Genomic DNA, 57,671 nt, shown 5'->3' with positions numbered 1-57,671 from the left:
GCCCCCATGGTCCGCAGAATCGCAATATCACGGGTTTTGTCTTTAACGAGCATAATAAGACTAGATAGGATATTAAAGGCAGCAATCAAAATAATCAGCGTCAAAATAATAAACATAACATTACGTTCGACTTCCACTGCCTGAAATAAGCTATTGTTGGAATTCTGCCAATTGAACAGATGGAACTGATCGCCCAAGGTATTGTGAATATTGTACGTAATTTTGCCAACTTCATCGGGATTATTCACGTAAACCTCAAGATTGGTCACGCCATCCCCCATGCGAAAGAAACTCTGCGCGGCTTCTAATGGCATAAAGATCACAGCCGAGTCATACTGATGAACACCTGCTTTAAAAACGGCCGAGATCAAAAAGGACTTTTGACGCGGTAATGTGCCAAATGCCGACGAGGTTCCTTGGGGACTCATCAGGCTAACCCGATCCCCAACGCGCAACCCCAGAATCCGAGCCAACGATTGACCGATTGCAATGGTATCTGTTTTAACGCCATCATCGTCAAAGGAACCCAGTTGGTCCAAGGACCCCGCCGTGATGTTTTGCTTAATAAAATCCCGTTTTTTCAGATCATCAATACGCATGCCGTGAACCTCGACACCCCGTGCCTGGCCCTGGTAGAGCAACATCGCTTGTCGATTAACTTCGGGATAAGCATGGATAACCCCTGATACTTGATGCACTTTATCAGCCGTTGTATCAAAGTCATCAAAAGATCGATCAATGGCCGTAATATCAATATGTCCGTTCATGCCAATGATGCGTTCCAACAGTTCCTGACGAAACCCGTTCATCACGGACATCACAATAATGAGTGTTGCAACACCCAAAGCAATCCCGATAAAGGAAAACCAAGCAATAACAGAAACAAATCCCTCTTGTTTAGAGGATCTTAGATACCGAAAAGCGAGCAACCGCTCAAATGTGGAAAACATCTTGGAATATACCATCACATAATTTTATCTCATTGTACCCCAAATTGATAAAATTATGAACGGATAAAATCCCTCCGACATAAAGAGGAGGGATTGAATTTATAGCACAATTACTGCCGCGCAAAATGTATTAATTGGAACGCGTAGGGATTAAGAGCCTCACGTAATTCAAATAATGGTCTCGGATGGAGACCTGGTTCTGCTCCTATTGGATTTGCCACCCAAGCTTCCCATTCAGCAGTTTCTGCTGCCCTTACGATCGCTTCTTCCTGAGCAAAATAACCCTGATTTTGCATAAAAATAAAAATATCATGAATCAGTGAAGAAAGAAGAGAATACGGGTTGTAGGCAGCTGGGTCAAGCGTAAGATTTATGGCATAATGCTGACAATCAAAGACAACGCGACTCAATAGATCGTCAAGACGAGGTTCCTGTTGCCTTTGCTCAACAACAAACATCTCAAAATTTTCCCCTATGTCCAGTAAGACTTGGCCATTTTCGATCCTAGCCTCTCGATTTTCTGCCGCAACAGGATTAATTGTCATGAGAAAGCTGCCCAATACGAGCATCATTTTTATTTTTTTATTCATTTTCACAACCTTTTTTATTATAAAGAAGGCATTATACCATCCTCCTAACCAATAATACTATTGTTTCAATTTTTTGAAATTTTACAGATAAAGTCGAGAAGATTTGCGAGAAAATGTGTGAAAATAAAAATTAAGGTTAACTCAATGCAAGAACCACTTCTTCCACAAGGAGTAGAGATGATTATAATCTCAAACTGATTTATAGTTACTACCGCCCAAAGAGTCCTTTAAGGCCACCGCGCATCATGCCGGCCTTGCCCATTTTCCCCAGACGCTTCATCATGGTTTGCATCTGATCGAATTGCTTCATCAGGCGGTTTACTTCGTGAACTTCGGTTCCTGATCCCATGGCAATCCGTTTACGACGGGATCCATTCAAAAGTTTGGGAAAGCGACGTTCTTTTTTTGTCATCGATCGGATAATAGCGATCTGGCGTTTGATCACGCTGTCATCCATGCCGACCTCGGCCATCTTATCTTTGATTTTACCAACCCCCGGCAACATATTCATGATGCCACTCATGCCACCCATCTTCATCATGCTGAGCAGTTGCTTTTCCATATCATTCAGATCAAAGGAGCCTTTTTGCATTTTCTCGGCCATTTTAGCGGCCTCTTCTTGATCAACAACCTCGGATGCACGCTCAACTAAACTTAGGATATCGCCCATATCCAGGATACGGCCAGCGATTCTCTCAGGATGGAATGGCTCAAGCTGATCCAGCTTTTCCCCCATCCCCATAAATTTAATCGGACAACCAGTAACAGATCGCATGGACAATGCCGCACCACCACGGGCATCACCATCCAAACGCGTCAGAATAATACCAGTCACACCGACTTTTTCATTAAATTCACGAGCAATCGTCACCGCATCTTGCCCGGTCATGGCATCGGCAACCAAAAAAGTTTCGATTGGATTGGAAATTTGACGAATAGCAACAACTTCGTTCATCAAGTCATCATCAATGTGAAGTCGCCCAGCCGTATCGAGCAAGACAACATCAACGCTTTTATCCTTTGCAGTTTTCAGGGCGCGCTTGGTGATCGCTTCCGGTTTTTCCCCATCAACAATCGGCAATGTATCAACAGAGAGTTGTTTACCTAATGTTTCAAGCTGAAGTTGCGCTGCAGGACGATAAACGTCTAAGGACGCCATCATCACTTTTTTATTGAGCTTTTCTTTCAAAAATTTGGCAAGCTTACCTGTGGATGTGGTTTTACCAGACCCTTGGAGACCAACCATCAAAATCACAGCAGGTGGCGTTGTGGATAGATTAATTTCTTCTGCAGTTGTCCCCAACATTTCAATCAAATGGTCGTTCACAATTTTCACAACCATCTGCCCTGGGGTTACACTTTTAATGACATCCTGCCCGATCGCTTTTTCTTTGACGCCATCAACAAACTGCTTAACGACAGGCAAGGCAACGTCTGCCTCTAATAAAGCAATACGAACCTCACGCAAAGCCGCTGTGACATCAGCCTCAGTCAAAGAACCGCGACTGCGCAGCTTATCAAGAACACCTGTTAAACGTTTAGATAAAGATTGGAACATTAAGGTCACCGCTATGATTAACTTAGGGTTATTCTAACGGTTGTCTCCCTTTGAATGCAACTAATCCTTTTTCTCCTCAGCAATCAGCCCCCGATAAAAGGAAGCTATTCCTGTATACCCCCTATCAGTTAGCTCAGAAAAAAAACGAGAACCAGACCAATCGTAACCCCGCTGTAATGCAAGTGCAAACAGGATAACGAATGGGTAAGCTGCTATATTTGAATATAGTTTACCCACGCCTGTTGCAACAGTACCTGTGACAAGGGACATGTCATGAACCCAAGAGGGGTTAAACGCCCTAAGATCCAATAAATTCATTAATTGATAAACAGCAACCGTAGCTATAAATAGAAATACATCTCCCCCCTTACCCGTCTCTATAGTCACAGCCATTGTCCCAATTAATGCCATGGTAACAAAGGTGCCTTGAAGGAAAATTATATCTTGCTGCGATAATGTTCTGCGGTGTTGATCAAAAATATCCGTCGGCATAAGAGGAGCTAAGATTAAAGTTTGTCCATCAGTTTCAGAAACAGAGCCCAGTTGTGTCAGTTTGTTTGAATCTTTTACGGAGGTTTCTTCAGCAATAACGCCAAATGAAAACAGTGATAAAACGAGTATTTTACTAAAATTCATCGTATCAACCTCTAAAAAAGGCCTCTTGCAAGAGGCCTTTCAAATTAAAACCGTGAAGAAACACCAAAGAAAATTCGTTGAACTTCATCGTCTTTTTGTTTTCTAACCGGAATTGAATAGTCAATCCGAAGCGGACCAAACGGTGAATTCCAAGACAAACCAACACCGACAGAAGCACGCATCTTATTGCTACTAATTCTGTCTGTTGCGATTTGTGTCGCTGGTACTTTCAAGGCACATCCCCACAAACTCCCAAAGTCTGTGAAAACCGCTCCCTTAACACCAAATTCATTCGGAAGCCCAATCGGGAACATCGTTTCCAAGGTACCTACCCAGTAACGTGCGCCACCAATTGACTCCTTCGTCTTTGCATCACGCGGTCCCATACCACCAAACTCAAATCCACGGAAGCTATCACCCCCTAAGAAAACTTGGTCAGCCACACGCAGTTTTTTACCTGCCCGCAAAACATGACCGGCTGTAATGCGCGCATTCATAACAACTTCATCCAATGGAGAATAGAAGTAGGACGCACCTAAAGCATTCTTCAAATACCCGATATCCCCACCAACTCCGGCAAATGAGTTGCTTAAGGTCACGGTATAACCAGCAGTTGGCTCGCGGCGGCTATTGCGACGATCATAACCAATCGAATGGCCAATCGCCGAGTTCACATTGCCGCCTTTCATATTTTGGATATACACAGATGAGGTAGCCGGAACATCGCTAATATCATCTTTTTGGATTGTATAACTCCAGTTTTGGAACCAGTTATCCGTTAGTTTATAACCAACATGAGTTCTCGCACCGGTATTCTTTTCCGTAAAGGCAGAGATCCGTTTGGATCGAACATGGAACAGATCAGCCCCAGCTTCTAAGTTATACCCCATAAAATACGGATCTGTAATACCAACGTCAAATTCTTGACGACGGCTAGCCAACGTAAAGTCAGAATGGATTGTCCGCCCTGTCCCCATAAAGTTGCGTTCAGCAAAGTGAATGTTACCCAACGCACGGTCTAGGGTAGAGAACCCAATCGCCAAACCAAGCTCACCCGTTGGCTGCTCTTCCACTGTAATAATTAACTTTGCTTTATCCGGTGCAGAGCCAGACTCAGCTGTAACGTCAACTTTTTTAAAGTAACCAAGGTCATTCAAGTTTTGCTCAGCACGCTTTACAAAGGTTGTGTTATAGGCATCCCCTTCTTGCAAGCGAATCTCTCGGCGAATAACTTCGTCACGGGTTCGATCATTTCCACGAATGTCAATACGTTCAATATAAACGCGCGGTCCTTCGGAAATTTCATAGGTGATATCAACTGTTTTTGCCGCATTATTCTTAGAGATAATTGGCTCAACCTGAGCAAAGGCAAATCCTTGAACACCAACAGCTTCGGTAATCGATTGAATAGTTTTTTCAATCATTTTACGAGAGAACCAATCACCTTCAGCATAGGAAACTAATCCTTGCAATTTAGAACCATCAACTTTAGAAATTTTTGATTTAATTTCAACTTTACCAAAGGAATAACGCGGACCTTCTTCTAAAGTGAATGTCAAGAATAAGTCTTTTTGATCAGGGCTTAATTCGGAGACCGCATTAATCAAACGAAAATCGGGATAACCGCTGTCATAATAATATTCACGAAGGAGTTGTTGGTCGGCAATAAAGCGATCCGGATCATACGTATCATCGGACGCAAAGAAACGGTACCAACGGGTTTGCTTGGTCAGCAATGCTTTTTCTAAATGCGAGGATGAAATATGCCGGTTACCAATAAAGTTGACCTTGCGAACATAGGTAACGTCGCCTTCATTGATTTCAAAAACCAAATCAACACGGTTATCACTTTGCTTAATAACCTTAGGCACAACCGTGGCATTATATCGACCCATCCGTCGGTAGATGTCCAGAATACGTTGTTGCGCACTTTGAATTTTTGTTCGAGAAAGAACTTCACGCGGGCGCAGCTGAACTTCTTCTTTCAGCTTATCATCTTTAAGCTTGCTGTTTCCTTCGAATGCAATCTGATTAATAATCGCATTTTCAATCACGTCAATAACCAAGGCATCACCTTGACGGTTGATTTGAACGTCAGAAAAATACCCGGTGGCATATAAATCTTTTAATGCTAAATCCAAATCACCTTGATCATAGGCTTTCCCCGCCTTGATCGGAATATAGGACAAGACTGTTGCGGATTCGATACGTTTGTTTCCTTGAACACGTATAGACTTTGCAACATCCGCCCATGCCTCAGACGGAACGAATCCAGTTACCCCTAACAATAGGGCCATACTTAGTATTTTTTGTTTGGAGATCATAACCCTCTACCCCTTTTTTACCCGAAATCAATTAAATAAATTAATAACCCACGCAATAATTTTAAATCGCGATAAATCATTCCACGTCGCTACTGCCATTAACGTTAAGACAATCAACAATCCCGCCGTATAGGCAATTTCCTGAGCCTTTTCACTAACAGGGCGACCAATAAGCCCTTCTATAGAATAAAAAACAATGTGTCCACCATCTAAGACCGGAATCGGAAGCAAATTAATCAAACCTAGATTTATAGAGAGCAACGCTGTCAAAAGAATAAACGAAATCCAGCCTTGTGAGGCACTTTTCTTGGCCATATCACCAATACTCAAGATACCACCCAACTCACCCGAAGACCGATTCCCCATGAGCATTTGCCCCAAAGACTTTAACGTCATGACAGACATATCCCAACAATACTCCACAGCAAGCCAAGCTGATTCAAAAATTCCAACAGCCTTGTACAACGGTTTATCTGGCAGAAATGGCGTGATACCCAATGATTTTGTCGCTTTGCCGTCATGTTCCATTTTCCCGTCGAGATGGACTGTTTTCTGATCACGCTCAACATCAATTTGAATGGTTTTCCCTATCAATGTCGGTAAAGTAAATCTCAGATCATCAAAGCTCTCAACAGATTTTCCATTCAATGATACAATTTTATCATTGGCCTTGAGCCCTAAATCCTGAGCAACACTTTGCTCAACAACGGTTCCAACAATCGGCTCGATGACAGGCACACCTTTAACCATATATAAACCGGCCAAAATAACTATTGCCAGCAAATAGTTTGCAGCCGGTCCGGCTGCAACCACAGCAATACGCTGCCCGACGCGCTTACCTTGTAGGGTTAGTGCTTTTTGCTCAGCCGTCATTGCTTGAGTTGCATCTGCGTCCGGTTTACTGGCAGCATCCGCATCACCGTACATCTTAACATATCCGCCCAACGGGATTAGGCTAAATTTCCAACGGGTATCGGCTTTATCTGTCCAACCAAACAACTCAGGACCAAATCCGATTGAAAAAACCTCAATTTTAACACCATTCCACCGAGCAACTAGATAGTGCCCCAATTCATGGATAAAAACTAAAATTGTTAGTAAAACAAGAAAAGGCCATAGATTATGGACCATAGACAGGAGTGTTTCGACCATCACATCTTCAATCGTTAACAAATCATTAAAACAAATCTATCGCATATTATCTAATTAGGGAAGAGAAGAAAAACGCCCCATTCAATTAATCTTTGATTTTTTCCGGTAACTATTACGCGAGATGCTACACTTATTATACATGGTTAGCGTTGATCAGTCAGTTTTCAATATAATGTCTAAACTTATTATCTCTTTATTATTCCTCCTTACCTGTACTCACTCATACGATGCTGGACAAACACAATTTTATCCGCAACATCGTGATCATCAATACATGACAAAAGAAACTCAAAGATTGCGAGTAGCGCTCAAAACACTGAATCGCAAGACGACAGAATATAAGACAAGAAAAAACGATCTAAATAAATTAGATATAACCGTCAAAACTATACGTAATTTTATCAAAAAAGTTACTGAAACAATGTGGGATTTATCAAACACATCAGAAAATGCCACTTTTGATCAATACTCTTGGAAAAGTTACAATATAGGCCAAATACGTTTAACAAAATACCAAGAACAGCTTTGCCAACAACTAGCCTATAGCCCCGGATACATTTACCCAAGAAAATTAGTCACAGCAGAGTCATTCAGTATGAACACCCTCATTCAGGAAATTAACACATTGAATCATATAATAGCATGTGCCCAAACACATCTATCATTTGTTTTGTACGTCCTTGAGACAGAAGAGTGTTATTTAAAGTCTCTGGAATTCAAAGTGCTATACTTAAGAGAAACTGTAAAGCACCATTCTGTAAAGCTTACAGATGCCATCAATCTGCAAGTCGATCCGCATGTCCTGGAAATTGACGCCGAATCAGATCTTTTTCAGCCTCAGTCAACGTTTTTTTCTTAGATCCAAGTCTGGACTCCTTGTTTTCAGATGAACTTGCCTGAACTTGCTGACGCTCTTTCTCACGCTGTTTATAATCGGCAACTTGCGATTCAATATGAATTTTTTGCTGAACATCACCTGCATTTGCTGCTGCGGCTTTTTCCTTAGCCAACTTTTTACTTTCCATTGACTGGTATTTGTACAACCCTTTAGCTTGATCAGGCGTCTTTGCATTTGATTTCCATGATCGAACAGTCCTGTCTCCGGATCCTACCGGGGACACTTGATTCTCGCTCTCAGAACGATCAGAAGCATAGCCCATATTTCCAAAAACGAAAGCACTTACAAAAATAAAAAGAACTATTTTCATAATCGTATCCATTTAAAAGTGACACACATATTAACAATACATATAAAGTGTTTTCAATAAGTCAAATTATAGAAATACAATTGGACTCAACACAGATTGAAATCATTCATTATAAAATCTAAAATACTATAATTAACGATAATTACTTAAAAAACATATGTTTTTCACAATCGTATCGCTTGTTATCCTATTAATTCATTCATATTTCATTAACTTTTCACAATCCAAAATAAACTATATAACACAGCTATATTATTTACCTTCTATGACAGGGATAAAAATTAAGCCTAAACGTAGCAAGTAACTACTGCTGTTTATGTAGTCATACCATTTGAATGTAATACTTCAAACCTATTTACCGGAGATTGTTTAATGAAAATGCTTTTAGCTTTACCCGTTTTTTTGATTAATCTATCCTTAGCCCAGGAAGAAATAACCCATGATGCCTTTGTCAACACGACATGGGGACATCTTATAGAGGGTACTCAAGATTTAAAATCAACGCTGATTCAGCTTGATCAATTGCAACTAGATGCCACAACCCTTATTGATGAAGCAATATCAACAAAGACATCCAAAGAGAAATTAGAGTTATGTATTGGTACCTTTCAAAAATTAAAAGCTCAATTTATTGCAGCTGCAAATGACGCTCTCAGTGCTCAAGAGAGATTGAGAATAGCTCAAGAAACAACAAAGTTACGAATAACTGCTCTCAATGAAGTAGAAAAGATTTTACCAAAGAACTCAGATAACACATACATCATTAAAATCTTAAGATCTACTGGGTTCTTAACCCCTGATGCCGCGAGAGAGGCACAGCCGCATATTGACGCATTAATCAATGTTTCAACAGAATATCAACAAAACCTGATGGAACAAATGGCCACACAACGCGCAATGCTAGGACAAATCGCTCGGAAAACAGATTTCACACAAAAGCAAATCGCTAATCAGATTGATGCAATCAATTTGACACTCGCATCAATTAAAACTCATGTCGTGTCAGAAGAATAGGATTACCACGGCAATTCTTATTACGAGTCATCAGAAATAAGCAATACAGATGGATTCAAGAACGAGACTGCGCAAGCGTGCACTGAGTATATCCGTAAGGCTGATATTCCGCAGAATTGCTGTAGGACCATTTCTGATGACCCGTATCACTGCGGCAATGGTTCAAACAATGCCTCTAGATCATCTGCATTAAACAGACCATCCGTGTCTTGTTTACCATCAAAGATCCCCGACAATAGTGTTGCTTTGCGTTGCTGCATCATCATAATCTTTTCTTCAACAGTTCCTTCGGTTATAAGCTTGTAGACAAAAACAGGTTTATCTTGACCAATACGATAGGCACGATCTGTCGCTTGATTTTCAACAGCAGGATTCCACCATGGGTCAAAGTGAATAACTGTATCTGCCGCAGTCAAGTTTAACCCAGTTCCACCAGCTTTGAGACTAATCAGGAACACAGGTGCTTTCCCGGATTGGAATTCTTCAATAGGCGTTGCTCGGTCTTTTGTTTGCCCGGTTAGCTTAACATATGGAATGCCGATTTTTGTAAGCTCTTCCTCGATCAAAGCCAACATACTGGTAAACTGAGAGAACAACAAAATCTGACGCCCCTCTTCAATCATTTCCGGCAAGGTATCCCTTAAGAACTGAACCTTAGCAGACTCGAGAACCCCTCGTGCTGCATCCAGCTTAAGCAAGCGCGGATCGCAACAAACCTGACGGAGTTTTAGTAGTGCGTCCAAGATGACGATATGGCTTTTATTAAGTCCCTTTTCTTGAATTTCCTGACGCACGCGTTCGTGCATCGTAAGGCGAATACTTTCATATAAGGCTCGTTGTTCCGGCATCAACTCAATGGTTTGGATCATTTCCGTCTTCGGCGGAAGTTCAGACACAACTTGACTTTTTGTCCGCCGCAACATAAACGGCTTAACGCGCCTTGCAAGATTATCACGGCGATCATTATCCCCGTGTTTTTCAATCGGAACACGAAATGTCTGATTAAATTTCTTTTGGTCCCCCAAAAATCCGGGCATCAAGAAATAGAATAACGCCCAAAGTTCCCCCAAATGGTTTTCCATAGGCGTACCAGTCAAACACAAACGATGCCTTGCATTAATCTGCTGCACCGTTCGATGTGCCATGGTGTTGGGGTTTTTAATGACTTGGGCTTCGTCCAAAATCAACATATGGAATTCATGCTTAACCAAATGATCTTTATCCCGCGATAGCAATGGATATGTCGTCAAGACCAGATCATGAGCGTTAATTAAATTAAAGAAATCTTTGCGATCCTGACCATGCAAGGTCAAAACTTTAAGTTTTGGAGCATATTTAGCAGCTTCATGACGCCAGTTGACCATCAAACTAGTCGGCGCCACAACTAAAATAGGGCGATCCATACGGCCAGATTCTTTTTCCTTAAGAATATGCGACAACGCCTGAACAGTCTTCCCCAACCCCATATCATCTGCCAAAATTCCATTGAGGTTATTTTCGCGCAGAAATTGTAACCAGCTGAGTCCCTGTTTTTGGTAACACCGCAGTTCACATTGCAAGGAATCCGGCATATCAACAGGAGAAATCTTGGTAAAATCCTTAAGTTTCGCCCCGAGTTCTCGCACCTGCTCATCACCAAACCAACGCATTTGTGCAGCCTGCATGGCAGCCTCAATTTCAACAAGCTGAGTCGATTGCCACGTCGATAGCCTTAGCTTCCCTTCATCCGTCAAAGAATCCGCATCATGTAGCTCAATCAATGTTTTGGCAATAAAACGAATCTTATCGGCGGGGACAGGAAGTAAACGGCCATCTTCCAAAGGAACATACACCATGCCCCCTTCTTTGTCATCCAAAGCTTCTTTTAGTTTGTCCTTAGCACCTTCTTCTCGGAGCATTTTAACCAGTAATGGCAAGATATTAACCCGTTCCCCATCAATCATCAGACCAAGTTCAAGATCAAACCAGTCTGTTGTTGTCGTTATAGCTTTATCCAGATTGGCATACCATTCACCTTGAACTTCGATAGGACGGAACGGAAAGCTATCGTCAACATCGATATCCCATCCTTGCTCAATCAATTCAGGCATATGAATCTGATAAAATTCCTGTGCCAGTTGAGCCAAACTTTTATCGCTATCAAGGATAACGTGCGTTGTCGTCGCCAAGGTTGATGGGTCAATAACAGCACCCAGCGTTTTAACGGATTGCCAGCCGATACTCTCAAGTTTATGAAGAGCCTCTGCCGAGCCGTCTAAAAAGGCACAGACATGGACAAAGGATTTAGCCGCCGACCACGGTTTATCTTTTACTTTGACTTCGCCAGAGAAAACACGCAACTTTGCAGTTACATCAGAATTAGAATTTACAGTCACAGATTGGGCGCTCATACTTTTAAAGGATTCACTCTTTTAACTTTTTTATCCATTTAGTATAGACATTTTTTTGTTTTTTTGTCTACGATATTATATTATTTAAAAATCTAGAGTTCCGACCAATTCCTATCGTTATCCTCTTCCTTTGCATATTATTCGGGTTTGAACCTATTGTTGCTGACGTTGACCGCCAAATAGACAAAGCGGTTCTCCCTAAACTCAATATTGATATAAAACTACCGAAATCTCAGTTAGACATAGAGTTAATCTCATTCCACACGATGATAACCGCAGCTCATAGCGAATTATCAGACAAAAGAATTATGTATGCCTATTTTAAAGACCCAAAAGATGCCAAAGACATTCAAGATATCCTTTGTGCATTAGATGATATTTGCAAAGATGCTGAACGAATCTTAGGCTCCGAGGATTATACCATCTTTTTCATGCCCGTTCACGCCTACATGAAAATCAAACACTATCATTGTTGGGCACAAGGCTTAATTAATCACAGTAAAGGCAAAAACCACCCAAAGGATCTACAGCAGGCATCAAATACCATGATGGCGATGATAGCTGAGGCTCGAGAAAAATATGGGTTTGATTTTTATACGATCATGGAAAAAGACGAAAAAGTTAGAGGGTAAAGCGCCCTAAGCGTTCACCCCCGTTAAACGTGACAAAAACCCACTAGCAAAACTAAATAATTGCTTTTTTCAATTCTGGGAAAATTGCTTCATTGCCAGCAATTACGTTTCCTTTTCCAAGAAAATCTTGTTCCCCGTCAAAGTCACAAACATAGCCCCCCGCTTCTTTGACAATCAAAGCCCCTGCTGCAATATCCCAAGACTTCAAATTAGTCTCAAAACAGCCTTCAAGGCGGCCAGCTGCGACAAAGCACATATCTAAGGCAACACAACCAAAACGGCGCATACCAGAAACGATACCAACCAACTTACGGAACCCATTGACGAACTTCTCAGAACTCCCACGCTTGCCATACGGTGTCCCACAGGCAATCAATGCCTCATCAATGTGCTGACGCCCTGAGACACGAAGACGACGTTGATTCAAAAAGGAACCAGACCCTTTTTCAGACCAGTATAACTCGTCCAAAACCGGATTATAGACAACTCCAGCAACAATTTCCCCTTTACGCTGCAGCGCAATCGAAATTGCAAATTGCGGAATACCGTGCAAAAAGTTTGATGTCCCGTCAAGAGGATCAACAATCCATGTATTATCTGCATCTTCCCCCGGAATCTCACCCGATTCCTCTATGACAAAACCATAGCCAGGCCTTGCTTTTTGCAACTCTTGGATAATTGTCTTTTCAGCCTTGATATCAGCTGTACTCACAAAGTCACCTAGACTTTTACGAGAAACCTGCAATTGCTCGATTTCACCAAAATCACGAACTAACCCACGACCAGCTTTATGTGCAGCTGCCACCATCACGTTCATCAAAGCTGATCCTGTCAGCATTCGTTGCGTTGACATTGTCCCATTCCCTTTTTAATAATGAAGAGGATACGCCTAATATCGCATCCTCTTGCTTGTCAATTTACTTAATTATTTTGCGCGTTCAACATAGGTTGAATCAGCGGTATTTACAACAACACGCATCCCTGATTCGATATGCGGTGGAACCATAATACGCAATCCATTTTCCAAAATTGCTGGCTTGTAAGAAGAGCTTGCCGTTTGACCTTTGACAACGGCATCTGCTTGATCAATCGTCAAAATCACGGTATCGGGCAACTGAACACTGATCGGGCGACCTTCGTACATGGAAATATTAACAATCATACCGTCCTGCAAGAATGCCGCAGCATCCCCAACGAAATCAGCCGCAATTGTGATTTGGTCAAATGTATCTTGATCCATAAAAATATAATCGTCACCTTCTGGGTACAGATATTGGAATGGACGCTCATCCAAGTGAACACGTTCAACCGTGTCAGCAGAACGAAAACGTTCGTGAAGTTTTGTCCCTTCGAGCAAAGCCTTCATTTCAACTTGCATATAAGCACCACCTTTACCAGGTTGCGTATGCTGAGTCTTTGTCACGACCCACAATTTTCCATTATAATCCAATATGTTACCAATACGAATAGCAACGCCTGTTATTTTCATGATCCAACATCCCTAAAAAATAGCCCCAATTCACAATGGGGCAAAACAACTTGACCTTATATTACATTTTTCCTTTAAAAATCTCAACCACTTCCTTTGCCATCCCCAAAGCTTCGGCTTTTGGACGCTGGAAGAAATTTCGGCCAATGATCGATCCAAAACCACCGCCGGAAACAATAGCGCGCGCATCATCAAGAACAGAAGAAACATCCTTGGATTCACCACCAGAGAAAATCACCATACGGCGCCCTGCAAAACAAGAATCAACAACATGCTTAACACGAGCACCAAGCGTTGAGCTATCTACATATTTTTCATACAACGATTTTGCCGACGACATTTCAAGATGCGCTGTCGGCAACTTTACCTTAACAATGTGAGCCCCAAGTTCACACGCCATGTGTGCGCCGTAAGAAATTACATCAAGCGCTGTCTCACCGTCTTTAGAAATCGCCCCACGCGCATATGACCATACGATTACAGCCAAACCACAAGCTTTGGCTTCAGCAGCGAGTTCTCGTAACTCTTCGATTTGATCGTAGGACATGTCAGATCCGGGATAAATTGTAAACCCAATGGCCGCACATCCCAAACGCAGAGCATCATCAATACTGGCCGTCACTGCTTGATCCGGCGCATTGTCTTTACCGAACAAAGAATTTCCGCTGTTAATTTTCAAAATGGTTGGCACAGCGCCTAAATACGTATCCGCCCCAGATTCGAGTAACCCTAAAGGAGCGGCAAACGCGTTCATGCCGCCATCAACCGCAAATTGATAATGATAATGAGGATCATAAGCCTCTGGCGTCATTACAAAAGCCCGCGGACCATGCTCAAACCCTTGATCCACAGCTAGGATCATCATCTTACCCGTTCCACCGAGCTTACCGTGCATCAAAATGCGAGCCAAGTTCTGCTTGACGCCAATTGAGTCTGATTCATAGTTGTTCAGAATTTTTCTTACTTTTTGTGTAATGCGCATGGTGTTTTATCCTTAAAGAGATCTATCTTGATCTCAGATTACAGCGTCCACCCTTGAAATAAAAGCAAAAACTCGACATACTCTAAATCACAGCAATGAACAAATCGACAAATATGACCGAAAATAAAAACTGGTGGTCACGCCTGAAAAGTGGCCTAAAAAAAACATCCGACAAACTAGAAGACGGGCTCAAGAATGTCTTTGTCCGCAAACGCCTTGACCAAGAAACGCTGGATGAACTGGAAGACCTTTTAATCCTGAGTGATATGGGTGTAGAAACAGCGTCACGACTGACCCAAGATCTTGCCAAAGAAAAAATGGATAAGGATGTCACAATAGAAGAAATAAAAGAATTCCTTGCAGAACGCATTTCTAGCATTTTATCCCCCTTTGCGACCCCCTTAACACTCACAAACACATCCCCCCAAGTTATCCTTGTTGTTGGGGTTAATGGCAGCGGCAAGACCACAACAATCGGAAAACTTGCAAAACAATGGTCAGATGAAGGCAAAAAAGTTCGCCTTGTTGCTGGCGATACTTTTCGAGCTGCGGCCGTTGAGCAACTGCAAGTTTGGGCACAACGCACCAAGGTTCCGATTACAATTGGACAGGAAAATGCAGACTCCGCCGGACTTGCCTATGACGCTTTAAATCTAGCAAAAAATGAAGGCTGTGACATCCTGATCATTGACACGGCCGGTCGCCTGCATAACAAGGCTGGTCTTATGGATGAACTTAAGAAGATTTCGCGCGTCATTCAGAAAATTGACCCGACCTGCCCCCATAATGTCTTATTAGTTTTGGATGCAACAACGGGCCAAAATGCCCATGCCCAAGTTCAAACTTTTAAAGAGATGATTGGTGTCACAGGTCTCATCGTTACAAAACTGGACGGAACAGCCAAAGGTGGGGTTGTTGTCTCGTTATGCAATAAATTTCAACTTCCCATCCACGCCATCGGTGTGGGCGAATCTGTTGATGATTTACGCCCCTTTACAGCCCAAGACTTTGCCCGTACACTTGTAGGTATAGACTCTTAAATAGATCGTCGACATGGCACAACAAAAAGATTCCAATGGTTTCACACCTTTTTATGCGGTTAGCCACCTCAAGAAATTTACAGACGCCGCAGCTGCTGTTGACTATATTTGTCATATTTACGACTCTAACATCACCAAAATTAGGGACGCGTTTACGCATTTTCTAAATAATCCAGATGAGAACAACTTTCCCAAAATAAGCGAGGCGAACTATCCGTTCTTAGGAATCAAAGTGAGTCGCAAAGAGTTAAATCTGGATGGCCGACTTTCTTATGGAGTAGTCAGCGAACCTGGGATTTACGGTGGCACACTGACTCGGCCAGACTTATTCAAAGAATATTATACAGAACAAATCACCCTGTTGATTGAACGCCATCAGGTTCCCGTTTTTGTCGGCAACAGCTCGTGGGCAATTCCCCTTCCCTTTGCCCTTGACTCATCCAGTGAAGTCAAAGGAAACCGCCCTATTGACTTAGGTGAACTCTGGCAAACGGACTCCGGCTTTGTTTTACCAAACCTGGCCAATATTGATGATGACATTGCCAATTGTTCCCACAAACCCCAAGGCATGATCAAACCCATCAGCATCTTTACAGGTGAGCGCGTCGATTACTCGCTCCACCGCCTGCATCATTATACAGCAACAGCACCCGAACATTTCCAAGGTTTTATTCTCTTAACGAACTATCAACGCTATGCCGATGAATTCATTAAGTATAGCTTGGATGCAATCAAGACTGATAAGGAATACACTGAACTTATTTTACCGGGTGGCCTATCGTGCAAATCAGAAAAAGATATACCATCGAATTTGCCTTTACCGCAAATGCCGGCCTATCACCTGAAGCGCAAAGACGGCATGGGCATCACCTTTATCAATATAGGTGTAGGACCGAGCAATGCCAAAAACATCACAGACCACTTGGCTGTGCTTCGACCCCATTGCTGGCTTATGGTCGGGCACTGTGCCGGCCTTAGACAAACGCAAGTGCTGGGTGACTATGTCTTGGCTCATGGCTATGTCCGAGATGATAACGTCCTTGATAACGATCTGCCTCTTTGGGTTCCCGTCCCTCCAATTGCCGAAGTGCAAGTTGCGCTGCAAGAAGCGGCCGAAAATATTTGCCACAAAAAGGGACGAGAAGTCAAACATAGCATGCGAACCGGTACCGTCATATCGACAGACGATCGCAATTGGGAACTTCGGACAAAAAAACTGTACGAAGAATTCCGCATGAGCCGCGCCATCGCCCTTGACATGGAATCAGCGACAGTTGCCGCTAATGGCTTTAGATTCCGCGTCCCTTATGGGACATTACTATGCGTTTCTGACAAACCCATCCACGGCGAACTAAAACTGCGCGGTATGGCTAATCATTTTTATCGAGATCGCATCACCCAACACTTGCAAGTTGGTCTAGAAACCGTCAGAATACTTCGTGAAAATGGGGTAGACAATCTGCATTCAAGGAAACTTCGCGGTTTTGATGAACCACCCTTTAGATAAAACAACCCAAAAATCCCACGTGAGGAAAACATGACCGACTTAGTAAAAACTGTTGATGTAGAAACTGCAAAACAATGGTTATCAGCTAGCGAAGCTGTGTTGATTGATGTACGCGAAGCAGATGAATATGCAGCAAAATCTGTTCCTGGCTCAATTCTGTATCCCTTAAGCACGTTTTACCCAAATGAAGTCCCTTTTGAGCACGGAAAAAAAGTAATCTTTATTTGTCGGTCAGGGGTCCGTAGTGCGCGTGCTTGTTTCTTTTTCAACCAAGAATATCCTGAAATGGATGCCTATAATCTTGAAGGCGGCATCCTTGCTTGGGGTTAGAAATACGAAGGAAGCATATGTCCCACGCCTTGTTGGATATTCAGCACTGTATTGCTGTCAATTTGATAAGAATCGTAAAGAATCGTCCCCATTGATACTGTTGACGTCGGGTTATTAAAATTAAAACCTGATGGGGCATTATATAATTCAACCGCACTTACGCCTGATCCCCCAATAATAATCCCACCGGGAGCTGTTGTTCCGTTAACGAACAGCGTATGAACACCATTAGAATCCGCTGCAACGATATTATCAATATCCGTTGGCGAAATCGTCAATGTTGATGCGTCCTGAAGATCTATCAGATTAATGTTTCGTATTCGGCCATAACTAAAAGGATTGTCATCGTTAAAATAGAGTTGACGCCCTAAGTCATTGTGGACAATCAGACTGTTAAACCCATTCCCCCCATCAATATAAAGAGAGCCATATCGACCAAATGTAAAGAAATCAACCTGAAGATCAGCAACGTCATCCCCCTCACCCCCTTGGACACTCACAACAGTACCTGATTTTTCGAATTGGTCTGGGTTTGGAGTCGGCAATTGGTTGATGATAAAATAATCATTTCCCGCCCCACCTTCTACAGAGTAAAATACACGCCCACCTATTCCATCTTGACCAGAACCGATGGGCGCAAACGCTGAAGGGAGGGAATAACCTGCCTTTCCCAATAGAATGGTATCATTTCCCGAACCACCAATAAGATAATAATCGATATCTCCGCCGTTACCACCAGATCCGCCTACGCCGCCAACGCCACCTGAATAAGAGCCCCAAATTCCAGCATCTAAATTGTTACCTCTTACGCCATGAGCACCTGCACTACCTCCCAATCCAGCATTACCTGTATCACCACCGATAATAATTTGATCAGTTGTAATAGCTGAATTATCTAACTTATACGTAATATCACCACCATCTCCACCTCTTCCACCCGTACCACCGGGGTCACCATCCTCAAATACTGCGGCATTCCCACCTCTACCCCCCAAACCACCATTACCACCATTCCCTGCATTTCCAACATCCGGAGCTTTAATAATACCCTGACTTGACGTATCAATCTGCTGAAAGCTGATTCCGTCACCACCATAACTACCTGTCGCTCCTGTATCAAACGCTGTTCCAGCACCACCGGTTCCTCCTGTTCCACCATTTTTAAAATTAGAGAACGAAGAACTGAAATCTAGGGCTAAAGGCACCACATTAGTCACATTAAATGCAAATCGATGAGATATCCCATCGACAAACATGCTCCCCGTGACTAATTGAGGAGAACTTGTCAATCCACTACTTTCGGTGACAACATTATAGTTAAGATAAGCGTAGGTTCCATTATAATAATTTATGATTTTTCCGGGCATGCCAGAATCAAGATGGAAAGAAAGATTACGTGACGACAAATTCGCCAAATCACCAAACATCCCGTTATTAAAATCATTTCTGGCAACTAAAAAGTAAGATTGACTCGATGTTATGGATGGTATATCCAGAACTTGAACGGAAAGATAAGCACTAATATCTGTTCCGAAATCATCACCGACATCATCATCAGCCGTAAATACCCTTACATTAAGCACAACATTTGTGGGAACCGTTCCCGGAATAGAGCCATAAACAAGCCCCGTATTCGGGTCTATCTGCAAACTATACAAAGGGTCTATATGATAAAGAATTTTCTCAGTTGTATTAATATTAAAATATTTTGATGCATCTAATAATGAGCCAGCTGATGTATTGGCATATGAAAAACCTCGAAAAATGACTGTGCTTGTTCCTAGAGTTGTCTGAGTAACCTCCCCCGCCACATCATTGACACCAATTGTAATATCCTGTTTTCCGCTGGCTAGGGTTACTGCATCCGTTACCGTCACCTGCAAAGTGAGTATATATTTTTGGAAAGAGATATTCCAAGAAACGTCATTTATATCAATAGTCTTTATTTGTGTTATCAGACCAGTACTTGATATCGCGAAACTATTTTTAAGCATTAATAGTGTAGCCTCACTTAACCCCGGATTAGATGAACTTAAAAAATCTAATGAATAGGTATAGGTTTCATAGGGACTTGTATTCCGCAACCCAAGTTGCCATGTCTTGTTGATATCATTTTCATTTTCTGTAAATAACGGAGTTGGTAGAATATTTATGATAGGTGGAAGAATGATACCATTACCGCCAGATGAAGGTGGTGTCGAACTACTTTGACCATCCTCAAATGTATAACTGGTTACCCCATCTGTAACACTGCTAATTGCAGGGGGCACATCTGTGATTTTAATCTTTAAGGGCTGTGTCTGACTTAGACCATTATCAAGGTCCGTCACTGTTACATCCAACCATAATTGTCGGATTGAAGAAAGATTAAATAGATTTGGAACATACCGGGCTAATTGATCATCAATAGCACTTATTTGTGTGATAAGACCTGTATTTGATATTGCAAAACTATTAGCAAGAATCTGGCGATGTTCTTCCGTTAAACCAGTAGCATTTACAGATAAAGAGTAACTATAGTTTTCAGGAAATCCGGAATCTTCCATGTTAACCTGCCAAGTATTCCCCACACCCGTCTCTTTTGCCGTGAACATGCTATCATCGAACACGATAATGATAACACCACCATCATCACCACCTGTTGAATAGTCAATCGTATAAGTCGTCCCTGCATTGTCTGTATACCCCAAAATCTTAGGGGGATTTTCGTTAACATCATTAACAGAAATTATCAGATCTTTATCATAAGTCGCGCCCTGAGCGTCTGTCGCTCTGATGGTCACTGATGTTTGATGATTTGGTAACGTCTCATAATCAAGAGGACTTACGAGTTTCAGATTATTCCCGTCTATCGTAAATCTTGAATCATTAACGACTGAGAACGTAACACTATCGCCTGCATCCGGATCTATAGAACTTAATGTTCCGACAACAACATCTGTTTTAATCTCATTCACTGAAAAATTGCTAAGAGTAATATCCGTTGGAGCCTCATTAACATCTTGAACAGAAATATGGAACGTTTGACTATCAGATCCACCTCTGCCATCCTCAGCCTGAACTTCAACTTCGATAGTATTTTCAGCTTCATAGTTCAAAGAAACACTATTTTTAAGTTTTAGTGCACCATCAACGACCTCAAAGCGATTATCACTAACCGACCAAATAATAGCATCCCCATCCGGATCAGTTACAGATAAATAACCAATGATAGCACCAGGATCATTTTCATTTACAGTTGGCACCGCAATTTGGATTCCCGATTGATTAAACAGACCAGGACTTAAAACAGGAATTTCGTTAAGGTCAATAAGAGCGATACTAAAAGTTTGTTTGCTCACAAGGCCATAAACATCCTGTGCTTGAATAGTAACCTCTATTGAGTCACCGTCACTCTCATAGTCCAAAGAAACTCCATCTTTTAATTTAAGCATGGTTCCAACAAGTTCAAATGGTGTTACAACATCAACAATCGACCATGAAAATGAATCTCCCTCTGGATCTTGAGCAGATAAATACCCAACAATCGCACCCGTATTATTTTCACTGATCTGCGGATCTAGAATTGAATTATTATTACTATCCCGAAAAAAGTCATTAATTGCAGGCGGATCATTAACAGGATTTATCGTAATGGTAACGCTTGCATTTGCGGAATCTTTAAACCCATCATTGGCTTTAAACGTGAACGTATCCTCTCCATTAAAATTTGAATGAGGAGTGTATACATATGTACCATTTGGATTTAAAACAAGACTACCATGGAGGGCTTGTTGAACAACCGAAAAAGTCAGAGGTTGTCCCTCCCGATCTGAGCCAACTAAAGTGCCGGACAAAGGAATATCCTCATCAATTACCATCAACGAATTTTGCACAGTCGGCGCAGCATTAAAAAGCCCCAGCAAATCAATACGGGGAAGACTTAACCTTTCCTCAAAAACAGACTGTAATACGGTAAAAACCGGGCTACGGTCAACATTATCCACCCCACCTATTAAGCCTGAACCCTTGACACCAATAGATTGCCCAACTGCAACATAATACTGAACAAGGTTATACGCTCTACCGGCAGAATAAAAAGACTGCGAGCTAAATACATCTTCATTATCCATCAGATTGAGAATGAAAAAATCATGCCCATTATCACTAGCACTGGTTACATCATTATTATTTTCTTCAGTTTTACGAGCACTATCGGCGATTTTGATTTTATCAAGATGTTTATCTTCACCAGGCTGTACAACACCATTCTCAGAATTACTTTGATTTTTATCTGCAGGTTTCTGTTTCAAAGATCGCCTTGCATCCTGACTTTTAACCACAGTTCTATGAGATGGATTCGCATGAACAACCATAACTCCCCCATGTACAACAAATCAACCTATACGATTGTACTTAATAAGTTAGGTTCGCAATAACCAAAATCAACTATTTTATTAAAATTTTATAAAATAAACAGAAGGTTCATGCTTATCTTCCTCGCAACCGATCAATCATACCCCATAAAGACCGAATATCTTGTTCGGTTACCTGTAACCGTGTAAAGATATTCTCAAGGTTTTGTTTCATCAAGGCCTTTTTTGAAGGAACGCGCCAATAGTCGACAGCATCCAATTCTTCTTCTAAATAAGTCAAAAAAGCTTGAAGTTGTCCTTGGGGCGCTGGACATGTCTCACCTGTATTGAATATAACATCTGATTGTCTTGGATATTGGCTAAGCTCGTAAGCAATAATCACCATCGCTTGTGCTAAATTCATAGATGAGAACTCTGGATTCACAGGGATCTGAATCACCCCATGACACCGTGCCAAAATTTCATTCGACAACCCGGTTCTCTCAGGTCCGAACAACACACCTACATTACCGGAGTGTGTTTGAATGCGCTGGCTCGCTTGGCGAATTGGTAGATATTCTTTGATTAAATGACGCTGAGTCGCACAGGTTCCATAAAGCCAATTCAGATCAGCCACCGCATCGTCTAAGCTTTCAAAGACCGTGGCTGACTCTAAAATGGAATCAGCCCCCACAGACATAGCGATTGCCGTTGGATCGAGACGATCACAGTGAGGTGCCACAACACGCAGCTCGGCAAAGCCAAAATTAGCCATCGCCCGAGCTGTTGCCCCAAGGTTTTCTGGCAATTGCGGTTCATGGAGGATAAAGGTAATCACTTTAGCCTCGGCGCCACGTGGTACCCTTTGCAGAATCTTCAAGAATAATCCCGCGTGCGGTAAGCTCATCCCGAATACGATCAGATTCAGCGAAATTCTTAGCCAAACGGGCAGCCTTACGTTGAGCAATTAAATCCTCAATTTCTGCAGCATCGTCAATATTACCTTGAAACCAAACCTCAGGATCTTGTTGCAAAATTCCCAATAGATAAGCAGATGCTTTGAGCGTTGATGCAAGTTGCGTTTTTTCTTCAAGGAATTCAGATTTATTAATCAAGCTTGCTAATTCATGCAAGCGCGCTAAAGCAATCGGCACATTCAAATCATCCTGTAAGGCTTCAATAACCTGAGAGTCAACATTAGCACTCATAAGCGCCACACCTCTTAAGGCACCATACAGTCGATCTAAACTTGACTGGCACTGCCGAATCAGATCTTTTGATAGATCAAGCGGTTGACGATAATGAGCACTCATGAGCATATAACGCAACGCCTCACCTGTGAATTCCTGACGCAACTCACGAACCGTATAGAAATTGCCTAAGGATTTGGACATTTTCTCGCCATTAACGGTCAAATGACCGTTGTGCATCCAGTATCGCGCAAAATATTCTGTCCTATTGGCACAGCAACTTTGGGCCAACTCATTTTCATGATGAGGAAAAGACAAATCAATGCCACCGCCGTGAATATCAAAGGTTTTCCCGAGATATTTCTCACTCATGGCAGAACATTCAATGTGCCACCCTGGGCGCCCCCTGCCCCACGGACTATCCCAACCCGGGGTTTCATCATCAGATGGTTTCCACAAAACAAAATCTCCGGCATCCCGTTTATAGGGTGCTACTTCGACTCGAGCCCCGGCTAACAACTCATCCTGATTACGACGGGATAACTTACCATAGTCAGCAAAAGTTTTAACAGCAAACAAAACATGTCCTTCGGCAGCGTAGGCATGGCCATGCTCGATCAATTGCTCAATCATCGCAATCATCTCGGGGATATGCTCGGTTGCACGCGGGGTTACATCCGGTTCATAAGCACCTAATGCAGCCATGTCTTCATTATAAGCCCGTGTTGTTCGTTCTGTAATGACGCGAATCGGCTCTCCTGATGCCTTAGAAGCAGCGTTAATCTTATCATCCACATCCGTAATGTTGCGCACATACGTAACCTTGGGATACACCCTGCGCAAAACCCGTGCTAAAATATCAAAAACAACAACGGGACGAGCATTCCCAATATGCGCGTAATCATAGACTGTCGGCCCACAAACATACATACCGATATGGTCGAGGTTTTGTGGTGTGAACGTTTCTTTTTGACGTGTTAGTGTATTGTATATTTTTAGCATTTTAAAATTCCTTTTTGTGTGCAATAGCCGCTCTATGATTAGGAATATGTTTTTTAATATCCCTTACCGGCTCTTCGAGCGCCCTCTCCTACAAGAGGAGAGGTGAACAGTCTACTCACCCAATCTTTTTCGAACTAAGTCCTCACCTAACAACGGTAAAATTTCCTTCATTTCTGGTCCATGATCAAACCCGGTGAGCGCTTGTCGCAATGGCATAAAGAGTTCACGCCCCTTGCGGCCTGTTTTAGCCTTAATCGCACCCGTCCAGTTAGACCAAGTTTCAATTGTCCATGGTTCAGATGGTAATAGCGTCAAGGCAATCGCTAAATAGTCTTTGTCATCCGCACTGTTTGAAATATCTCCAAAAAACACTTGTTGCCATTGTGTTAGCTCGTCCAATGTTGAGATATTCCCTTTGATCAAATTCCAAATCTGTTCCGAAATTCCCTCAGCCTTCAAATCTTTTAATTTATGCTGAAGTGCAGCGTACGGCCAAACTTGGTAAATCTTACGATTTAAATTTTCCAGATCAGACATATCAAAACGCGGTGGCGTACGGCTAAACGTTGAAAGGTCAAATCCGGCCGCCAATTCATCCAAACTGTACTTGGCTTCAACAGGTTGCGACGTCCCCAATCGGGCAAGCAAACAATTAATGGACATAGGCTCAATGCCCATATCACGAAGACTACGTAAACTCAATGAACCAAGACGCTTGGACAAGGGACTGCCATCCACATCCATCAACAATGTTGTATGACCAAAATGGATTGTCTTTGAATCTCGACCTAACGCTTCAAACAACTGAATTTGAACAGCCGTATTGGTCACATGGTCTTCCCCGCGCAAGATATGTGTAATATTGGTATCTACGTCATCAACAACGGAGGTCAACGTATATAAATAAGCTCCGTCGGCTCGAACTAAAACGGGGTCGCTAAGGTTTGCTCCGTGGAATGATGTTTCCCCGCGGATTAAGTCTGCCCATTTAATGTCTTCGGGCAATAGCTTAAATCGCCAATGGGGTCGACGTCCTTCAGCCTCATAAGCAGCAATTTCATCTGCCGTTAGTTTCAATGCACCACGATCATAAATAGGTGGCTCGCCTCGTCCCATTTGACGTTTGCGTTTAAAATCTAATTCCTCGGGCGTTTCATAACAGGGATAAAGACGCCCTGAATCAATCAGTTGCTGCTTGATCTCATCATATCGTACAAACCGTTCTGACTGTTTAAAGAAACTATCATGGGTTACCCCCAACCACGCCAGATCTTGCTTGATTGCCTCAGCAAATTCATCCTTTGACCGCTCAAGGTCTGTGTCATCTTGGCGCAACAGAAAATGCGCATCCTGTCCTTGCAATTGATGGGATCGAACAAATAACCAATTAATTAAGGCTGCACGGGCATTTCCGATATGAAGAAGTCCTGTCGGACTAGGAGCAAAACGAACTTTTATTGTCATTTTATAGTGTACTATATGGGGTTAATCTTACCCTTAATGTACATGGATTTACCCCCGACTTGCAAGGGATGAGATTATTTACACAAACAACACAACCCCCACAAAACATTAACTGCAGTTTAGTTTTACAAGGTTTTATAAATCAACATCGTCAATCAACGCAGCATTTTCATAGATGAAGTTATAGCGGGCTTCTGGGTTTTTACCCATCAAGCGATCCACAAAATCCTCAAGATTCTCTTCTGGCAAGACGATGACCCGTTGCAGGGTACGCTTCTCCGGGTTCATAGTTGTATCGCGCAACTGTGCCGGCAACATTTCACCCAACCCCTTAAAGCGACCAACTTCTACTTTTGTCGCATTCTTAAATTGAGTCTTTATAACCTTATCTTTTTCTGCATCATTCTGGGCATAAAATGTCTTCCCACCATGGGTAATTCTGTACAAAGGCGGTTGCGCTAAATATACATTGCCATTATCGATAATGGCACGCATTTCACGGAAGAAGAATGTTAATAACAAGGACGCAATATGTGCCCCATCAACGTCCGCGTCAGTCATGATCACAACTTTAGCATAACGAAGCTTATCCGGATCACAGTCCCGACCAAAACCACAGCCCAAAGCAAGAATTAGATCAGAAATTTCCTGATTTGCTCGCATTTTATCAATCGTTGCTGAGGCCACGTTCAAGATCTTACCACGCAACGGCAAAACTGCCTGCGTGTTACGATTACGGGCTTGCTTAGCAGATCCACCGGCCGAGTCCCCCTCAACCAAAAAGATTTCACAAATATCCGCATCATTTGAGGTACAATCCGCCAATTTTCCCGGCAAACGCAAGCGCTTTGTCGCACTGGCACGCGCAACCTCTTTTGCTTGACGGCGACGCAAACGTTCGTCTACACGCGTTAATATATGCTCCAACAAAGCATTGGCATGTTGCGGAAAACTACCCAACCAATGATCAAAACGATCTTTTACAGCTGTATCGACCAGTCGAGTCGCCTCAACAGAAACAAGTTTTTCTTTTGTTTGCCCTTGGAATTGGGGTTGCGGGATAAAGCAGGATAGGACAATAGCGGCAGATCCACACACATCATCTGCTGTAATCTGGCTGACACGACGATTTCCGACACGATCAGCATATTCTTTGATCGAACGTGTTATTGCTTGACGAAATCCTGATTCATGTGTTCCACCCAGCGGTGTTGGAACCGTATTACAAAAAGTGGACGCCCAACCATCTTCACCCGGGGCCGTCAACCATGTAATCGCCCATTCAACCTTACCGGCACCACTTGCAAAAGCACCTTCACCTGAGAAAATATCTTCAGCCAATCTTTCTTGCCCTTCAAGAGCAGACTGCAAATAATCCTCAAGCCCCTTTGGATAATGAATCTTAGCAGATTGCGGAACGGGAGAATCGTCGGACAGTAAAGATGGATCGCACCACCAGTTAATTTCAACGCCCTTGAACAAATAAGCTTTTGACTTAGCCAAATCATAAAGCGTCTTAGCCTTAAATTGAATGTCACCAAAAATCTCAGGGTCCGGATGAAAGCGGACATTTGTTCCACGCCAGTTGGTCATCCCTTCATCCGCCGTTAAGGCTGATGTTGGCTTACCCTGAGAAAAAGTTTGTCGCCAAGCTTGACGCGACCGCGCTACTTGAACTTCTACATAATCAGACAAAGCGTTCACAACAGAAATACCGACACCATGTAAACCGCCCGATGTTTCGTAAACATTACTATTGAACTTACCACCCGAATGGAGTGTCGTAAAAATAACTTCAAGAGCAGATAATTCTGGGAATTTAGGATGAGGATCTGTCGGAATTCCCCGCCCGTTGTCTTTGATTGAGACGATATTGTTTACTTCAAGACAAATCTCAATCCGGTTTGCATGACCAGCCACAGCTTCGTCCATAGAGTTATCAAGAACTTCAGCAACCAAATGGTGCATAGCCTTTTCATCCGTCCCACCAATATACATACCAGGTCGCTTACGGACAGGCTCGAGCCCTTCCAGGACTTCGATATCCTTAGCAGTATATTCAGATTTTACGGCGACAGCTGTCGCACCACGAAACAAATCAGACATTTAGAGATCACACTTGAACAAATTGTATATAATAGAAATAGTCAGAAACCCTGATATTACAAGCTTTCATTACTATATTAAACACCCCGACAGCTTGACGCAAGTCTCGTGATTAATTCTCAACCTAAAGGGAAGAAAAAGATCGTTCTGATTAATATTTTTTTTACACCTCTCATCTATAATTATTGCTGTCAGATCAGCAAAAGGAAACAAAACATGTCGACAATATTCTTGGTAATGCTTTTTGTGACCACACTTTCATTTACAATAACTCCCACAAATTCCGTCTCAGCGGATAACAGTGCAACACCACCAGAAACCCTAACGCTGTCATCTGAAGTCCAAGCAACAAAACTAGCGTCTTCACCAAGATTATTAACACCAGAGATCGGGCTGATCAACTTCGGCTACGACGTCCCTAACACAAGGGATTACTTATTATCGAATGAGATTTTTCATGTTCTATTCAAAAGTGGCGTCATGAAAGAACTACCTGCATCAAACAAAAGTACACCTCCCGATTTTGGCAGCGATACAATTTCAACGCCTTTCGGAGAAATTATAATCAGTAGAGGCGGTTTTTTTTCACGGCAGATTTACGATGTAAAAATTAGCCCGCTTTACGCTGTTGATCCAAACAATACACGTTTCATTATCAAATTAATTGGGTGGGGCAATATTAAAGATAGCGATAAAATAAAAAGCAGAGATCAACCAACCCCTATAAAAGAAATTCAAGATCTCAATCTTACCAGACAAGAACTAGGAGCAACTTTTAAGAAATTAGATCGTGAAAACCCATTTTTTCCGAAAATAGCACTACACAATACAACATTTTATTATTTTGACACAACAGGCCGTAAAAACTACCTAACAGTACTTCCCATTGCACACGGGATATCTGCAAAAAAACTAACAGAGAACCTGACACTATCATCGACAAAACTTGATGACATTATGACCAAAATTGGCCGTGCCTTGGGTGAGTTTCATTATAACCTTGCCTCAGAGGAGCAAAAAAACAATCTATCATCAACATCGTTGTTTAATAACTTCAAAACAATCACTCACGGTGACTTTCACCTAGGCAACGTTCTGATCGACATGGATACGATAAGTTTTATCGACAATGCCTCAATTGCTGAAAGCTTAAGAGATCCGCAATCACCTTTTATTGACATTATAAGACTTTACTCAATCTTCTTGTATCTAAACAATCCAAACAAATCCACACAAATCTTTAGCACAATAAAACATAGCTTCCTCTCTTTTATTCAAGGTTATATCGAAGCTTATCCAACGAATGAGCGTGAGTTAATCAGAAAATCAATTCTAAACATGCTTGAAAAACTTGATCATCTGGTCAAAGAAAATGCGCTAAGGATAATTAACAACCAAAGTGTCTTAGGCTTGTCATTGCCTGCAGATTACGATCAATATGGCTACAAAAGAGCGTTCACAAACATCTTATCTCGGTTTAGAAAACTTTTTGAATCCACATTTAATCAGAACCTAATCCTAAAGAACCTTGAAGTTGATTTTTACAAACCAATATCCCGCCCGAACACGCCATTATTCGGAAAGGATTGGACAACACTCCAAGAAACAACTGATGACGCATATATAATCCGATTACCAGAGCCAGGTAGCACATACTACGAAAATGAAGAAGAAGCCAAACCAAGGGACAGCACGACAAAAGCAACAACATCTAGGAATGTATATTATTAAGTGCCGAGGGTTTAACCTCTTGGGCGATCGTGGCGAAAGTTATCAGCATAAGATTTTTTTTGAATCTTACGAGCGTGGGGCTGCTCTATAATCGGTGTTAGGCCAATACTTTTGGCAAAAGTCAAAGCCGCCTCTAACGTCTTAAACTCAACAGAGACTTGATGCTCCGTGGATAGGCTTCCCGTCCACCCCATGATCGGATCATAGTATTTTGCATCACAATTATTATATTCCAAAACCCAGAATCCTGTTTTTGCTGAGCCTTGTTGCATTGCTGTTTTTGGTGGAGAATAAATTCGTGCGTATGACATGTGACCCTCATTACCCTACCTGGGTCATACTATAAGAACAAATGGTCGGGAAGAGAGGATTTGAACCTCCGACATCCTGCTCCCAAAGCAGGCGCGCTACCAGGCTGCGCTACTTCCCGACGGATTTGATAAACAATATATGCCACATTTGGCATCCACTGTGCAAGACTTATTTCATGTTTTTAAGCAACCCGCATTCCAATAACACAATGGCTTTCCGGTTGAACCTGCCCCTTATGAAAATGTTCTCGACATAAAGAGATATAGCGTTCATTACCGGCAATCTCAACTTGTTCACCCTCGGTGATAAATTCGCCATTGGCATTCATTCGGGCATTCATCGTTGCTTTACGTCCACAATGACAAATTGTTTTAATTTCGATTAACTCATCAGCCAGGGCTAATAAATAATAACTCCCGGGAAAAAGTTCCCCTTGAAAGTCGGATCGAATACCATAAGTCAAAACAGGGAGTTTTAAATGATCAACAACATCACAAAGTTGGCGAACCTGATCTTTACTCAAAAACTGAGCCTCATCCACCAAGATACACTTAAGATTAGGCGTAACCTTCTTCTTAGACTCAATAAACTCAAAAAAATTAAAGTCATTTTTATAAACAAAAGCATCCGAAGACAACCCGATCCGTGACGCAATTTTCCCGTGGCCAAACCGATCATCAATATCGGCGGTAAAAAGCAGGGTATTCATACCCCGCTCACGATAGTTATAACTGGATTGCAAAAGCGTTGTTGTCTTCCCTGCATTCATCGCAGAGTAATAAAAATATAATTTAGCCACAATCCCCCCTCAATAGACCTAAGCACCCTTAGTTAAATACCCCTGAATAATTGTACCTGATTGACCAGACCAATCAATAGCACCCACAACGCGACCTGCCTCAGTTTGATCAGCACCGGCAAAAACCGTGGTGGGAAGTGCTTTAACTCCCTGCTCCTTCAAAACAGTACCTTTCTTATCAAGATAAACATCAATATTTTTAATTCCATTCTTATCACAGTAAGCCTTTACCTCTCGGCCACCGGAATGGTCACTCGCGATAATAACAAAACGGATATGATCGGAATTCTGTTCAGCAAATTTTGCAAGAGCAGGCATTTCTTCAACACAAGCCCCACACCATGTTGCCCAATAGTGAATAACCATTGGTTTATCAGAAAGTTCAGCAAACGTCACAGTGGAAGTTGTACCATCAACAAGGCTCAGCTTTTCAAAAGAAGCCGTTGGCAAAATAACTTTATCTGTTGTTGGAATGAAATCAAATGTTGCAACAGCCGGCTGTGGCTGAGACAACTCAACTTTAGGTTTATTTGCCGCCAACCAAATTACAGCAATTAACAATGGTGACAAAATGACACCAGCCCAAAAAGATTTATTTGTTGCAACCATCTGAATACTCCCATGTTTTAAGAATCTCGCCCACCATATATAGGGATCCCATGAATAAGATTCTAGTGTTATTGTACGCATCTTCTTTAAAATGTAAAAGTGCTTGTTCACAGGTAAACGACTTTTCTACAAAATCAGGCTTCGGGTGAAAACGATCCCCTTGCTGCATATTGATATGAATAACCTCATCCGCCAAATTTAGAGCTGGGCTCACGATATCATGCGATCTATTAGATAGCTGAGCCATACATAAAACTAAACACACACCAGAAGCTCTCCATTTAAGTAACTCCTGTACCAACACACGCACACCCTCTTCATTATGGGCCCCGTCTACCCAAATATCAGGTTTCTTCGATAACTGCTGCAGACGACCTCGCCAATGTGCATTTCGCAAATGAGCGGTGTAATCTTTATCACCCAACAGAATCTGAGCAACACAAACTGCTGTTGCTGCATTATCATATTGATGATCCCCTACGAGTCCCAAAGTTGTTTTGTTAATTGTAGGCGCATCGATCAAAAGACAGTCCAAATGGTCAGCAATTTCTATAACCACATCACGCACTTCTGGATAGAATTGTTTAGCAAGAACGACAGGTTTGCCATTTTTAATAATTCCGGCTTTCTCGCGGGTTATTTGTGCAACAGTATTGCCGAGATAATCTTGATGATCCAAAGATATAGATGTAATCACACAAACAATGGGATTGACAACATTGGTTGCATCCAAACGTCCGCCAAGACCAACCTCCATCACCACATAATCAGCCGGCATTCTTGAAAAAGCTAAAAATGCAACGCAAGTCAGGTGTTCAAAATAGCTTAGATCAGGGGCTACTGACTTGACTTCATGAGAAAATTCATCCAATAAATCATCAGTAATTTGTTGCCCTGCAATCACAATTCGCTCATTAACCCGAACTAAATGAGGCGACGTGTAAACATGGACTCGTTTCCCCTCCCCCTCTAAAATCGCTCTAAGAAAAGCAATTGTTGACCCCTTCCCGTTGGTACCAGCAACATGAATAACCGGAGGCATCGACAAATGAGGGTCACCAAGTCGGTTAAGAGCTTGAGTCACTCGACCCAGAGTTAGGTCTATAGTATCAGGAATTTGTGTTTTAGAGATCATACTCCAAATTACTGTTATTACTTTGTTAATTCAAAATAAAAAATTTTATTTAAATTATATTTTATTTATCCTAAATATGTAGGCCATCAAAAGCAGTTTATTTCCCCCATGAAAAAAATCTTTATCCCTATCACTCTAACGGCAACTTTATCATCCATAGTTCTAGCCAATGAGCCCCCTTTAAATGAGGATGATATTAATTATTATCGACATCCCATGGGTGATATGACCGATGATTCTGGCTACACACCGGAAGATGACGAAGATTACCGGTTGCCACCGCCAATAGATCCCCCATATACAACGCGCAGTAAAAAGCGGAGAGCAGAACAACCACCTGAAGAAGATATAGCTCCACCCGTAAAACGTGCTAAAATTGAGATTGACGGCATCCCCTTCCCTGAAGCTATTTATAGGGAACTGACTCAATATACAATTGGTCAAGACGATGCTATGCGATCATTGAGTATTTTTATCCATACCCATCTTATCAATACAAAGATTAATGACAGCAAGGACCACCTCGAAACACCACCATCACGGCCCATGGAGAAATCCAACATTCTCATGTTAGGACCAACAGGGTGTGGCAAGACATCAACGCTAGAAGTCTTAGCACGCTATCTTGGCACTCCACTGGTGATTGGTAATGCAACAGAATGGACATCACAAGGCTATATCGGCCGAAAATGGCAAGACATTTTTGAAGATCTTTGGTCAAGCGCCCAAACTCATATCAGCAAAGATAACGAACTCCACAGCCAAAAGGAAATACAAGAAACCGCAGAAAAATCAATTGTTTTTATTGATGAGATTGATAAACTTTGCCCCGGACTAGAAGGTAAGGATCTCGATGTCATCAGCCGCGTTCAAGAAGAATTACTCCCTGTCATCCAAGGAACAAGAGTGAAGCTAAAAAATGGGGTTGAACTTGATACATCTGGCATCTTATTCCTTGCAGGCGGTGCCTTTTCTGGATTAACAACGGACAAAAAAGCACAAAATAAAATCACAACATACGATCTCCACATGTACGGCATGTCCCCCGAACTCGCAGGTCGCTTAACAAATATCGTTCAATTTTCCCCTCTAGAGAAAAAGCATTTGGTCGATATTATCACAAAATCTAAACATTCGTTTATGAGTCAGTTCATCTTTAAGTTTAAAGTAGCGTATGGTATTGATTTGAGTTTTAGTGAGGGCGCAATTCATCATATTGCGGACATGGCATCACAGCAATTAACAGGGGCTCGTGCCATAAATATTATGATCAACAGAATCATGGAAGACATTCTGTTTAACCTTGCAGACTATATAGATAAACCGTTAGTTATCACCAAACAAATGGCAGAGCATTCCCTTAAAAGTTTCATTCCTCCTAAAAAAGAGGGGCCTCCTCTCAGTATGTATAGCTAAAATAATCTAACCCTATAAGACTGAATATATGATATATTCGGTCTTATGACTCATTTTGATTGCATTATTATCGGAGCAGGGGCAGCAGGCCTCATGGCCGCACTGACAGCTGGTCAGCGTGGAAAACGCGTCCTGTTGTTAGAACACACCCAAAAAATTGGTGAAAAAATCCGGATCTCCGGTGGGGGACGTTGTAACTTTACAAACCTCGGCGCAACCCCGAGTAATTACATCTGCCCCAACCCCCACTTTGTTAAATCAGCCCTAGCCAATTATTCTCAGCATGATTTTATCGCTATGGTCAATCGCCACAAAATCGCTTTTCATGAGAAAACCCTTGGACAGCTGTTCTGTGATGACTCCTCGAAACAGATTATTTCAATGCTGTTAGACGAGTGTACAACAGGAAATGTCATCATTAAGAAAAACTGCCAAGTCAGCGACATTCAAAAACCAGATATATTTTCAGTCTTAACAAGCCAAGGGGAGTTTAGCGCAGATTCAGTGATAATCGCAACAGGCGGATTATCAATCCCGCAAATTGGCGCAAGTGATTTTGCCTATCGGATCGCTAAAAAATTTGGGATTCCCGTAAGAGCAACACGCCCTGCTCTTGTGCCCTTGACTGTAAGCGGATCCACATTAACTGACTTTAAAAACCTAAGCGGGGTTTCTAACGATTCGATTACAGTTTTTGGAAAAACACGTTTCCGTGAGAATATCCTTTTTACCCACCGCGGATTAAGCGGTCCGGCAATTTTACAGATATCATCTTTTCTTCCCGATTTTAACCATCAGACAATCCAGATTAATTTACTCCCCAAGATTGATCTAAAAGAATATTTTACACGAGATAATGACTCAAAAAAAATCCTTGCGAATTATATGCGTCAATTCCTAAGTGATCGCCTCGTTGATTTTTTGGCAACCACCCCAACATGGCAGCGCACACTCACTGAAATTAAAAAAGCAGATCTCTTTGGGATTGCTCATTATATCCATAATTTTGCTGTGACGGTAACCGGATCTGAAGGCTATCAAAAAGCAGAAGTCACCGTTGGGGGGATTGATACTGATCATATTTCATCCAAAACGATGATGTGTAAGAATGTTCCCGGGCTCTTTTTTATCGGCGAGGCCGTTGATGTCACAGGTTGGCTTGGTGGCTATAACTTTCAATGGGCCTGGTCATCAGGAAGTGCTGCAGGGCGTAGTGTTTAAGCAATATTCCGTGCCATTACTTATATCGATTCAAACATTCATCTAATAATCCAACAAGAACATCTTGGTTGGTACCAACAAATCCAATTTCTTGCTTTACCTTCACAATAAGAGTCTCAGCCAATTGGCGCGCTCTCTCAAATCCGTGGTTACGATCAATCATTGCTCGAACAGCCTCGAAGTCACCCGCACACTGGTCGAACTCCACAAATGTGCGATGAATAAGGTCTCGATCTTCTTGAGGCGCATCCTGATAGGCAAAAACTAACGGCAATGTAATTTTACCTTCTCGGAAATCATCCCCGGGGATTTTTCCTCGGGATGGATCTTCTGAACAATAATCCAAAATATCATCTGCAATCTGGAAGATAAGTCCCAAATTATAACCATACGTATACATTGATTGCGCTTGATCGACAGATGCCCCTGCAACTAACGCACCAGCCTGACAAGCAGCACCGAACAAAGCAGAAGTCTTTGCCCCCATGATTTCAAGGCAGGATTCAACAGTTAAATCCAAGGAATGTGATTCTACCAATTGTCGCACCTCACCCGCCGTTATAATAGCGGATGCCTGAGACAAAATATCTAAAACACGAAGATCACCAGTCTTAACCATTAACTCAAAAGCACGAGCAAATAAATAGTCCCCAACAAGAATGGCTGCTGTATTACCCCAAATCTTATGAGCAGAGTCTTTCCCGCGACGCAGCCCTGACTCGTCGATCACATCATCGTGGAGCAATGTCGCCGTATGAATAAATTCCACAGCAGCAGCAAGAGCAACTGTTGATGAAGAAACATCCCCATAAATAAGCGAAGATAAAATCACTAATGATGGGCGCAATCGTTTGCCACCTGAATAAATAATATGTTTAGCAGCCTGCTCTATAAGCGGAACATCACTTTTCAGATATCCGTCAATTAACTGATCAACCTGACCCATTCCGCCAGCAACAAGCAATTGCAACTGATCATTTATACTTGGGTTATTTTCCTGTAGTGCTTGGTGAGTCATTGATGGTATAGTAATTTGAGAGAAGTTCTGTATATAGTTTTAACCCCTCTGATCGTGAATACAAAGCATAAAATGCAAACAAATCCAAATAATTCTTTTGATACGACAGATGACGCTCTTTTAGGGGGACGTCTTACCATCCGTCAACCAGCTCAAGGTTACCGTGTTGCTATTGACCCTATTTTTCTAGCAGCTAGCATCCCCGTTCAGGGGGAAGAGACTATTCTTGATATAGGAACAGGGGTAGGCGCTGCAGCACTCTGCCTTGCCAACCGTGCACCGGAAGCAAAAATCATTGGCCTTGAAATTCAGCGATCAAATGTACGCTTAGCCTCAGATAATATTTTAATGAATAATATGCGTGGTCGCGTCGAGGTTTTGTGGGGAGATTTACTACAACCACCACCACGTTTAGCCGCGGGAACATTTGCTCATGTTATGGCGAACCCGCCCTATCTTGAAGATCATAAAGCCAATATCAGCGCCAGCCCCCACAAACAAACATCCCACACCGAGGGACACGTCTCACTTGAGCAGTGGGCTCGTTTTGCTTTGCTAATGGCGCGCCCCAAAGGGACGATCACCTTTATTCATCGCGCAGACAGAATTCACGAAATATTATCCTACTTTCATGGGAAAATGGGCGATATTGTAATTTTCCCATTATGGCCTGGCCCAGGAAAACCTGCAAAACGTGTTATCATCCGCGGTCGCAAATCAACCCACGGTGCAACAACCCTATCACAGGGATTAATGTTGCATCTCCCTGACGGTCGATATACAGATGCCGCTGAAAATATCCTAAGGAACGGTGTAGGACTAACGTTTTAAGTGTAAAAACAAGCCCCACACAAATCTTTCCTAAACGTGTTGACCCGCGAAACCAAGTTCTGGCTCAGGCACATCTACAAGCATATCAATTGCTTCATCTACTGAAGACACAAAAGAAGCAAATGTTGCGTGCGCCGGGGTTGCAAATTTTTCCTCAATGACATTGTGAATTAAAGATTTTAAGGGTTCCCAATAGCCATTCGTATTAATAATAAAGATGGGTTTATCGTGCATTTGCAATTGACGCCAGGTTAGAATCTCAAACAATTCGTCAAGTGTACCAAAGCCACCCGGTAAAATAATGAATGCGTCGGCTAATTCAGACATCTTTCGTTTACGCGTGTGCATAGAGTCAACAACTTCAAGGTGTGATAAGCCAGGATGCGCCCCTTCAGCTTCTCTTAAGATTGTCGGGATGTAACCTGTCACATGGGCGCCATTCGCTAAGGCATTGTCAGCAACCACCCCCATCAACCCAAGGCGGCCTCCGCCATAGACGACATTAAAACCTGATTTTGCAAGCATCTCCCCTGTTCGGGCAGCAACATCCCGATAGACAGCATCAACCCGAGTTGACGCACCACAATAAACACAAACGCTTTTTATTCCTGACATCTTATTTCCTTTTACGCAAGGGACAACATATTAAGTATAGTATGATTAATAAATGTCAACAATATGTTAAATTTTAAGAATATATAAGGAAAAATCTATTCCTCGGTCTCTTCTACTGTTTCAGTAATAGGCGAGATATTAATATGACCTATTCCGTCATCATCCGTCGGTTGGACCCCCATTAGTGCGGCAAGTCGAGCAATAATTTTTCCACCCGTCGGAGCTGCGTTCCATCCAGCAGTAGCATATCCGTATGTATTTTTTGTCGGTTTCGGACTATCTAAGAAAACAACGAGAACATACTGGGGGTTATCTTTGGGAAAAGCCCCGACAAATGACGTTATACGATCCGTATTATAACCGCGCCGACCTTGGTTTTTATGGGCCGTCCCTGTTTTACCGATAACTTCGTATCCCTTAACATTCGCTTTTTTTGCGGTACCATCCGTAATCACCAGACGCATCAAATCACGAATAGCCAAAGCTGTAGCATCGGAGACAATGCGATGCTCTTCTCGACCAACCAAAGCCTCATCATCGCCCCGTTTTAATATTGTTGCAGGGTATTTACGAAACCCCTTGATAACACCACGGACAGCATCAATCATCATCAAGGGGCTGATAGCGATTCCATAACCATACGCAAGGGTCATGGTTGTGACATCTGACCAATGATGGGGCGTCATCGGCGCCCCCACTTCGGGCAACTCAATCTTAGGGGTTCGCAGCAATCCAAATCTGTCAAAATATTGACGCTGAACCCTGGAACCAAAATCCAAAGCCATTTTGGCAGACCCTATATTAGATGAATAAACGAAAACTTCCTGGACTTCTAAGGGGCGATTCTTCCCCTTAAAGTCGGTAATTGACTTTGATCCAACCTTGATCGGGGCTGACGCATCATAAATCGTGGTAAGTTTAGCCTTACCACTATCCAAGGCAATAGCTGTATTAAAAATTTTGAATGTTGAGCCACATTCATAGATCCCGAGTGTATTACGATTAAAGGTTGCTTCAACTGAATTTTGATTTGGCAAGTTGGGATCAAAATCAGGCAATGACACCATTGCCAAAATTTCACCCTCTGTGGTCATTACAATTGAATTAGCCCCAACGCATGAAAATTCTTCAATCGCAGCGTGCAATTCCTCACGGACTAAATGCTGAATTCTCATGTCTAAGGATAGTTGAAGTGGCTCTCCGGCAGCTTTTCTTAACCGGGTATCAAAATATTGTTCAACGCCACCAAGGCCATTGTTATCAATCCCGCAATAACCCAGAACATGAGATACCAAATTACCGTGGGGGTAAACACGTCGCTCATCTCGCTGCAAATAGACCCCCGGAATGCCCAGATTATTAATCTCATTCTGTAATTTTGGTGGGATATGACGAACAATCCAAATAAATCCGCGTTCTGATTTCAATCGTCTCAAAAGAAATTCATAACTCAATTCGGGAATAACCTTATGAAGCTTAAGCGCAGCTTCTTCAGGATTAATAATGACTTTTGGATTGGCATAGACCGACCCCGTCACCAAGTGCGTCGCCAAAATCTCACCATTACGATCTAAAATATCAGCTCGTTTTGATAAAAGCTGATCAACACTCGTAATTACACGATCCGCTTCTGCATGATTGGCCTTAAAGATCATAACATCAACCAACCGAATACCAACCACAATGAAAGCAAGAAGAAAGAGCCCACTCATCGCTAACGTTCGATTTCTTGCGGACTCTAAAATTCTTTGGTCATGAATTTGTTTTTGCCAAGAATTAATGTGATATGTTAAAAACTCGACAGGTCGATGAAAAAAACTTTTCATAACAGTTATTTGCGCCCTTTCTTCACAGGACGATAATTAATTTCCTTAATAGCCTCGTCAAGCATCATATCTAACTCTGAGTCAGGAGCTTTTACTTCTGGCAACACTTGTTTTTCAGGTTTTGCCTTCAAGGAAATATCATGATACATTGAGGACTTATTATGATTAACCCGACGCTTTAAAGATACAAGCTGCTTAGGTGTCACTGTATCAACACCTAAATGCTTACGGGCCATATTCTGCAAAGCCGCAGGACTTGTCAAATGGGCCCACTCAGCCTTTAAGACTGAGACAGATTCTTCACTAACTCGAATCTCACGGTTAATTTGCTTGTATTGCCCTTCAAGATTCATCACTTCATATTTTAGCTGAAATAAACCAAAACCGATCAAAGCAGCAACAACACAGACAAAAAGGGTACTTTTACGCATAATCCCCCTCCCACAATACAGACGGCAACCGCACAGCTGCACGCAATCGTGATGACCTTGATCGAGAATTTGTCGATATTTCTTGATTTGACGGAGCAATGCCTTTTGCATGCAAATCAAAGAATGTTGGAGCCGGCAAGGGCTGTTCACCCGGCAATAATCTTGATTGTTTTGATTTACGAGCTGACCGTTGTCTTAAGAACGTTTTGACCAGACGGTCTTCAAGTGAATGAAAAGTCACAGCAACCAACCGCCCTTCGGGCTTTAAATGGGATTCCGCAAACTCAAGCCCCTGCTCTATTTCCTGCAACTCGTTATTTACCTTAATTCGCAAGGCTTGGAATGTTAATGTTGCAGGATGTTGCGCATCGGGACGACCGCCTAACCGTGCCTTTATAAGGTTTGCCAATTCTAATGTTGTCTCAATCGGCTTAAGTTTCCTAGCCTCAACAATCGCTTTTGCGATCTGACGTGACTTGCGCTCTTCCCCGTAGTTATAGATCAGGTTCGCTAGATCAACCTCGTCATAGGTGTTTACAATATCAGCAGCACTCTCACCTTGGCCAGACATGCGCATATCCAACGGCCCATCAAACCGGAATGAAAACCCCCGTTCCGGAGTGTCAATTTGAAAGGATGATACGCCAAAATCAAATACCACGCCATCGACCTTTTTTTGCCCCAAGATCCGAGGCAAATCAGAGAATACACCAGCATAAAAATCTAAACGGTCAGGATATTTCTTTTGTAAAGCAGTTGCCCGCAAAGCGGCATCCGGATCACGATCCAAAGCAATCACACAGCAATTAGCACGATCCAATATGGCCTTAGTGTAGCCACCACCACCAAATGTCGCATCCACGTACAGACCACCATCCCTAACAACCAAGGCATCCAACATCTCGTTTAATAACACAGGGATATGGCTCATACCGGACTCCGTTGCATTAACGATTGACGTTTCTGTTCATGGTCTTGATCAAACTCTGCCGGAGCCCAAATTTCAAAAGTTGGGCCACGACCAACAAAGGTGATTTGCTCTGGCGCACCGATATAGGCTAATAAATCTTCCGGGATTGAAATACGTCCTTCCGCATCAAAAGAAAGCATCCGCGCCTCAGCAAACATCATAGCATTGTAATCATGACCGGCATTCGGGATAAACTCTCCATTCTCCAACTGTTCACTCAGACGATTCAACCGATCTAAACCACATCCCTCTAAAACGGGGCGAGACAATGACCGAAACAAAACAATACCTTGAAAACTTTGTGCAGACAAAACGGTACGAAAGGGCGCCGGAATCGAAACTCGTCCTTTTTTATCTATTTTATTTGTGAATGATGATAGAAATAGCGCCACAACCCTCTCCTACTATTAATCTAGCATGGGGCTAAATGGGATACAATGGGAATTTATGGGAATTAACTGAAATTAATGGGGTGAATTGGCAGTAAGAAAATATTAACCAATCAATCCTCTATGGGGTTATTGCAATAAGAGCTAGAAAGGCTTAGCTCTAAATCATACACTTTCTACCCCACAAGAAATAACCAGCAAATAAACCCGCTATTTTTTACTAATCAGATATAACCGATTCTCTATAGTTGGGCTATAGATTTGGACTCTCGACAGTAACAACGCTTTAACAACAAAAAAAGAGCAACGAAAATCGCCACTCTTTTTAATTGCGCACGTATAACAAACATGAAGATCTAAGTTACTTAGAACACGTTGTATCACTCTCAGAACCAGGGATCTTAGCGTCCTTAGTTGCTCGATGCCACTCAGAAGTGCGACCAAATAACTCAATTCCAACAAAACCACGTAGGTGCAGCTGATTATCATTTGGCATTTCAATCGTGCCTGAATAAGTCTTCCCCTCTTTGGGATCACGAACCGTTCCCTCTGCCCAACGATTCTCACCATCCGGTTTAAAATTCTTAACAATCTCTAGGCCAATTGTGGGTTGATTCGTTTCCATATCAACTTTCGGCTTACCATCACGGCATTTTTCCTTAAGGTCAACAATAGTTCCAAACAAGGCATCACCCCGCTTAGTGATATGAACCTTGGCATCGTTATTGGCTGTAAACCAATACCCTTCCGGATTAAAGGCAAACACTGCACCTGTCATCAATATCATAGAAAAAAATGTTTTCATTGCATTCTCCGAATAAAAAACCCGGGTTTCCCCGGGCAAAAGCACCTAAGATTCTTAGAACTTGTAGTTGAATTGAACTGAGACCAAATCAACACTGTTACGAACATTACCAACAAGAGCACCCTTGTTAAAGGTTCCAGCATTAGCCGCAGTCTGTGCACCTGGTTGCAAATTAATCTTTCCTTTTTGGAAGAATTCATGGCCATAACTGATTGTTAAAGATGCGTCCTTAGATACATTATATGTTGCACCTGTCGCAATCCAATGTTTATTAGAATCAGGAATACTCGCAACTCGAGTCGCGGTACGAGATGGCGCCATATCATAAGCATAACCAAAACGGAACGATAGACTATCGTTCAAACGATAGTTCACACCTGCAGCAAAGAACCAAGAGTTTTTCCAATTAAGCGGAATAACATCTGTGCTTTGACCTGTTGACAAGTGGCTTCTTATTGAAATGTCTTTAACAGCATCCCAACGTGTATAAATCACATCAGCCAAAACTGTCCAAGCACAGTTAATGTCATAAGATGAGCTTAAGGTAAAGATATGCGGATAACGGACTTTAGCTTCAGCTTTAAAGGTAGAGACCGGATTTCCACCAACAACGGCCTCACCGTTACCATCGAGATTAGCAATCATCTTTGACTTATAAGAGAAACCCACTTTCCAAGCATTCGATAACTTTGCATAAAGCCCAGCTGTCCAGCCCATTGACCAATCACGACCACCAATATTGGTATAAGTTGATCCTGTTACTGTTGTTGGGATGTTCGTGTTTGTTAGAGAGTACTTACGCGCTAATTCTACTTTTGAATACTGCATTTGTAAACCAGCACCAAAAGCTAATGAATCGATAATTTTCAATGCAAAAGATGGTAGAATATTAATTGTCGTCATTTCTGCACGGGTAGAATGCGCTCGTGTTATTGCGTTATTACCATAGTTAAACTTCAAACCAAACGGTGCATGGACCATAACACCAACTTTAAGGCGATCATGGGCATTAGCAATCACACCAAAAGATGGAACCGCAACTTTTTTAGCAGCATTTCTTGTTGATCCCGTCTCATTTATCGCACCAGGAACTAAGGCGCCGTTAGGGGCAACAACACCTGTTGTTGAGTTACTTCCACGGAATTTTGTATTTCCAAACACACCGGTAAAATGGCCGGCAATTTGGTGAGTTGTTGCTTGAATCATTGCAGCAGGGTTGGCATAGATCGCTAAGGCATCATCAGAAACACCACTACCGGCATTTGCCATACCGGCTGCGTAACCACTTTGCAACTTAACACCATAACCACTGGCCAATGCTGAATTACCAGCAAAGATAGCAGCCATTGCAACTAAAATTTTTGAAGACTTTGAAATCATTATCTCTATTCCTAAAGAGTTATATCATACAACTCAATATTAGTTAAATTTTAGTCAATTTTAAATGATAGTTTTTCCTTATCCAATCTTATCCAAAGACCTGTCACATAAATGCGACACTTCAGGTTTCTATATTTTTTTTCGTATTTACTAAAAAAACACTTTGTTCTTTCCCTGAAGATATGATACATAATTATACATGTGATCCCCGATAGCTCAGTCGGTAGAGCAAGTGGCTGTTAACCACTGGGTCGGCGGTTCGAGTCCGTCTCGGGGAGCCACTATTTCTTGAAAGTTTTCGATGAAAATAAAAAATCTTTTAATACTCTTTAGCATGCTAAGAGTCGCATTTTCACATGAAGAATCGACGGAAAGACTACAACCCCTCCTCTCCCTGCAACAGTCAGCCGCTTCAGAAAATCACGACAAGTACACCCCGTCTAACTTCACCCAAACACAGTCACAGATTCTACAAGACCAATTGAAACTTGTTGCCATTGCAATACCGTCACTCACACTTGTTACAGCCACACTCTTGTATACACAGGATGCAGCAACAGCCTCTTGTGTTATTTACCCCCTATTTTTATATATAGCGATTCTTAGCGGAAAATTTGCCCTTGATACGATGATATAACTCGCGCTAAAACATGCTGATTGATCATGTAAAAACCAACAGCCACACATGAAGACAGCAAGAACATTCAAAAGTGATAAATTCCCTCAACTCTCTCATGATAATAGAGAAATGAAGAATGTCAAACGCAAAAAAGCAGACCCTGACCATAAGCCTGCTTTATCTTAGATCAAAATCTTAATTATTGACGCGGACGGTAAAGGCCAATAATTTCGCTAATCATGGTTTCGGTGATTACATCACGATGATGACGCGCTAAAAACCGACGAATCATGCGCAAATTGTAATCATACAGTTCACGCCCACCAACACTGGACATATCAAAACTTAGGAACTTGCGACGAAAATGAGGAGCAAGCTCCTTATCCATCTTATACTCACCGCAGTCATGGCAATGGACATCAATAAATTTTTCACCAACAACTTCATCATGATTATGAAGTTTAAAATTACAAATCGGACAAGGCTTGGTCATTTTTAACCCTTTACAAAGTAGAACTATCTACCATAACGATAACAACTATATATTAATGTTTTACTAAAATTTTCTACTTTTCAAGCATTAATACATGGGTTAATCGTGCCCGCGCATCAGATTCTACCCCGTCAAAAAAGTTTTTCGCAATAAAATACCCTGTCAAACGCAAGGCTTGCCTTATTTGTTCCAAGCTAGGAAGGCTATCATTTAACAAGAAACTCGGCAACGCAAAAAGACGATTCGCATAGGGTGCCCCGGCAGCTTGACTCACAGCACGCCCGGATTTTGGCGAAACATAAGCTAAATTATCACTCCCGCCTGTCGCGGCGCACCGCGATAAATCCAGGCCATACCCCAACTGATCCAATAACCTGAGCTCAAACCTTGCGTACAATTTAAGCCATCCGTCACCTTCTTGACAAATCATCTCGACCAAACTAAGAGTCAAGTCAAAAACTTCCGGATACAGGTGACGTTCAGCCAACAAACGATCCAGTGTCGAAAATAGAGAAAGCAGTGCCGTTAAGCGCAAAGAATCCGACATAACGCGCGCAACGGATGCTGAGATTAACTCAACTTGAAACGACCCCAGATGTTCAGGCAATCGAGCCGACCAACTTGCTTGAACATAATTCCCCGGTTGAATGACAGACCTATTTTTCTGGGTCAATCGGACTATCCCAGCATGACGCCCATAATCTCGAGTCAAAAGGCTCACAACCGCCGATGATTCACCGTGACGGCGCACACTTAAAATCAATCCCTCAGCCTGCCATTTCATGCGTTAAAATCGAGCCCTGCATTCCGATAGAATGCCGCTTTTTCTGACCAGTCTTCAGCAACTTTTACGTATAAATATAGATGAACTTTACGCCCCAATAAGCTTGCGAGCTCAGTTCTCGCGGCTTGGCTGATTTCCTTAATCTTACTACCACGTTTTCCTAGAATAATCGATTTCTGGCTATCTCGGTTCACATAAATAACTTGGTTGATTTTAACATCGCCGTTGTCAAATTCCTCCCAAGCCTCTGTTTCAATAAACGTTTCATAGGGCAGCTCTTGATGGAGTTGGTGATATAATTGCTCACGCGTAATTTCAGCCGCCCACAGACGTTGCGGCATATCCGTAATATCATCCTCAGGAAACATCCAAATTCCCTCGGGTGCCTGAGATACCAAATACCCCATCAAATCAGCAACACCATCTCCCGTCAAAGCCGAAATCATAAAGATCTCACTCACAATGTCAAAAGCGCTATATTGTTGCGCTATCTTAAGAAGTTTTGCTTTATCAACAGCATCCACTTTATTCAACGCTATAATAACCTTACGGCCATCGAGACCTTTTAAAATTTCCAAACTACGCGCCTGATTTTTTTGACTAGCATCCACAATCAAAATAATTTGATCAGCATCTTTACCAGCTTCCCAAGCCGAAGCGACCATAGCGCGATCGAGACGCTTTTTCGGCGCAAAAATCCCGGGCGTATCAATTAATACAAGCTGAGCCTCCCCAGAGATTGCAATCCCCAAAATCCGTTGACGCGTTGTTTGAACCTTAGGTGATACGATTGAAACTTTTTGTCCGACCAACTGATTAATTAATGTTGATTTACCCGCATTAGGTTCGCCCACCACAGCAATAAAACCGAATTTTTTCATGACTTATCCTATCGTTTTTTCAACACTATAGCACATTTAACAGCGTTTAACGATAAATTAACCAAGATCCCCTATGATCTCATAGAGAATAGTCAGGAGAGACATCCATGAAATCACTTTTTATCCTTCTTAATCTGATATTAAGTTTCACTAATGCCTCGGAGCATCCATTTACCTTTGGTATGCCTGGTGCTGAAAAACAAGCCGTATCAGCGACTCGAGAAAATAATGCTTGCTATCAAAAACTGATTTCCAAGGATCCTGCAACCGGGCAGACATTTGCCGAAACGCTCTACCCCCCACTGGTTCAGAAAATTCACGAGAATACCAACATTCCAATAGATAAAATACACGAGATGTTTAAAGAACAGTACCCCGGAAACACGCTGACAGACATCATTATTGATTTAAGCAAGAGCGGTTTTAACAGATGTTACAGTCCTGAAATGATCCTGTTTAAATTCAAAGAAAAATTAAAAGAAAAATTAGATATTACCGTAACTTCAGATACCCTAGAGGGGATCAGAGGCGAACTTAAAGAATTCACCCCTACACCTGGCAAAGAAAACTCAGAGACAGCCTTGTTTATTGAACGGCACAAACAATATAAAGTACACGATCAGTTGTTTGGAGCATCTCAATCATCTGTGCAACATATCAGCTACGAACAACCAACACCGAATAACGCATATTTTTTCATAAGGCCTACCAATGATACTCACACTTTCTCAACAGGATTTACACCAGACAATTTTTACGACGTAACTCTAAGCAACCCTCAGCCCAATGTTTCTGGTAATTTCATCGATGAAGCATCGCGCAAGTTTGAGGTAAAAAATTATAAATTTGTAGACGACATCGAGCAGGAGACATTATTAGAACTAAAAAATAAATTTAATGGGCAACCTGTTGCTATCAGCGCAAGTGATCGCATCCCATTTAGTATATTAGCACATGGCAAAAATTCTCTAAAGACAGCACCAAATGCAAACTGGGATTTTTCTGGCCTAGCAGAACAAAACAGGACTCGCTCAAGTTTTTGGAGCCAAACAGTCACCGGTAATTTTAATGCAAGGGATTTTTGCAGAAATGGTCAAGACTGTGGATCAGTTGTTATCGAGGAAGAAGCCGTCCACAAAGCATACCATGATTACTTGAAAGATCAACAGAATCTCACCATCGTTGACTTGGGATCCTCTATCGGTTTGAACTCAATCCGCTATACCCTTTCTAACAACCACGTTATCCTATGCGAACAATCACTTGACGCCCTGATCGAAGCAGGGAATTACATGTTACAAGATCACCCGGATAAGGCAGGGAATCTTTACTTAACAACGAAAAGCGCAGATCAACTGACATTACCAGAAAACTCTGTTGACGTTGTTTTCATGGGGTACCTCATTAAGTATTTTCCAGGAAAAAATATAGACCAAATGCTGAAAAATATTTTTAACTACCTAAAACCTGGCGGCAAATTATTCTTGGCAGAAATTACCCCTGATAATCAATTCTATGAGAACCACAGAGAAGGTCCACCCTCACCAAATGAGATCAACTCACATTATATGAACCGCGACTATCGCCCCTATACACTCCTATTTGAAGAAAAATCACCACATTGGCTCGGTGAAATGGGCGCAGTTCATGGTAGTCAATATGGCGAACCCAAGTTTCAATATAACTTAACGAAAGTCACCGAGGCTGATGTTATCAACGGGTTAAAACGGGCAGGTTTTAGGGTCGAGAAAAATCTACAAACACAAAAACCTGACGGACAGTATAATTACAACCATATGCCAGCCATTCAGATTATAGCCATAAAGCCTTAGCTTTGATTAATCGGGGATCCAGCATTTTTTCATGGGTTCCCAATCCAAAAAACGCTTGCGGTTTTCGTTCGAAACCGAGAATTCCTAGCCGGGAATGACGGACATGTTTCATGTTTTATAGGCCGAACTCACGTTAAAACAGTTTATCCTTGCATCTTTTCTACATAGCATTGTATTTTAAAGAAAAAGAACAAACTAGGCGATCTGATGACAGCTGCTCCAAAATTAATTGAACAAGAGCTTCTTCACCTGCAAATCCCCCATTTTCGCTTTGGTGATGTGACGGTATTTAATGAGACAAGCATTGATCTTGTTCTTAAAGGATGGACAGGGCTTGTAGGCCGCAGTGGCGTTGGCAAAACAACATTGATGCGTTGCCTCAGCGGCCTCGAACGCCTAAAAACACCACTCAAGACAGTTCTCATGACCCAGAATGACCAACTCTTACCATGGAAATCTTCCCTTGATAATATTGTTATTTCGGATCTGTTGACAGGAAATGAGGCAGATTACAAACGCGCCAATCGCCTCTTGATTAATGTTGGCCTTCGGGGCAGCGAGAATGCCCTACCCCATCAACTATCAACAGGAATGCGTCAACGCGTAGCCTTGGCACGTACATTGTACCAAGAAGCGGATCTTGTCTTGCTAGATGAACCATTCGGCGCCTTGGATCCTTTAACTCGTGAAGAGTTGTATCCCCTGGTTACTAAACTGCTTGTTGATAAAACTGTTCTGATGGTCAGCCATGATCCCCAAGAAATTATGCGCCTGTCTGATCGAATTTACTTAATGGCAGGGAAACCCTCCCATCTCTATTATCTGGATTATCCGATCACAGGTCAAACACCTCGCCCACTCACACATCCTTTTGTGACACGCTATGCCGCAGATTTGGTTAATCAATTACAGGGGAGCTGGTAATGGCTTATTTAATCGTATCGGTATTGACAGTTTGGGTTGCTTTAAGTTACGGCGTCGATGTTCCGGAATATTTTCTACCGACACCGCAAAAAGTAATAGCTTATATCATCAACAACCCGAATCTCTTAGGACGACATGCTATTCTGACGATCCTGGAAATTGCCGGTGGGTTACTTTTATCTCTTGCAGCCACACTCCTCACAGGGTACTGGACCCACAAATCAGATAAGGCACAAAAGAGCTTTATGTCGTTTTTCTTGATTATGCAAGCCATCCCCATGTTTGTTTTACTTCCTCTATTCGTTTTATGGTTTGGAACAGGTGGTGGCGTCAAAGTCCTTGTTGTTGCTCTGTCGGCCTACTTTCCTATGGCAGCCAGCTTGATCCAGGGAATCACTCAATGCCCGGCAACCTACCGCGATTTAGCTCGGGCCTTTCATGCTAAACAAAATGCCACATGGCGGCATATTTTATTACCATCAGCGTTGCCCCATTTACTCAGCGGCATTCGCATTGCGGCCGTCCATGCCCCGATCACCGTGCTTGCCGCTGATTGGATTGGCTCAACCAATGGTTTGGGCTATTTGATTATGCTCAGCCACGGGCGCATGCAATTAGACCTTATGTTTTCGTGTATTCTAATTTTCGTTATTATGGCCTTAAGTTTAAATGCCTTGGTCGCCCTAATTCAAAATCGTTTATTGTATTGGAAGAACGAGGGAGTTTAGGTTGTTTTTGAGATTATTCCTAGTTGTAGCCTCCCTTTCATTCGCCCAAGCAAAACCAGTCAAAGTCTACCTTGACTGGTTCTTGAACCCACATCATGCCATCTTAGTCGTTGGGCAGCAGTCCGGGATTTTTGAAAAACACGGCCTTGAGGTTGAACTCATCTCTGCAGGGGGATCCGAAGAAGGGAGCCGTCAAGTAGCTGCAGGTGCTGCTGATTTTGCCGTCTCTAAACAATCCGCTCATTTGATCCGTTGTACCAATCAGAACATGCCCTTGGTAAGAATTGCGACATTTATTGATCGCCCCCTTGAGTGTTTAATAACGAACAACAAAATTAAATCAATTGCCGATCTAAAAAGAAAACGGATTGGCTATACATCGAGTTCCGTTGAATTTGCACAACTGAGCATTGCAGCCATTCTGGCAACAGCGAATCTCAAAGTCAGCGATGTGACCTTAATTCCGATTACATCCGGTATGGTCTCAGCCTTTTTATCTGGGACAGTTGATGCGATCTTTAGTGCCTATCGCACCTATGAATTGGCAGACATTAAGGAACACCAATCTGACGTTTCTGTTTTTTATTACGAAGACAATGGGATACCAACCTATGATCAAGGTATCATTGTTGCCAATCGTCATAATTTATCGGATGCCCAGACTTTTGTCACAGCCTTGCAAGAAGTTGCCGATCTTATGAAATATAGCCCAGAGCAAGCCTGGACCCATTATATAAAAATAGCCCCTGAACAGGACACAGATAAAAACAAAAAAATATTCATGACCGTTATTGAGATGTTACCTGACTCAATTGGCAAGCTAAATGTTGATCAATATAATCGTTTCGCATTATTCTTAAGCACAAACAACGTTCTACAGAAAAATATTCCAGAACATTACGCCGTCGATGGAGCAGCATGACAGTCACCATAATAACCGGCCCCACCGCCAGCGGCAAAACCGCCATGGCGATAGAACTCGCCAGAAGGACAAACGGGGAAATTATTAATGCCGATAGTATGCAGCTTTACCGCCATCTTCCCATCTTAACAGCCTGTCCCTCATCAGAGGAAAAACAAGAAGCACCCCATCATCTTTTCGAAATTTTAGGAGATTCTGAAATCAGCTCAGCCGGTTGGTGGGCCACCGAATGCCTCGCCAAAATCGATGAGATTTTGTCCCGTGGCAATCACCCCATTGTGGTTGGCGGAACAGGGATGTACCTGAAATCGCTCACGGATGGTCTGTCCCCTATCCCAGACATCCCACCAGCAATTCGCGATCAAGTCCGCACCCAAGCACAACAAGACGATTTTTATGATCTGGTCTGCTCTCTTGACCCACAGATTAGAGATCTGCTCAAACCCAATGACAAACAACGCTTAACAAGAGCTTATGAAGTCAAACTGACAACAGGCCAATCAATTGTCGACTGGCAGAAAATTCAACCGACGAAACCAGACTATGATTTTAAGAAAATAGCCCTGATTCCGGACAAAGAATGGCTGCATAACCGCATCAACTTGCGATTCACCATGATGATAGAGGGGGGAGCTCTTGATGAAGTCAAAACCCTCATAAATACCCCTATCCGTCAAGATTCACCAATTTTACGCGCTGTTGGTGTCAAAGAATTAACGGCCTATATTAAGGGTGAAATTTCACATAAGCAAGCTATTGAACTTGGGCAAACAGCAACACGCCAATATGCAAAAAGGCAAATGACTTGGATTAAAGGACAAGCAACAGACTATGACTTTATCCCTATTCCGTAAGGATCCTCTCCCTCAATCCTATCAACACCCGATTGTGGGGGATATCCCCATCCGAATTCATAGCCGCGCCAAAAGACTAACGCTCAAGTTTGATCCCAACACAGGATTTTCAGTTACAGCCGCCCCATCATCAAAAAAAGCTGACCTTGTGGCTTTTTTGAATCGCTATGATTCGTGGATGACCCAACAAAACCAAAAACGAACCCAGATTGATACATCCACAATCTTATTCCAAGGAACGCCTTACACAATAAAAACAGCAACCGTTCCGGGGCGTACTTTATATCAACTTAACCACGACAAACACCAATTAATCATAGATAAAACGTTATTCCAAGATCGCCTGAATACTCGTTTTATTTTTCAACGCGAATTCAAAAAAGCATTACCTGAAATATTAAAAAAACAAGCAATCAGAATGAATCTTCATCCAAAGAAAATTTCAATTCGTGATACAAAATCTAGATGGGGAAGCTGCTCTTCTGAAGGCAATATTTCCCTATCTTGGCGACTCATGATGGCCCCGCCCGATGTCATGGAATACGTAATCATTCATGAACTCGCCCACCTTCAGCACATGAATCATTCCAAATCATTCTGGCAATTGGTTGCCTGTCATTGCCCTAACTATCGTCACCACATCCATTGGCTAAAAATGAATGGATCCAGAATTATGGCAATTTAACATTCACAGAAATCCAGTTCATCGATTATACTAAAGAAAACATATTGATTTGAATAACATCATGACAACACAATTTCTATCCCTCCCCGCCTATGATCTAGCATATACCTATAAACCAATAGAAGGTGCACCAACCATTGTTTTTCTCCCCGGTTATTTCTCAGACATGTCTGGCGCCAAAGCTTTATTCCTCAAAGAACACGCCTCTGCTCATGGATATGGATTCCTTAGCTTAGACTACTCTGGTCATGGTCAGTCTGGCGGAAAGTTTATTGAAGGAACAATATCAAGATGGCTTAAGGATATTTTGGCTGTTTTAGATCATACAAAAGCACAAAATCTTACTGTTGTCGGCTCAAGCATGGGGGGCTGGCTTATGTTATTATTGGCTCAGATGCGCCCCTCACTCGTGCAAAAACTCGTTGGAATTGCCAGTGCTCCTGATTTTACTGAAGACTTAATTTGGCCAAAATTATCTGATGAAAAGCGTCAGCTCTTAGAATCAGAAGGTTGCATCTATACCCCAAGCGAGTATTCTGCACAAGGAACGCCGTTATCCTATGACCTCATCCTTGATGGTCGTAATAATTTACTCCTGCGTACGCCTATGACCATATCTGTACCGGTTCGCCTGTTGCATGGCACAGCAGATAAAGATGTCCCATATGAAACATCTTTACGCATTATGGAAAAACTCGAATCAAAAGACGTACAAGTCAGATTGATCAAAGACGGTGATCATCGCCTTAGCTCACCGGATCAATTGCGGATATTGTGGGAGACGGTGATTCAACCCTAGCACGTCGTCGATTCCAAATCATCGGCACAATACCAATCAAAATCCCCCCTAAACCTATTGCAACAGTCTGAGCATCAAAGGAAAAAAGAGCAGAATAAACAGCCATAAAAATAAGCGTAATCGCACTAACTAAAGGCCAAACAATTAATAGCATTGCCTTTGAAAAACTTTCGTTTATAACATTTCGATAATGCCAAGCACAAGCAAAAGCACACAGACTATAGTAAAATGCTACTTGAAAACTAATAACATCTATTGATGTATCAATAATAGCGCGAACAGTTGGTTTCTGTGAAGCAATAAACAGGAATAATATCCCCAATGCCCAGACCAATAGCGTTGCAGTCCAGGGCGTTCTCCATGTTGAATGAACCTTAGACCATCTTTTATTCAAAACGCCATCCCGTGATTTGGAAAATAATGTGCGTGTAAACTGTAAAATAGATGTTTCAATTGTTCCAACTGTACTCATAATGATACTAATCAAAGCCAAAGCCCCCCAAGGTTGAGGCAGTATTTTCTCAGAAATTTTAAGTAACACATTTGTATTGGCTGCTTGGATTTCTTGATCAGTCAAAGCAATTAACGTACATAAAATAAACGTCGCAAACAAAGCAATATTAAGGATCATTGACCAAAATGCTGCTCTACCTGGAATTGAATGAGCATCCTTAGTTTCCTCATTCAAATTCATCGTGACATCCCACCCCCAAAAGAAAAACAGGGAAATCAAAGCCCCCTTCACAAAAACATCAAAAGTCATCTTAAATGGATTAAACATATTCAAATCAATTGATCTGACTGGTTGTTTTATAAAAGCAATAAGAGCAAGAACCATGATAATAACCATAATTCCAACTTCAAGGACTGTAAATATGACCTGTGCTATACTAGTTTGACGGATTCCTTTGAGGATAATAACACTTACAAAAGTCAGCCAACATCCTGCAATAAATGTTACCCAAAAGGTATCATCAACAAAACTTGGTTTAATTAAAGCCAAAGTTGCTGCCGCTGCAGGAATAGTCCCTGACACCATAAAGAGCGCAGTTGCCACAAGCAATGACCAGCCGGCCATAAATCCCAGTGTTTGATTAAAAACCATACGCACCCAAACATATGATGCGCCAGCATTCTGGCTTAGACGATTCAGATACATAAAAGAAAAAGTTATCCCCAGCATGATAATACCACATGCCAAGACACTTCCAGGGGAATAGACCCCAACAGCAGCAATTAAAGCTGCAGATGTAGCCGCAGCACTATAAGATGGAGACGTTCCCGAAACTCCCATAATAATTGATTCACCAATTGTCAAAGAACCTTCAGCAAGTTTATTGTCATCCATTTAATCACCTAAATGATAATCATCATAATTAAATGGTATGTAAAATTTTTAAAATAAGATATGGGGAAAATTAGTTAAGAGTTTTTAATCAATAGATGCTGAACAATATTCCCTTGCTGTAGATGAGATTCAACAATCTGATCAACATCCTGAGTTGTTTTAATCTGATACCAGATTCCTTCTGGATAAATCACGACAGCAATCCCTGACTCACATTGATCCAAACACCCTGCCTTATTGATTCGTGTTTGCGAAATTCCAAGCTCTTTCACCTTACTTTTCATATAAGTTAAAAGTTGTGATGATCCTTTAGAATGGCAACACCCACGTGGATGCCCCTCTGGGCGCTCATTTTGGCAAATAAAAACATGAAAATTATAAGAAGGTTGAGTCATCAGCGGAATACTTTTTATATTGGATCCCCTTATGATAAACAGATTCATCCTGACTTGCAATTGTCGTCGCACTAAGAATCGTTGATATTACGGCGAGCGATTGAAATAAATACCAATAAACATATATAATTAACTGAGTTTAGATTTAAAATGGCACTCAACCAATGAGGATATGCTCATGAATTGCTATAACCACGAGACGACTCCCGCTATTGGCATCTGCGCAGTTTGCGCTAAAGGGTTGTGCAAAAATTGCCATCAACTTTATGATAATGCCGTGGTATGTAGTGACGAGTGTCGCCAAAAAAAATCCTACATTAATGAAATTAATGACAGAGCCATGCGTATCTATCAAATTGGCCCCTATCAAAATGGATCTAAATCCATTCCAACCGTTTCAATCGTTTATCTTCTTCTTACCATTCTGATGGGTGGGATAACCTTTTTATTGGCTGATGCATCAGAAACAACCACTTTTTTTATGCTGGGCTTTGTAACATTTATATTCCTGTTTATTACTCTCTTCACTTGGTATCGTTATAAGAAACGTGGCATCGATTTTTAAATGGGGCCTTGATTTAAAAGATTAAAATTATATCCTCTTCAACACCGATCACAAACACGGATATATCCATATGTGTGATGATGGAATAGAATTAGGCGAGATAAGCGTTGATGAATTAGTCGAAAAAATAAAATCAGATGAGTATTCACTTCTTTGTGGCAATGGCCTGACGAAATGTGTTTATGGGGAATGCTGGAAAAATCCAGATGAGGAATTTTATAAGATATTTTTGCGAGATACACTTAGATTGATCACAGAAAAGGAATTACATATAGAATGCTCAGAAAAATTCTTCAATTTCATAAGAATTGAATATGGTCTAAAGATATTTCAGTACTACCAGAAACTTCAAAAACAAATCGAAAGCACAAACTATAAATATATCCCAGAGAACTTTCTAAAAAAATTTAAGAATATATACACATTAAACTATGATGTTCTAATACCAAGAAGCAATGCAAAGTATAAAACTCATAAGGATGGGTTTTCCAAGGAGGCAATTTCTGCGTGTGAAATACAAGAAAGATATGGGGATAATGGATTGTACTACTTACATGGGGCTTTTCACTTATTGCATATAAGTGAGGAAAATCAGCAATATAAAAAAATAACCAGTGATAACGATAATGGAATAGATCTGCTTACAGCGATACAAAATGTCTATCAAGAAGTGCAACAGGCTTTTATAGATGAAAAATGGGAAGAAATTAGTAAGAACGATCCATTACTCGTCTATGCCAGTAGATCTAAATATAAGTTATGGGCAATCTTAACTGATGACTATCTAAAACATTGTTATAAAAAGCTAGAAGCAGAAGAAAAAATTGTCGTATTTGGCTGCTCATTCCAGAATGACGAGCATATATTAGAGGCATTGATGTCTGGAAAGGATAAAGAAATATATATCTGTTACTTTGACAAAAATGATCTAGCAAGATTCCAAAAAAAAATCAAAAACACAAAAAACAAAATAGCTGTATGTGAGTCCAAAGGCATTTACCCCAAATTATGCAGGAGTTAATATGGGAAAACTCATAGACCGTAACAAGTTGCTAGAAAATAGCAAAAGCGCAATTTTAGCTGGAATAGAAATATATAATAAACCTCAATTCAATTATCGCGAGGAAGTCTGTGTTATATTATTCATTAATGCATGGCAACTACTCATACTAGCAGCCTTAATCGAGAATAATCTAAATATTTATAAAGACGAATCTGAGAATAATACAGTAAATTTATTAGATGGACTTAAAGAACTTAGAGATCTATTACCTAAAGAAATAAGGCTATCTGATCTTGAAAAAAATTTAGAAAAACTAATAGAGTATAGAAATAATTCAATCCATTATTATGAAGACTATTTAACCCAGCAAGCAATACATGCTCTCATTCAGGCAGCTATCATAAACTACAGAGATATCTGCCTACACTTCTTTAAAAGTGATATAGCTAAACTCGTCAATCATGTCCAACTCCCCCTAAGTTTTATCTTAGCACCAGATCCAATACAATTCTTAGCTGGCAATACAACAGATCATGAATATAAAAATGATTTTATGCAAGAAATTATGGAAACTCTGGAAAACACATCAGACACTAACAGATTGCTAGTTTCATATAATTTGCAACTAAACAGCATCAAAAAGATAGATAAAGCTGACATAATAGTTGGGATTGATAATAATTCAACGAGCAAAATAGTTATACCACCACCAAAAAACCCAAATGAGACTCATCCATACAATAGATCAATGATCAGGCTATATGCAGTTATTTCAATCTGCGTAACGCTGAAAATCACAGATATAAATATGCATGGAAACTAAATAGAAAAATTTCAAGTTGGTGTTATTCACCAGAACTTATTTTATTTATCTGTCAATTAAGTGAAGAGGACATTAATAATGCAAAGCAAATTTACCATAAGACATTATTTAAGAAATAAATTTTAGGAGGCAACCATGGTAGAAGATCAGAATACATCACACACAATATCTAATGATCATATCAAGTCGGGACTTATAGAATTTGCAAAACTTGGGTTGAGTATGATTTACATAGCAAATGGTTCAGCAATAATTGCAATATTGTCTGCTTTACCAAAATTTGACACCTCAGAAAAATGTACTCTTTATTTGACTCTCGCATTATTCTTAGCAGGAATAGTATGTGCAATTGGAGCAACATTCTGCGCCTATATGACACATAGAAAATTAACACAGCAAAAGCAGCCAAAAAGTGATAAGGAATACCTATTTTTCTATATTACACTAATTTTCTCACTTATAAGTTTGATCTGTTTTGGGGCAGGAGCATTCTCAGCATTACAACTTATTACATAGCCTTATGATTGACTATTTCCTTCAGAAATATACATAATTCTAGTAAAGAAAAACCCCCATCATTTTCATGACAGGGGTATAGAATTTTTTGAGTGAGGACGAACGTTTGTGTGG

55 protein-coding genes and 2 tRNA genes (1 of these 57 running past the window's edge) are annotated in these 57,671 nt (G+C 41.6%); 23 read left to right on the top strand and 34 right to left on the bottom strand.

Annotation, left to right across the window (positions count from 1 at the left end; genetic code table 11):
* From KF820_07565 to rseP, 6 genes are all read right to left on the bottom strand, one after another.
* Positions 1-929, bottom strand: the 5' portion of a protein-coding gene (locus KF820_07565) for a lipoprotein-releasing ABC transporter permease subunit (protein MBX3458195.1). 313 nt of this gene lie to the left of the window's left edge; the window shows 929 of its 1,242 coding nt (coding positions 1-929); its start codon is at positions 927-929; its stop codon lies beyond the left edge, outside the window.
* A gap of 131 nt (positions 930-1,060) precedes the next feature.
* On the bottom strand, positions 1,061-1,540 hold the full coding sequence (locus KF820_07560; protein MBX3458194.1) for a hypothetical protein: 480 nt from the start codon (positions 1,538-1,540) through the stop codon (positions 1,061-1,063).
* Between the two features lie 208 nt (positions 1,541-1,748).
* Positions 1,749-3,098 carry a signal recognition particle protein gene (gene ffh, locus KF820_07555; GenBank protein ID MBX3458193.1) on the bottom strand — a complete coding sequence of 450 codons (1,350 nt, stop codon included), beginning with the start codon at positions 3,096-3,098 and terminating at the stop codon, positions 1,749-1,751.
* Between the two features lie 60 nt (positions 3,099-3,158).
* Positions 3,159-3,734 (bottom strand): hypothetical protein, encoded by a 576-nt coding sequence (locus KF820_07550; protein MBX3458192.1) that lies wholly within the window; start codon positions 3,732-3,734, stop codon positions 3,159-3,161.
* A gap of 44 nt (positions 3,735-3,778) precedes the next feature.
* Entirely contained in the window at positions 3,779-6,058 is a 2,280-nt protein-coding gene (gene bamA / locus KF820_07545) for an outer membrane protein assembly factor BamA (GenBank protein MBX3458191.1), read from the bottom strand.
* Positions 6,059-6,085: 27 nt separating this feature from the next.
* Entirely contained in the window at positions 6,086-7,210 is a 1,125-nt protein-coding gene (rseP, locus tag KF820_07540; protein MBX3458190.1) for an RIP metalloprotease RseP, read from the bottom strand.
* Positions 7,211-7,382: 172 nt separating this feature from the next.
* Between rseP and KF820_07535 the strand changes: the two genes are divergently transcribed.
* Complete coding sequence (locus KF820_07535) at positions 7,383-8,069, top strand: hypothetical protein (protein MBX3458189.1); 687 nt, start codon at positions 7,383-7,385, stop codon at positions 8,067-8,069.
* On the opposite strand, the gene KF820_07530 is transcribed toward KF820_07535, so the two are convergent.
* A complete protein-coding gene (locus KF820_07530; protein ID MBX3458188.1) occupies positions 7,987-8,418 on the bottom strand; it encodes a hypothetical protein in 432 nt (143 codons plus the stop codon). The genes KF820_07535 and KF820_07530 overlap by 83 nt on opposite strands.
* A 372-nt stretch (positions 8,419-8,790) precedes the next feature.
* Here KF820_07530 and KF820_07525 point away from each other — a divergent pair, with 372 nt between their 5' ends.
* Positions 8,791-9,432 carry a hypothetical protein gene (locus tag KF820_07525; GenBank protein MBX3458187.1) on the top strand — a complete coding sequence of 214 codons (642 nt, stop codon included), beginning with the start codon at positions 8,791-8,793 and terminating at the stop codon, positions 9,430-9,432.
* A 146-nt stretch (positions 9,433-9,578) separates the two neighbouring features.
* On the opposite strand, the gene KF820_07520 is transcribed toward KF820_07525, so the two are convergent.
* Complete coding sequence (locus KF820_07520) at positions 9,579-11,822, bottom strand: DEAD/DEAH box helicase (protein MBX3458186.1); 2,244 nt, start codon at positions 11,820-11,822, stop codon at positions 9,579-9,581.
* A gap of 308 nt (positions 11,823-12,130) precedes the next feature.
* Between KF820_07520 and KF820_07515 the strand changes: the two genes are divergently transcribed.
* Positions 12,131-12,454 (top strand): hypothetical protein, encoded by a 324-nt coding sequence (locus KF820_07515; protein ID MBX3458185.1) that lies wholly within the window; start codon positions 12,131-12,133, stop codon positions 12,452-12,454.
* A gap of 52 nt (positions 12,455-12,506) precedes the next feature.
* Here KF820_07515 and KF820_07510 read toward each other — a convergent pair whose 3' ends face one another.
* The 3 genes from KF820_07510 to KF820_07500 form a co-directional block, all read right to left on the bottom strand.
* A complete protein-coding gene (locus tag KF820_07510) occupies positions 12,507-13,292 on the bottom strand; it encodes an inositol monophosphatase (protein MBX3458184.1) in 786 nt (261 codons plus the stop codon).
* 87 nt (positions 13,293-13,379) lie between these two features.
* Positions 13,380-13,943 (bottom strand): elongation factor P, encoded by a 564-nt coding sequence (gene efp / locus KF820_07505; protein MBX3458183.1) that lies wholly within the window; start codon positions 13,941-13,943, stop codon positions 13,380-13,382.
* A 61-nt stretch (positions 13,944-14,004) separates the two neighbouring features.
* Complete coding sequence (locus KF820_07500; protein MBX3458182.1) at positions 14,005-14,925, bottom strand: class I fructose-bisphosphate aldolase; 921 nt, start codon at positions 14,923-14,925, stop codon at positions 14,005-14,007.
* A 113-nt stretch (positions 14,926-15,038) separates the two neighbouring features.
* On the opposite strand from KF820_07500, the gene ftsY reads away from it, so the two are divergent.
* From ftsY to KF820_07485, 3 genes are read left to right on the top strand one after another with little or no spacing between them, the layout of a single operon-like run.
* Entirely contained in the window at positions 15,039-15,965 is a 927-nt protein-coding gene (ftsY, locus tag KF820_07495) for a signal recognition particle-docking protein FtsY (protein MBX3458181.1), read from the top strand.
* A gap of 13 nt (positions 15,966-15,978) precedes the next feature.
* A complete protein-coding gene (locus KF820_07490) occupies positions 15,979-17,472 on the top strand; it encodes an AMP nucleosidase (GenBank protein ID MBX3458180.1) in 1,494 nt (497 codons plus the stop codon).
* Positions 17,473-17,502: 30 nt separating this feature from the next.
* Positions 17,503-17,802, top strand: a complete 300-nt coding sequence (locus KF820_07485) for a rhodanese-like domain-containing protein (GenBank protein MBX3458179.1) — start codon at positions 17,503-17,505, stop codon at positions 17,800-17,802.
* On the opposite strand, the gene KF820_07480 is transcribed toward KF820_07485, so the two are convergent.
* From KF820_07480 to parE, 5 genes are all read right to left on the bottom strand, one after another.
* Positions 17,799-22,157 carry a cadherin-like domain-containing protein gene (locus KF820_07480; protein MBX3458178.1) on the bottom strand — a complete coding sequence of 1,453 codons (4,359 nt, stop codon included), beginning with the start codon at positions 22,155-22,157 and terminating at the stop codon, positions 17,799-17,801. The genes KF820_07485 and KF820_07480 overlap by 4 nt on opposite strands.
* 115 nt (positions 22,158-22,272) lie before the next feature.
* On the bottom strand, positions 22,273-22,974 hold the full coding sequence (locus tag KF820_07475; GenBank protein ID MBX3458177.1) for an RNA methyltransferase: 702 nt from the start codon (positions 22,972-22,974) through the stop codon (positions 22,273-22,275).
* 1 nt (position 22,975) lies between these two features.
* Positions 22,976-24,328 (bottom strand): cysteine--tRNA ligase, encoded by a 1,353-nt coding sequence (gene cysS, locus KF820_07470; GenBank protein MBX3458176.1) that lies wholly within the window; start codon positions 24,326-24,328, stop codon positions 22,976-22,978.
* A gap of 111 nt (positions 24,329-24,439) precedes the next feature.
* A complete protein-coding gene (locus KF820_07465) occupies positions 24,440-25,792 on the bottom strand; it encodes a glutamate--tRNA ligase (protein ID MBX3458175.1) in 1,353 nt (450 codons plus the stop codon).
* A gap of 135 nt (positions 25,793-25,927) precedes the next feature.
* A complete protein-coding gene (gene parE, locus KF820_07460) occupies positions 25,928-27,898 on the bottom strand; it encodes a DNA topoisomerase IV subunit B (protein MBX3458174.1) in 1,971 nt (656 codons plus the stop codon).
* 216 nt (positions 27,899-28,114) lie between these two features.
* On the opposite strand from parE, the gene KF820_07455 reads away from it, so the two are divergent.
* Positions 28,115-29,629 carry a hypothetical protein gene (locus KF820_07455; GenBank protein ID MBX3458173.1) on the top strand — a complete coding sequence of 505 codons (1,515 nt, stop codon included), beginning with the start codon at positions 28,115-28,117 and terminating at the stop codon, positions 29,627-29,629.
* Positions 29,630-29,640: 11 nt separating this feature from the next.
* Here the strand turns inward: KF820_07455 and KF820_07450 are convergent, their stop codons facing one another.
* The 5 genes from KF820_07450 to KF820_07430 form a co-directional block, all read right to left on the bottom strand.
* Entirely contained in the window at positions 29,641-29,940 is a 300-nt protein-coding gene (locus KF820_07450) for an ETC complex I subunit (protein ID MBX3458172.1), read from the bottom strand.
* 42 nt (positions 29,941-29,982) lie between these two features.
* Positions 29,983-30,059 (bottom strand) — tRNA-Pro (locus KF820_07445).
* A gap of 63 nt (positions 30,060-30,122) precedes the next feature.
* A complete protein-coding gene (locus KF820_07440; GenBank protein ID MBX3458171.1) occupies positions 30,123-30,740 on the bottom strand; it encodes a thymidine kinase in 618 nt (205 codons plus the stop codon).
* Positions 30,741-30,758: 18 nt separating this feature from the next.
* A complete protein-coding gene (locus tag KF820_07435) occupies positions 30,759-31,349 on the bottom strand; it encodes a TlpA family protein disulfide reductase (GenBank protein MBX3458170.1) in 591 nt (196 codons plus the stop codon).
* Entirely contained in the window at positions 31,333-32,484 is a 1,152-nt protein-coding gene (locus KF820_07430; GenBank protein ID MBX3458169.1) for a bifunctional folylpolyglutamate synthase/dihydrofolate synthase, read from the bottom strand. Before KF820_07430 ends, KF820_07435 begins: the two co-directional genes overlap by 17 nt.
* A gap of 108 nt (positions 32,485-32,592) precedes the next feature.
* Between KF820_07430 and KF820_07425 the strand changes: the two genes are divergently transcribed.
* Positions 32,593-33,900 carry an AAA family ATPase gene (locus KF820_07425; GenBank protein ID MBX3458168.1) on the top strand — a complete coding sequence of 436 codons (1,308 nt, stop codon included), beginning with the start codon at positions 32,593-32,595 and terminating at the stop codon, positions 33,898-33,900.
* 45 nt (positions 33,901-33,945) lie between these two features.
* Entirely contained in the window at positions 33,946-35,121 is a 1,176-nt protein-coding gene (locus tag KF820_07420) for an NAD(P)/FAD-dependent oxidoreductase (GenBank protein MBX3458167.1), read from the top strand.
* Positions 35,122-35,137: 16 nt separating this feature from the next.
* On the opposite strand, the gene KF820_07415 is transcribed toward KF820_07420, so the two are convergent.
* Positions 35,138-36,139, bottom strand: coding sequence for a polyprenyl synthetase family protein (locus KF820_07415; GenBank protein ID MBX3458166.1), 1,002 nt, complete (start codon positions 36,137-36,139; stop codon positions 35,138-35,140).
* Positions 36,140-36,211: 72 nt separating this feature from the next.
* Here KF820_07415 and KF820_07410 point away from each other — a divergent pair, with 72 nt between their 5' ends.
* Positions 36,212-36,970, top strand: coding sequence for a methyltransferase (locus tag KF820_07410; GenBank protein MBX3458165.1), 759 nt, complete (start codon positions 36,212-36,214; stop codon positions 36,968-36,970).
* Between the two features lie 30 nt (positions 36,971-37,000).
* Here KF820_07410 and KF820_07405 read toward each other — a convergent pair whose 3' ends face one another.
* The 7 genes from KF820_07405 to KF820_07375 form a co-directional block, all read right to left on the bottom strand.
* Positions 37,001-37,585 carry a TIGR00730 family Rossman fold protein gene (locus KF820_07405; protein MBX3458164.1) on the bottom strand — a complete coding sequence of 195 codons (585 nt, stop codon included), beginning with the start codon at positions 37,583-37,585 and terminating at the stop codon, positions 37,001-37,003.
* Positions 37,586-37,680: 95 nt separating this feature from the next.
* The gene (locus KF820_07400; GenBank protein MBX3458163.1) at positions 37,681-39,411 is read right to left on the bottom strand and encodes a penicillin-binding protein 2; all 1,731 of its coding nucleotides are present in this window, start codon (positions 39,409-39,411) and stop codon (positions 37,681-37,683) included.
* Between the two features lie 5 nt (positions 39,412-39,416).
* Positions 39,417-39,842: a hypothetical protein gene (locus KF820_07395; GenBank protein MBX3458162.1), complete on the bottom strand. Its 426-nt coding sequence runs from the start codon at positions 39,840-39,842 to the stop codon at positions 39,417-39,419.
* Positions 39,835-40,773, bottom strand: a complete 939-nt coding sequence (rsmH, locus tag KF820_07390) for a 16S rRNA (cytosine(1402)-N(4))-methyltransferase RsmH (protein MBX3458161.1) — start codon at positions 40,771-40,773, stop codon at positions 39,835-39,837. Before rsmH ends, KF820_07395 begins: the two co-directional genes overlap by 8 nt.
* A complete protein-coding gene (locus tag KF820_07385; GenBank protein ID MBX3458160.1) occupies positions 40,770-41,204 on the bottom strand; it encodes a division/cell wall cluster transcriptional repressor MraZ in 435 nt (144 codons plus the stop codon). Before KF820_07385 ends, rsmH begins: the two co-directional genes overlap by 4 nt.
* Before the next feature lie 358 nt (positions 41,205-41,562).
* Entirely contained in the window at positions 41,563-42,006 is a 444-nt protein-coding gene (locus tag KF820_07380) for a DUF2147 domain-containing protein (GenBank protein ID MBX3458159.1), read from the bottom strand.
* Positions 42,007-42,060: 54 nt separating this feature from the next.
* Positions 42,061-43,386, bottom strand: coding sequence for an outer membrane protein transport protein (locus KF820_07375; protein ID MBX3458158.1), 1,326 nt, complete (start codon positions 43,384-43,386; stop codon positions 42,061-42,063).
* A 205-nt stretch (positions 43,387-43,591) separates the two neighbouring features.
* On the opposite strand from KF820_07375, the gene KF820_07370 reads away from it, so the two are divergent.
* Together KF820_07370 and KF820_07365 are read left to right on the top strand one after the other, a co-directional pair.
* Positions 43,592-43,667: transfer RNA gene (locus KF820_07370), tRNA-Asn, on the top strand.
* A 20-nt stretch (positions 43,668-43,687) separates the two neighbouring features.
* Positions 43,688-44,023 (top strand): hypothetical protein, encoded by a 336-nt coding sequence (locus KF820_07365; GenBank protein MBX3458157.1) that lies wholly within the window; start codon positions 43,688-43,690, stop codon positions 44,021-44,023.
* A 181-nt stretch (positions 44,024-44,204) separates the two neighbouring features.
* Here the strand turns inward: KF820_07365 and KF820_07360 are convergent, their stop codons facing one another.
* From KF820_07360 to era, 3 genes are all read right to left on the bottom strand, one after another.
* Entirely contained in the window at positions 44,205-44,498 is a 294-nt protein-coding gene (locus tag KF820_07360) for a hypothetical protein (GenBank protein MBX3458156.1), read from the bottom strand.
* A 73-nt stretch (positions 44,499-44,571) separates the two neighbouring features.
* Positions 44,572-45,282, bottom strand: a complete 711-nt coding sequence (gene recO, locus KF820_07355; protein ID MBX3458155.1) for a DNA repair protein RecO — start codon at positions 45,280-45,282, stop codon at positions 44,572-44,574.
* Positions 45,279-46,163, bottom strand: coding sequence for a GTPase Era (gene era, locus KF820_07350; GenBank protein ID MBX3458154.1), 885 nt, complete (start codon positions 46,161-46,163; stop codon positions 45,279-45,281). The genes recO and era overlap by 4 nt, the downstream gene beginning before the upstream one ends.
* A 107-nt stretch (positions 46,164-46,270) precedes the next feature.
* Between era and KF820_07345 the strand changes: the two genes are divergently transcribed.
* The 7 genes from KF820_07345 (at position 46,271) to KF820_07315 (ending at position 52,907) form a co-directional block, all read left to right on the top strand.
* Positions 46,271-47,995, top strand: a complete 1,725-nt coding sequence (locus KF820_07345; protein ID MBX3458153.1) for a methyltransferase domain-containing protein — start codon at positions 46,271-46,273, stop codon at positions 47,993-47,995.
* A gap of 207 nt (positions 47,996-48,202) precedes the next feature.
* Positions 48,203-48,919 carry an ABC transporter ATP-binding protein gene (locus tag KF820_07340; GenBank protein ID MBX3458152.1) on the top strand — a complete coding sequence of 239 codons (717 nt, stop codon included), beginning with the start codon at positions 48,203-48,205 and terminating at the stop codon, positions 48,917-48,919.
* The gene (locus KF820_07335) at positions 48,919-49,647 is read left to right on the top strand and encodes an ABC transporter permease (GenBank protein ID MBX3458151.1); all 729 of its coding nucleotides are present in this window, start codon (positions 48,919-48,921) and stop codon (positions 49,645-49,647) included. The genes KF820_07340 and KF820_07335 overlap by 1 nt, the downstream gene beginning before the upstream one ends.
* Before the next feature lie 7 nt (positions 49,648-49,654).
* Positions 49,655-50,569, top strand: coding sequence for an ABC transporter substrate-binding protein (locus tag KF820_07330; protein MBX3458150.1), 915 nt, complete (start codon positions 49,655-49,657; stop codon positions 50,567-50,569).
* Positions 50,566-51,423 (top strand): tRNA (adenosine(37)-N6)-dimethylallyltransferase MiaA, encoded by an 858-nt coding sequence (gene miaA, locus KF820_07325; GenBank protein ID MBX3458149.1) that lies wholly within the window; start codon positions 50,566-50,568, stop codon positions 51,421-51,423. Before KF820_07330 ends, miaA begins: the two co-directional genes overlap by 4 nt.
* Entirely contained in the window at positions 51,401-52,108 is a 708-nt protein-coding gene (locus tag KF820_07320) for a M48 family metallopeptidase (protein MBX3458148.1), read from the top strand. The genes miaA and KF820_07320 overlap by 23 nt, the downstream gene beginning before the upstream one ends.
* Before the next feature lie 61 nt (positions 52,109-52,169).
* Entirely contained in the window at positions 52,170-52,907 is a 738-nt protein-coding gene (locus KF820_07315; GenBank protein MBX3458147.1) for an alpha/beta hydrolase, read from the top strand.
* Here KF820_07315 and KF820_07310 read toward each other — a convergent pair.
* Together KF820_07310 and KF820_07305 are read right to left on the bottom strand one after the other, a co-directional pair.
* On the bottom strand, positions 52,855-54,255 hold the full coding sequence (locus tag KF820_07310) for an APC family permease (GenBank protein ID MBX3458146.1): 1,401 nt from the start codon (positions 54,253-54,255) through the stop codon (positions 52,855-52,857). The two genes, KF820_07315 and KF820_07310, sit on opposite strands and share 53 nt — an antisense overlap.
* A gap of 74 nt (positions 54,256-54,329) precedes the next feature.
* A complete protein-coding gene (locus tag KF820_07305) occupies positions 54,330-54,650 on the bottom strand; it encodes a (2Fe-2S) ferredoxin domain-containing protein (GenBank protein MBX3458145.1) in 321 nt (106 codons plus the stop codon).
* A 178-nt stretch (positions 54,651-54,828) separates the two neighbouring features.
* Here KF820_07305 and KF820_07300 point away from each other — a divergent pair, with 178 nt between their 5' ends.
* The 4 genes from KF820_07300 to KF820_07285 all read left to right on the top strand — a co-directional run bounded on the left by KF820_07300 (position 54,829) and on the right by KF820_07285 (position 57,557).
* On the top strand, positions 54,829-55,215 hold the full coding sequence (locus tag KF820_07300; protein MBX3458144.1) for a hypothetical protein: 387 nt from the start codon (positions 54,829-54,831) through the stop codon (positions 55,213-55,215).
* Positions 55,216-55,285: 70 nt separating this feature from the next.
* Complete coding sequence (locus tag KF820_07295) at positions 55,286-56,236, top strand: DUF4917 family protein (protein MBX3458143.1); 951 nt, start codon at positions 55,286-55,288, stop codon at positions 56,234-56,236.
* 1 nt (position 56,237) lies between these two features.
* Positions 56,238-57,041, top strand: coding sequence for a DUF3644 domain-containing protein (locus tag KF820_07290; protein ID MBX3458142.1), 804 nt, complete (start codon positions 56,238-56,240; stop codon positions 57,039-57,041).
* 135 nt (positions 57,042-57,176) lie between these two features.
* The gene (locus KF820_07285) at positions 57,177-57,557 is read left to right on the top strand and encodes a hypothetical protein (GenBank protein ID MBX3458141.1); all 381 of its coding nucleotides are present in this window, start codon (positions 57,177-57,179) and stop codon (positions 57,555-57,557) included.
* The last annotated feature ends 114 nt before the right edge of the window (positions 57,558-57,671 follow it).

The sequence above is a fragment of the Candidatus Paracaedibacteraceae bacterium genome (genome assembly GCA_019636055.1).
Taxonomy (GTDB): Bacteria; Pseudomonadota; Alphaproteobacteria; order Paracaedibacterales; family Paracaedibacteraceae; genus Paracaedibacter.
The sequence above is the reverse complement of the archived record's forward strand: the minus strand, read 5'-3'. Positions and strand labels throughout refer to the sequence as shown.

Bases quoted from the DNA above. Each gene is read 5' to 3' on its own strand.
- KF820_07560 (MBX3458194.1), bottom strand. From the start codon at position 1,540: ATGAATAAAAAAATAAAAATGATGCTCGTATTGGGCAGCTTTCTCATG.
- ffh (MBX3458193.1), bottom strand. From the start codon at position 3,098: ATGTTCCAATCTTTATCTAAACGTTTAACAGGTGTTCTTGATAAGCTG.
- KF820_07550 (MBX3458192.1), bottom strand. From the start codon at position 3,734: ATGAATTTTAGTAAAATACTCGTTTTATCACTGTTTTCATTTGGCGTT.
- bamA (MBX3458191.1), bottom strand. From the start codon at position 6,058: ATGATCTCCAAACAAAAAATACTAAGTATGGCCCTATTGTTAGGGGTA.
- rseP (MBX3458190.1), bottom strand. From the start codon at position 7,210: ATGGTCGAAACACTCCTGTCTATGGTCCATAATCTATGGCCTTTTCTT.
- KF820_07535 (MBX3458189.1), top strand. From the start codon at position 7,383: ATGTCTAAACTTATTATCTCTTTATTATTCCTCCTTACCTGTACTCAC.
- KF820_07530 (MBX3458188.1), bottom strand. From the start codon at position 8,418: ATGAAAATAGTTCTTTTTATTTTTGTAAGTGCTTTCGTTTTTGGAAAT.
- KF820_07525 (MBX3458187.1), top strand. From the start codon at position 8,791: ATGAAAATGCTTTTAGCTTTACCCGTTTTTTTGATTAATCTATCCTTA.
- KF820_07520 (MBX3458186.1), bottom strand. From the start codon at position 11,822: ATGAGCGCCCAATCTGTGACTGTAAATTCTAATTCTGATGTAACTGCA.
- KF820_07515 (MBX3458185.1), top strand. From the start codon at position 12,131: ATGTATGCCTATTTTAAAGACCCAAAAGATGCCAAAGACATTCAAGAT.
- KF820_07510 (MBX3458184.1), bottom strand. From the start codon at position 13,292: ATGCTGACAGGATCAGCTTTGATGAACGTGATGGTGGCAGCTGCACAT.
- efp (MBX3458183.1), bottom strand. From the start codon at position 13,943: ATGAAAATAACAGGCGTTGCTATTCGTATTGGTAACATATTGGATTAT.
- KF820_07500 (MBX3458182.1), bottom strand. From the start codon at position 14,925: ATGCGCATTACACAAAAAGTAAGAAAAATTCTGAACAACTATGAATCA.
- ftsY (MBX3458181.1), top strand. From the start codon at position 15,039: ATGACCGAAAATAAAAACTGGTGGTCACGCCTGAAAAGTGGCCTAAAA.
- KF820_07490 (MBX3458180.1), top strand. From the start codon at position 15,979: ATGGCACAACAAAAAGATTCCAATGGTTTCACACCTTTTTATGCGGTT.
- KF820_07485 (MBX3458179.1), top strand. From the start codon at position 17,503: ATGACCGACTTAGTAAAAACTGTTGATGTAGAAACTGCAAAACAATGG.
- KF820_07480 (MBX3458178.1), bottom strand. From the start codon at position 22,157: ATGGTTGTTCATGCGAATCCATCTCATAGAACTGTGGTTAAAAGTCAG.
- cysS (MBX3458176.1), bottom strand. From the start codon at position 24,328: ATGCTAAAAATATACAATACACTAACACGTCAAAAAGAAACGTTCACA.
- KF820_07465 (MBX3458175.1), bottom strand. From the start codon at position 25,792: ATGACAATAAAAGTTCGTTTTGCTCCTAGTCCGACAGGACTTCTTCAT.
- parE (MBX3458174.1), bottom strand. From the start codon at position 27,898: ATGTCTGATTTGTTTCGTGGTGCGACAGCTGTCGCCGTAAAATCTGAA.
- KF820_07455 (MBX3458173.1), top strand. From the start codon at position 28,115: ATGTCGACAATATTCTTGGTAATGCTTTTTGTGACCACACTTTCATTT.
- KF820_07450 (MBX3458172.1), bottom strand. From the start codon at position 29,940: ATGTCATACGCACGAATTTATTCTCCACCAAAAACAGCAATGCAACAA.
- KF820_07435 (MBX3458170.1), bottom strand. From the start codon at position 31,349: ATGGTTGCAACAAATAAATCTTTTTGGGCTGGTGTCATTTTGTCACCA.
- KF820_07430 (MBX3458169.1), bottom strand. From the start codon at position 32,484: ATGATCTCTAAAACACAAATTCCTGATACTATAGACCTAACTCTGGGT.
- KF820_07425 (MBX3458168.1), top strand. From the start codon at position 32,593: ATGAAAAAAATCTTTATCCCTATCACTCTAACGGCAACTTTATCATCC.
- KF820_07420 (MBX3458167.1), top strand. From the start codon at position 33,946: ATGACTCATTTTGATTGCATTATTATCGGAGCAGGGGCAGCAGGCCTC.
- KF820_07415 (MBX3458166.1), bottom strand. From the start codon at position 36,139: ATGACTCACCAAGCACTACAGGAAAATAACCCAAGTATAAATGATCAG.
- KF820_07410 (MBX3458165.1), top strand. From the start codon at position 36,212: ATGCAAACAAATCCAAATAATTCTTTTGATACGACAGATGACGCTCTT.
- KF820_07405 (MBX3458164.1), bottom strand. From the start codon at position 37,585: ATGTCAGGAATAAAAAGCGTTTGTGTTTATTGTGGTGCGTCAACTCGG.
- KF820_07400 (MBX3458163.1), bottom strand. From the start codon at position 39,411: ATGAAAAGTTTTTTTCATCGACCTGTCGAGTTTTTAACATATCACATT.
- KF820_07395 (MBX3458162.1), bottom strand. From the start codon at position 39,842: ATGCGTAAAAGTACCCTTTTTGTCTGTGTTGTTGCTGCTTTGATCGGT.
- rsmH (MBX3458161.1), bottom strand. From the start codon at position 40,773: ATGAGCCATATCCCTGTGTTATTAAACGAGATGTTGGATGCCTTGGTT.
- KF820_07380 (MBX3458159.1), bottom strand. From the start codon at position 42,006: ATGAAAACATTTTTTTCTATGATATTGATGACAGGTGCAGTGTTTGCC.
- KF820_07375 (MBX3458158.1), bottom strand. From the start codon at position 43,386: ATGATTTCAAAGTCTTCAAAAATTTTAGTTGCAATGGCTGCTATCTTT.
- KF820_07365 (MBX3458157.1), top strand. From the start codon at position 43,688: ATGAAAATAAAAAATCTTTTAATACTCTTTAGCATGCTAAGAGTCGCA.
- KF820_07360 (MBX3458156.1), bottom strand. From the start codon at position 44,498: ATGACCAAGCCTTGTCCGATTTGTAATTTTAAACTTCATAATCATGAT.
- recO (MBX3458155.1), bottom strand. From the start codon at position 45,282: ATGAAATGGCAGGCTGAGGGATTGATTTTAAGTGTGCGCCGTCACGGT.
- era (MBX3458154.1), bottom strand. From the start codon at position 46,163: ATGAAAAAATTCGGTTTTATTGCTGTGGTGGGCGAACCTAATGCGGGT.
- KF820_07345 (MBX3458153.1), top strand. From the start codon at position 46,271: ATGAAATCACTTTTTATCCTTCTTAATCTGATATTAAGTTTCACTAAT.
- KF820_07340 (MBX3458152.1), top strand. From the start codon at position 48,203: ATGACAGCTGCTCCAAAATTAATTGAACAAGAGCTTCTTCACCTGCAA.
- KF820_07335 (MBX3458151.1), top strand. From the start codon at position 48,919: ATGGCTTATTTAATCGTATCGGTATTGACAGTTTGGGTTGCTTTAAGT.
- miaA (MBX3458149.1), top strand. From the start codon at position 50,566: ATGACAGTCACCATAATAACCGGCCCCACCGCCAGCGGCAAAACCGCC.
- KF820_07320 (MBX3458148.1), top strand. From the start codon at position 51,401: ATGACTTTATCCCTATTCCGTAAGGATCCTCTCCCTCAATCCTATCAA.
- KF820_07315 (MBX3458147.1), top strand. From the start codon at position 52,170: ATGACAACACAATTTCTATCCCTCCCCGCCTATGATCTAGCATATACC.
- KF820_07310 (MBX3458146.1), bottom strand. From the start codon at position 54,255: ATGGATGACAATAAACTTGCTGAAGGTTCTTTGACAATTGGTGAATCA.
- KF820_07305 (MBX3458145.1), bottom strand. From the start codon at position 54,650: ATGACTCAACCTTCTTATAATTTTCATGTTTTTATTTGCCAAAATGAG.
- KF820_07300 (MBX3458144.1), top strand. From the start codon at position 54,829: ATGAATTGCTATAACCACGAGACGACTCCCGCTATTGGCATCTGCGCA.
- KF820_07295 (MBX3458143.1), top strand. From the start codon at position 55,286: ATGTGTGATGATGGAATAGAATTAGGCGAGATAAGCGTTGATGAATTA.
- KF820_07290 (MBX3458142.1), top strand. From the start codon at position 56,238: ATGGGAAAACTCATAGACCGTAACAAGTTGCTAGAAAATAGCAAAAGC.
- KF820_07285 (MBX3458141.1), top strand. From the start codon at position 57,177: ATGGTAGAAGATCAGAATACATCACACACAATATCTAATGATCATATC.